The 55,512-nt window shown below is 55.1% G+C and carries 60 protein-coding genes and 4 pseudogenes (1 of these 64 only partly in view); 25 read left to right on the forward strand and 39 right to left on the reverse strand.

Annotated elements, in window-relative coordinates:
- From IM265_RS19290 to IM265_RS19300, 3 genes are all read right to left on the reverse strand, one after another.
- On the reverse strand, positions 1 to 534 hold a 534-nt coding region (locus tag IM265_RS19290; protein ID WP_193056015.1), incomplete at its 3' end, for an HNH endonuclease.
- A 10-nt stretch (positions 535 to 544) separates the two neighbouring features.
- Entirely contained in the window at positions 545 to 2,188 is a 1,644-nt protein-coding gene (locus tag IM265_RS19295) for an AAA family ATPase (protein ID WP_193031532.1), read from the reverse strand.
- Between the two features lie 40 nt (positions 2,189 to 2,228).
- The gene (locus IM265_RS19300) at positions 2,229 to 2,420 is read right to left on the reverse strand and encodes a toxin-antitoxin system HicB family antitoxin (RefSeq protein WP_193031530.1); all 192 of its coding nucleotides are present in this window, start codon (positions 2,418 to 2,420) and stop codon (positions 2,229 to 2,231) included.
- A 136-nt stretch (positions 2,421 to 2,556) separates the two neighbouring features.
- On the opposite strand from IM265_RS19300, the gene IM265_RS19305 reads away from it, so the two are divergent.
- Entirely contained in the window at positions 2,557 to 2,898 is a 342-nt protein-coding gene (locus tag IM265_RS19305; protein ID WP_193031528.1) for a SymE family type I addiction module toxin, read from the forward strand.
- A gap of 58 nt (positions 2,899 to 2,956) precedes the next feature.
- Positions 2,957 to 3,985, forward strand: a complete 1,029-nt coding sequence (locus IM265_RS19310; RefSeq protein WP_193031526.1) for a virulence RhuM family protein — start codon at positions 2,957 to 2,959, stop codon at positions 3,983 to 3,985.
- On the opposite strand, the gene IM265_RS19315 is transcribed toward IM265_RS19310, so the two are convergent.
- The 3 genes and pseudogenes from IM265_RS19315 to IM265_RS19325 all read right to left on the reverse strand — a co-directional run bounded on the left by IM265_RS19315 (position 3,975) and on the right by IM265_RS19325 (position 5,213).
- On the reverse strand, positions 3,975 to 4,430 hold the full coding sequence (locus IM265_RS19315; protein ID WP_063437874.1) for an acetyltransferase: 456 nt from the start codon (positions 4,428 to 4,430) through the stop codon (positions 3,975 to 3,977). The two genes, IM265_RS19310 and IM265_RS19315, sit on opposite strands and share 11 nt — an antisense overlap.
- Before the next feature lie 31 nt (positions 4,431 to 4,461).
- Positions 4,462 to 4,575 (reverse strand): annotated as a pseudogene (locus IM265_RS19320) (class I SAM-dependent methyltransferase); the annotation flags it as partial.
- A gap of 113 nt (positions 4,576 to 4,688) precedes the next feature.
- A complete protein-coding gene (locus IM265_RS19325) occupies positions 4,689 to 5,213 on the reverse strand; it encodes a lipocalin family protein (protein ID WP_047366898.1) in 525 nt (174 codons plus the stop codon).
- 117 nt (positions 5,214 to 5,330) lie between these two features.
- On the opposite strand from IM265_RS19325, the gene IM265_RS19330 reads away from it, so the two are divergent.
- The 3 genes from IM265_RS19330 to IM265_RS19340 all read left to right on the forward strand — a co-directional run bounded on the left by IM265_RS19330 (position 5,331) and on the right by IM265_RS19340 (position 7,628).
- Entirely contained in the window at positions 5,331 to 6,056 is a 726-nt protein-coding gene (locus tag IM265_RS19330; protein ID WP_192971835.1) for a MerR family transcriptional regulator, read from the forward strand.
- Between the two features lie 99 nt (positions 6,057 to 6,155).
- Complete coding sequence (gene uraH / locus IM265_RS19335) at positions 6,156 to 6,566, forward strand: hydroxyisourate hydrolase (protein WP_047366896.1); 411 nt, start codon at positions 6,156 to 6,158, stop codon at positions 6,564 to 6,566.
- A 102-nt stretch (positions 6,567 to 6,668) separates the two neighbouring features.
- A complete protein-coding gene (locus IM265_RS19340) occupies positions 6,669 to 7,628 on the forward strand; it encodes a DUF523 and DUF1722 domain-containing protein (protein WP_193031524.1) in 960 nt (319 codons plus the stop codon).
- Positions 7,629 to 7,769: 141 nt separating this feature from the next.
- Here the strand turns inward: IM265_RS19340 and IM265_RS19345 are convergent, their stop codons facing one another.
- From IM265_RS19345 to IM265_RS19355, 3 genes are read right to left on the reverse strand one after another with little or no spacing between them, the layout of a single operon-like run.
- Positions 7,770 to 8,186: an SRPBCC family protein gene (locus IM265_RS19345; RefSeq protein WP_048960253.1), complete on the reverse strand. Its 417-nt coding sequence runs from the start codon at positions 8,184 to 8,186 to the stop codon at positions 7,770 to 7,772.
- 32 nt (positions 8,187 to 8,218) lie between these two features.
- Positions 8,219 to 9,016: an SDR family NAD(P)-dependent oxidoreductase gene (locus IM265_RS19350; RefSeq protein ID WP_048960252.1), complete on the reverse strand. Its 798-nt coding sequence runs from the start codon at positions 9,014 to 9,016 to the stop codon at positions 8,219 to 8,221.
- Between the two features lie 45 nt (positions 9,017 to 9,061).
- A complete protein-coding gene (locus tag IM265_RS19355; protein WP_063155219.1) occupies positions 9,062 to 10,072 on the reverse strand; it encodes an aldo/keto reductase in 1,011 nt (336 codons plus the stop codon).
- Between the two features lie 130 nt (positions 10,073 to 10,202).
- On the opposite strand from IM265_RS19355, the gene IM265_RS19360 reads away from it, so the two are divergent.
- Together IM265_RS19360 and IM265_RS19365 are read left to right on the forward strand one after the other, a co-directional pair.
- A complete protein-coding gene (locus IM265_RS19360; protein ID WP_044597397.1) occupies positions 10,203 to 11,099 on the forward strand; it encodes a LysR substrate-binding domain-containing protein in 897 nt (298 codons plus the stop codon).
- On the forward strand, positions 11,092 to 12,180 hold the full coding sequence (locus IM265_RS19365) for an AAA family ATPase (RefSeq protein ID WP_028014993.1): 1,089 nt from the start codon (positions 11,092 to 11,094) through the stop codon (positions 12,178 to 12,180). Before IM265_RS19360 ends, IM265_RS19365 begins: the two co-directional genes overlap by 8 nt.
- Before the next feature lie 38 nt (positions 12,181 to 12,218).
- On the opposite strand, the gene IM265_RS19370 is transcribed toward IM265_RS19365, so the two are convergent.
- From IM265_RS19370 to IM265_RS19395, 7 genes and pseudogenes are all read right to left on the reverse strand, one after another.
- A complete protein-coding gene (locus IM265_RS19370) occupies positions 12,219 to 12,674 on the reverse strand; it encodes a hypothetical protein (protein WP_048960249.1) in 456 nt (151 codons plus the stop codon).
- Between the two features lie 4 nt (positions 12,675 to 12,678).
- Positions 12,679 to 13,188, reverse strand: a complete 510-nt coding sequence (locus IM265_RS19375; RefSeq protein WP_370551785.1) for a polymorphic toxin type 25 domain-containing protein — start codon at positions 13,186 to 13,188, stop codon at positions 12,679 to 12,681.
- A gap of 15 nt (positions 13,189 to 13,203) precedes the next feature.
- Positions 13,204 to 13,437 (reverse strand): annotated as a pseudogene (locus IM265_RS22225) (VENN motif pre-toxin domain-containing protein); the annotation flags it as partial.
- A 2-nt stretch (positions 13,438 to 13,439) separates the two neighbouring features.
- Positions 13,440 to 14,138: pseudogene (locus IM265_RS19380) on the reverse strand (GlxA family transcriptional regulator); the annotation flags it as partial.
- A 26-nt stretch (positions 14,139 to 14,164) separates the two neighbouring features.
- The gene (locus IM265_RS19385; protein WP_193031520.1) at positions 14,165 to 14,944 is read right to left on the reverse strand and encodes an MBL fold metallo-hydrolase; all 780 of its coding nucleotides are present in this window, start codon (positions 14,942 to 14,944) and stop codon (positions 14,165 to 14,167) included.
- Between the two features lie 122 nt (positions 14,945 to 15,066).
- Entirely contained in the window at positions 15,067 to 15,867 is an 801-nt protein-coding gene (gene nlpA / locus IM265_RS19390) for a lipoprotein NlpA (protein ID WP_028014989.1), read from the reverse strand.
- A gap of 147 nt (positions 15,868 to 16,014) precedes the next feature.
- Positions 16,015 to 16,434: a GNAT family N-acetyltransferase gene (locus IM265_RS19395; RefSeq protein WP_193031518.1), complete on the reverse strand. Its 420-nt coding sequence runs from the start codon at positions 16,432 to 16,434 to the stop codon at positions 16,015 to 16,017.
- Between the two features lie 186 nt (positions 16,435 to 16,620).
- On the opposite strand from IM265_RS19395, the gene IM265_RS19400 reads away from it, so the two are divergent.
- The 5 genes from IM265_RS19400 to IM265_RS19420 all read left to right on the forward strand — a co-directional run bounded on the left by IM265_RS19400 (position 16,621) and on the right by IM265_RS19420 (position 23,352).
- Positions 16,621 to 17,190 (forward strand): TetR/AcrR family transcriptional regulator, encoded by a 570-nt coding sequence (locus IM265_RS19400; RefSeq protein WP_028014987.1) that lies wholly within the window; start codon positions 16,621 to 16,623, stop codon positions 17,188 to 17,190.
- A 148-nt stretch (positions 17,191 to 17,338) separates the two neighbouring features.
- Entirely contained in the window at positions 17,339 to 18,460 is a 1,122-nt protein-coding gene (locus IM265_RS19405) for an efflux RND transporter periplasmic adaptor subunit (RefSeq protein ID WP_045260816.1), read from the forward strand.
- Entirely contained in the window at positions 18,460 to 21,570 is a 3,111-nt protein-coding gene (locus tag IM265_RS19410; RefSeq protein ID WP_193031516.1) for an efflux RND transporter permease subunit, read from the forward strand. Before IM265_RS19405 ends, IM265_RS19410 begins: the two co-directional genes overlap by 1 nt.
- Positions 21,570 to 22,934, forward strand: a complete 1,365-nt coding sequence (locus IM265_RS19415) for an efflux transporter outer membrane subunit (RefSeq protein ID WP_063155225.1) — start codon at positions 21,570 to 21,572, stop codon at positions 22,932 to 22,934. Before IM265_RS19410 ends, IM265_RS19415 begins: the two co-directional genes overlap by 1 nt.
- 121 nt (positions 22,935 to 23,055) lie before the next feature.
- Positions 23,056 to 23,352, forward strand: coding sequence for a YicS family protein (locus IM265_RS19420; protein WP_028014983.1), 297 nt, complete (start codon positions 23,056 to 23,058; stop codon positions 23,350 to 23,352).
- A 44-nt stretch (positions 23,353 to 23,396) separates the two neighbouring features.
- Here IM265_RS19420 and IM265_RS19425 read toward each other — a convergent pair whose 3' ends face one another.
- Positions 23,397 to 24,347: a LacI family DNA-binding transcriptional regulator gene (locus IM265_RS19425; RefSeq protein WP_193031514.1), complete on the reverse strand. Its 951-nt coding sequence runs from the start codon at positions 24,345 to 24,347 to the stop codon at positions 23,397 to 23,399.
- A gap of 293 nt (positions 24,348 to 24,640) precedes the next feature.
- Between IM265_RS19425 and IM265_RS19430 the strand changes: the two genes are divergently transcribed.
- The 6 genes from IM265_RS19430 to IM265_RS19455 all read left to right on the forward strand — a co-directional run bounded on the left by IM265_RS19430 (position 24,641) and on the right by IM265_RS19455 (position 30,565).
- Positions 24,641 to 24,955 carry a PTS sugar transporter subunit IIB gene (locus IM265_RS19430; protein WP_014830072.1) on the forward strand — a complete coding sequence of 105 codons (315 nt, stop codon included), beginning with the start codon at positions 24,641 to 24,643 and terminating at the stop codon, positions 24,953 to 24,955.
- 11 nt (positions 24,956 to 24,966) lie between these two features.
- Positions 24,967 to 26,292 (forward strand): PTS sugar transporter subunit IIC, encoded by a 1,326-nt coding sequence (locus IM265_RS19435; RefSeq protein WP_028014981.1) that lies wholly within the window; start codon positions 24,967 to 24,969, stop codon positions 26,290 to 26,292.
- A 17-nt stretch (positions 26,293 to 26,309) separates the two neighbouring features.
- Positions 26,310 to 27,686, forward strand: a complete 1,377-nt coding sequence (locus IM265_RS19440) for a glycoside hydrolase family 1 protein (RefSeq protein WP_193031512.1) — start codon at positions 26,310 to 26,312, stop codon at positions 27,684 to 27,686.
- Positions 27,687 to 27,691: 5 nt separating this feature from the next.
- Positions 27,692 to 27,994, forward strand: coding sequence for a PTS lactose/cellobiose transporter subunit IIA (locus IM265_RS19445; protein ID WP_028014979.1), 303 nt, complete (start codon positions 27,692 to 27,694; stop codon positions 27,992 to 27,994).
- 138 nt (positions 27,995 to 28,132) lie between these two features.
- Positions 28,133 to 29,512, forward strand: a complete 1,380-nt coding sequence (locus tag IM265_RS19450) for a carbohydrate porin (protein WP_193031510.1) — start codon at positions 28,133 to 28,135, stop codon at positions 29,510 to 29,512.
- A 147-nt stretch (positions 29,513 to 29,659) separates the two neighbouring features.
- Complete coding sequence (locus tag IM265_RS19455; protein ID WP_193031508.1) at positions 29,660 to 30,565, forward strand: EamA family transporter; 906 nt, start codon at positions 29,660 to 29,662, stop codon at positions 30,563 to 30,565.
- Positions 30,566 to 30,613: 48 nt separating this feature from the next.
- Here IM265_RS19455 and nepI read toward each other — a convergent pair whose 3' ends face one another.
- Positions 30,614 to 31,804 carry a purine ribonucleoside efflux pump NepI gene (gene nepI, locus IM265_RS19460; protein ID WP_063437537.1) on the reverse strand — a complete coding sequence of 397 codons (1,191 nt, stop codon included), beginning with the start codon at positions 31,802 to 31,804 and terminating at the stop codon, positions 30,614 to 30,616.
- Positions 31,805 to 32,011: 207 nt separating this feature from the next.
- On the opposite strand from nepI, the gene IM265_RS19465 reads away from it, so the two are divergent.
- A complete protein-coding gene (locus tag IM265_RS19465; protein ID WP_048959933.1) occupies positions 32,012 to 33,010 on the forward strand; it encodes an aldo/keto reductase in 999 nt (332 codons plus the stop codon).
- Positions 33,011 to 33,072: 62 nt separating this feature from the next.
- Here the strand turns inward: IM265_RS19465 and IM265_RS19470 are convergent, their stop codons facing one another.
- From IM265_RS19470 to IM265_RS19505, 8 genes are read right to left on the reverse strand one after another with little or no spacing between them, the layout of a single operon-like run.
- Positions 33,073 to 34,248 carry an acetyl-CoA C-acetyltransferase gene (locus IM265_RS19470; protein WP_193031506.1) on the reverse strand — a complete coding sequence of 392 codons (1,176 nt, stop codon included), beginning with the start codon at positions 34,246 to 34,248 and terminating at the stop codon, positions 33,073 to 33,075.
- Positions 34,245 to 34,658: a carboxymuconolactone decarboxylase family protein gene (locus IM265_RS19475; RefSeq protein WP_028014973.1), complete on the reverse strand. Its 414-nt coding sequence runs from the start codon at positions 34,656 to 34,658 to the stop codon at positions 34,245 to 34,247. Before IM265_RS19475 ends, IM265_RS19470 begins: the two co-directional genes overlap by 4 nt.
- The gene (locus IM265_RS19480; protein ID WP_193031504.1) at positions 34,645 to 35,865 is read right to left on the reverse strand and encodes an MFS transporter; all 1,221 of its coding nucleotides are present in this window, start codon (positions 35,863 to 35,865) and stop codon (positions 34,645 to 34,647) included. The genes IM265_RS19475 and IM265_RS19480 overlap by 14 nt, the downstream gene beginning before the upstream one ends.
- Before the next feature lie 21 nt (positions 35,866 to 35,886).
- The gene (locus IM265_RS19485) at positions 35,887 to 36,537 is read right to left on the reverse strand and encodes an HAD family phosphatase (protein WP_028014971.1); all 651 of its coding nucleotides are present in this window, start codon (positions 36,535 to 36,537) and stop codon (positions 35,887 to 35,889) included.
- A 3-nt stretch (positions 36,538 to 36,540) separates the two neighbouring features.
- Positions 36,541 to 36,765 (reverse strand): 2-hydroxymuconate tautomerase, encoded by a 225-nt coding sequence (locus IM265_RS19490; protein WP_041911708.1) that lies wholly within the window; start codon positions 36,763 to 36,765, stop codon positions 36,541 to 36,543.
- Between the two features lie 7 nt (positions 36,766 to 36,772).
- Positions 36,773 to 37,606, reverse strand: coding sequence for a hypothetical protein (locus tag IM265_RS19495; RefSeq protein ID WP_193031502.1), 834 nt, complete (start codon positions 37,604 to 37,606; stop codon positions 36,773 to 36,775).
- Entirely contained in the window at positions 37,599 to 38,375 is a 777-nt protein-coding gene (locus tag IM265_RS19500) for an AfsA-related hotdog domain-containing protein (RefSeq protein WP_048959936.1), read from the reverse strand. Before IM265_RS19500 ends, IM265_RS19495 begins: the two co-directional genes overlap by 8 nt.
- A gap of 10 nt (positions 38,376 to 38,385) precedes the next feature.
- Positions 38,386 to 38,997 (reverse strand): hypothetical protein, encoded by a 612-nt coding sequence (locus IM265_RS19505; RefSeq protein ID WP_045260828.1) that lies wholly within the window; start codon positions 38,995 to 38,997, stop codon positions 38,386 to 38,388.
- A 187-nt stretch (positions 38,998 to 39,184) separates the two neighbouring features.
- On the opposite strand from IM265_RS19505, the gene IM265_RS19510 reads away from it, so the two are divergent.
- A complete protein-coding gene (locus IM265_RS19510; protein ID WP_063943310.1) occupies positions 39,185 to 40,105 on the forward strand; it encodes a LysR family transcriptional regulator in 921 nt (306 codons plus the stop codon).
- On the opposite strand, the gene IM265_RS19515 is transcribed toward IM265_RS19510, so the two are convergent.
- The 11 genes and pseudogenes from IM265_RS19515 to IM265_RS19565 form a co-directional block, all read right to left on the reverse strand.
- Positions 40,102 to 40,554, reverse strand: a complete 453-nt coding sequence (locus IM265_RS19515; protein WP_028014965.1) for a DUF1198 domain-containing protein — start codon at positions 40,552 to 40,554, stop codon at positions 40,102 to 40,104. The genes IM265_RS19510 and IM265_RS19515 overlap by 4 nt on opposite strands.
- Positions 40,555 to 40,705: 151 nt before the next feature.
- A complete protein-coding gene (locus IM265_RS19520; RefSeq protein ID WP_047366717.1) occupies positions 40,706 to 41,710 on the reverse strand; it encodes an alpha/beta fold hydrolase in 1,005 nt (334 codons plus the stop codon).
- A gap of 161 nt (positions 41,711 to 41,871) precedes the next feature.
- Positions 41,872 to 43,263, reverse strand: a complete 1,392-nt coding sequence (uhpT, locus tag IM265_RS19525; protein WP_028014963.1) for a hexose-6-phosphate:phosphate antiporter — start codon at positions 43,261 to 43,263, stop codon at positions 41,872 to 41,874.
- Positions 43,264 to 43,395: 132 nt separating this feature from the next.
- Positions 43,396 to 44,706, reverse strand: coding sequence for an MFS transporter (locus IM265_RS19530; RefSeq protein ID WP_136484672.1), 1,311 nt, complete (start codon positions 44,704 to 44,706; stop codon positions 43,396 to 43,398).
- Entirely contained in the window at positions 44,699 to 46,204 is a 1,506-nt protein-coding gene (gene uhpB / locus IM265_RS19535) for a signal transduction histidine-protein kinase/phosphatase UhpB (RefSeq protein ID WP_063437534.1), read from the reverse strand. Before uhpB ends, IM265_RS19530 begins: the two co-directional genes overlap by 8 nt.
- Positions 46,201 to 46,794, reverse strand: coding sequence for a transcriptional regulator UhpA (gene uhpA / locus IM265_RS19540; protein ID WP_022646555.1), 594 nt, complete (start codon positions 46,792 to 46,794; stop codon positions 46,201 to 46,203). The genes uhpB and uhpA overlap by 4 nt, the downstream gene beginning before the upstream one ends.
- Before the next feature lie 82 nt (positions 46,795 to 46,876).
- A complete protein-coding gene (gene ilvN, locus IM265_RS19545; RefSeq protein ID WP_028014960.1) occupies positions 46,877 to 47,164 on the reverse strand; it encodes an acetolactate synthase small subunit in 288 nt (95 codons plus the stop codon).
- Positions 47,165 to 47,167: 3 nt separating this feature from the next.
- Entirely contained in the window at positions 47,168 to 48,856 is a 1,689-nt protein-coding gene (ilvB, locus tag IM265_RS19550) for an acetolactate synthase large subunit (protein WP_193031500.1), read from the reverse strand.
- A gap of 106 nt (positions 48,857 to 48,962) precedes the next feature.
- Positions 48,963 to 49,061, reverse strand: coding sequence for an ilvB operon leader peptide IvbL (ivbL, locus tag IM265_RS19555; RefSeq protein WP_057979964.1), 99 nt, complete (start codon positions 49,059 to 49,061; stop codon positions 48,963 to 48,965).
- A 146-nt stretch (positions 49,062 to 49,207) separates the two neighbouring features.
- Entirely contained in the window at positions 49,208 to 49,627 is a 420-nt protein-coding gene (locus tag IM265_RS19560) for a type II toxin-antitoxin system HigA family antitoxin (protein WP_127334638.1), read from the reverse strand.
- Positions 49,624 to 49,937, reverse strand: a pseudogene (locus IM265_RS19565) (type II toxin-antitoxin system HigB family toxin). Before IM265_RS19565 ends, IM265_RS19560 begins: the two are co-directional and overlap by 4 nt.
- Before the next feature lie 487 nt (positions 49,938 to 50,424).
- Between IM265_RS19565 and tisB the strand changes: the two are divergent.
- The 4 genes from tisB (at position 50,425) to emrD (ending at position 53,281) form a co-directional block, all read left to right on the forward strand.
- The gene (tisB, locus tag IM265_RS19570) at positions 50,425 to 50,514 is read left to right on the forward strand and encodes a type I toxin-antitoxin system toxin TisB (protein ID WP_045260836.1); all 90 of its coding nucleotides are present in this window, start codon (positions 50,425 to 50,427) and stop codon (positions 50,512 to 50,514) included.
- A gap of 64 nt (positions 50,515 to 50,578) precedes the next feature.
- Positions 50,579 to 51,025, forward strand: coding sequence for a GNAT family N-acetyltransferase (locus IM265_RS19575; RefSeq protein ID WP_028014956.1), 447 nt, complete (start codon positions 50,579 to 50,581; stop codon positions 51,023 to 51,025).
- Positions 51,026 to 51,087: 62 nt separating this feature from the next.
- Complete coding sequence (locus tag IM265_RS19580) at positions 51,088 to 51,921, forward strand: EamA family transporter (protein ID WP_028014955.1); 834 nt, start codon at positions 51,088 to 51,090, stop codon at positions 51,919 to 51,921.
- Positions 51,922 to 52,096: 175 nt separating this feature from the next.
- Positions 52,097 to 53,281, forward strand: coding sequence for a multidrug efflux MFS transporter EmrD (gene emrD, locus IM265_RS19585; protein ID WP_193031498.1), 1,185 nt, complete (start codon positions 52,097 to 52,099; stop codon positions 53,279 to 53,281).
- Here emrD and IM265_RS19590 read toward each other — a convergent pair.
- A complete protein-coding gene (locus IM265_RS19590; RefSeq protein WP_193031496.1) occupies positions 53,184 to 54,272 on the reverse strand; it encodes a cellulase family glycosylhydrolase in 1,089 nt (362 codons plus the stop codon). The two genes, emrD and IM265_RS19590, sit on opposite strands and share 98 nt — an antisense overlap.
- Positions 54,273 to 54,356: 84 nt before the next feature.
- Positions 54,357 to 55,283 carry a DNA-binding transcriptional regulator DsdC gene (gene dsdC / locus IM265_RS19595; protein WP_193031494.1) on the reverse strand — a complete coding sequence of 309 codons (927 nt, stop codon included), beginning with the start codon at positions 55,281 to 55,283 and terminating at the stop codon, positions 54,357 to 54,359.
- 204 nt (positions 55,284 to 55,487) lie between these two features.
- Here dsdC and dsdX point away from each other — a divergent pair, with 204 nt between their 5' ends.
- A protein-coding gene (gene dsdX / locus IM265_RS19600) for a D-serine transporter DsdX (protein WP_045260838.1) crosses the window boundary here: on the forward strand, positions 55,488 to 55,512 show its 5' end (the start). It continues 1,313 nt past the right edge of the window; only the first 25 of its 1,338 coding nucleotides appear in the window; it begins with the start codon at positions 55,488 to 55,490; the stop codon falls past the right edge of the window.

Consider the following 55,512-nt stretch of genomic DNA (forward strand, 5'->3'; position numbering starts at 1 on the left):
CCCCTCATCCAGTGAAGAAATTATTTCTATAATAACATTATCAAGAAGTCTTGAATAAAATGGATGGGCAAACATGACTAAATCATTTTCATGGGAAAAATATTTATTACTTTTTATCGGTGCACATGATCGACATTGTGGAACTAAATTATTTGGATATATAGAATATTCAGCAAGCTTATCTTTTGGTATAAAATGGTCTAATGTATCCGGAATAGTTGGATTTCCACAGTATGGGCAAGATGTCAATGCATGCTCACGTCTTTTAGAAATCAAAAGCTCTTTGAGCCTTGAAGTGGGATAGTTGTATAAATCAATAAAATGTTTTTTTAGGTCGCTATTTGCTGCAGATGAAAACATACTTTCGGGTAGATTGTTATCCAATCCATTGACAATATGGACATAATCATTATATTTTTCGCATATTTCTTTTTTTAATGTAGGTAATGAGACATCTCTAGCCTTCTTACAAGCAAGACCTAAATTCAACCATATTTTCTCGTCCTGCGTCAGTAATGCTTTAATAATTTTCATTTGCATCACCTTAATTAGATCTGTTTATCTTAGAAGCTAAGTATACCAACCCTTCGTCACCAATCCTATGCGATAACTTATCCAAATTTTCATTAAGACTTAACTTTCCATCCATAATATCATCAATCTCATGTTGATATGGTTTCTTTATTGAATAATCATCAAAAATCTCTCCAATTATTTCTTCTAAAGATTCTCCATATGTTTCTATAGTAGGAAGATCAATCATCGTACCAAAGGTAGCTTCTTTTAAAACATGAACACAATTTCTCTGAACTTCTCTTGCTATCAATGAAGAATGAGTAGCTATAATTGCATATGACTTTCTATTTTTAAGTATAGTTTTCAACATTTCAATTAACCCGATCTCTAATGCTGGATGTAAATAAAGTTCAGGCTCATCTATTACAATTAATGTTTCATCTTGAATTTCTGACACTATTGATGGAATCATAAAAGAATAAATTTGTTGACCAGAGCTTAGTTTTATTTCTTCCCCATTATTTAGAAAAACAGCTCCTGCTTGATAATTAATTTCCTCATCTTCATTATTAAAATGAATTTTGTCACCGCTCATCGTTACATCTATATTTTTATTTTTTATAGTTTTAAATCTTATGGTGTCAAATTTCATTGATAATGAAAGTGTTGAAAAAATCGTTTTAAGTTTTCCTTGCCCATCTTCCGCCCACCACGCTACATCTCTGTCATATTCAATAGAGTTTAAAATAGATTTGGCTGAAAAAGAAGTCGGCCAGTCTCTGTCAAATTGCCCTTCAACATTCCTAAAGCCTATATAAGTATAGTCATTTATAGATAATGGATTGTCATGGATATTTGTCAGGTTTTGTAAACCATATTTGACAGATAAGAGTTCAGATAACTCTCTATTCGTATTGAAACTCTCAAAAGGAGAATATGAGACTACAATTAATTTATTAAACAATGGCTTAGATCTTGCTGATTTTAGTCCAGTAATGACATCACACACTTCTTTAAGTATGTGTGTTTTTCCTAACCCATTCTTACCTATAATAAGATTAATATCTCTAGGTATGTCATCCAATTTATTAAATGAAAGAGTAAATGGCTCAAAAGAATCGCCTAAATCATTTAATGCAATTTCAATAACCCCATTAATCTCATAACTACCCATGGCAATTTTTGTGCCATTTTTAAGTATAGACTTACTGCTTGAGTTATCCCTATAAAAACGGCTAGTAAATCCATACCAATTTTTATAGAGATTCAAATTATCCTTATAGTAACTAACGTCACACAATCTTTTTAAAATATTTATTGCTTGTTGTTCTTCAAAAAGACTGGCTATAGCCTTGTAATATTCAATATTATTCGGCATTGAAACTATCATTTCGGGTCGAAAAAGTTTTGTTACATCGTAAATTTTATTCCCTTCAATATGGTTACCTTCTTGTTCGAAAAAATCCCTCATATTTCGACTACCTGGAGATAATACCATTACATTTCCAATCTTTTTTGCTAAATTCTTTGATTTAACATAATATAATTGGAAGTTTATAGCCAAACCACCTTCTTTATTTCCTTTTTTTTCAGGATATCCTAAATTATCAGGAAGAAAGTGCAGACCTATATAATATTCAAACCCATACCAATTTGAAAAATAAATTTTCATTCATTATCCTTAACATTTTATAAAAAGCATTAATATCTAATTATAATTTCGGAACAATACCTTTCCTAATCAATTCATTTTTAGCAATAGTTTTTATCCAATTCCCCAAACTCATCCCTTCTGCCTTCGCAGCATCTTCAAACTGCGCCTTCAACTCCGGCGTAATGCGCATCTGAAACGTCGGTGCTTTTCCGGATTTAGATTTGTTAGGGTCACGTTTAGCAGTTGACATGTACGTACCTAAAAGAGCAAGATATGTTCAATGAGGTACGTACCTTAACATACGAAAACCTCAAATTGAAACGCCCTCGCCAGGTACTCGCAATACCAGGCAAGAGCTAACCTCACCAACTATCAAGGAGTTGATTATGGCTGATTCGCATTCTACCCCAGACTCCGACCAATCCGGAACCGAGCGTTCGTTAATTGTGGGATACCGCCCGAATGTTTTCGACAAACCCACGCCGAAAATCATCCTTTCCGGCAAGTGGCTGCGCGCGGCGGGGTTTGATACCGGACAGCAGGTTACGGTAAAGGTCATGAAAGGGTGCATCGTTCTGGTGGCGTATAACGAGCAGGAGCAGCGGTTGCAGGACGATTATAAACGGACGAAGGCAAAGCTGATTGAGATAGAGGACGCGCTTGCGGCGATCCAAACTCAGCATCATGGAAAGCGCCTCGCAAAATCAAATACAAACCACCTGGCTTAGCGGCTGTTTCTGGCATACTACGAGCTTACCGGCATCAACCTTATGACTCGGAGGCAGCATGACATATGAAGAATTAATGAATTCACCAGCCGGTGAGTTCGTCATGTTTGCCAGCAAGGATGGAAAAGTTCGCATTGAATGCCGCTTCGAAAGCGATACGTTGTGGCTCTCACAGGCCACGATCTGTGAGTTATACGGCAAAGCCAAAGCTACGATCAGCGGGCATATCAAGAATATTTTTGATGAGGGTGAGCTGGTCGAAAATTCAGTTGTTCGGTTTTACCGAACAACTGCCAGCGATGGTAAAGTATATAACGTTCAATACTTTAGCCTGCCCGTCATTCTTGCCATCGGCTATCGCGTCCGCTCCGCACGAGGTACACAGTTCCGCCAGTGGGCCACCCAAACGCTGCAGGAATATCTGGTTAAAGGCTTCGTTATGGACGACGAGCGTCTGAAAAACCCGCCTGTGGGTTCATCCGCCGTGCCTGACTATTTCGATGAAATGCTGGAACGCATTCGCGACATACGGGCCAGTGAACGCCGGGTCTATCTTCGCGTGAGGGAGATTTTTGCGCTAGCCGCTGACTATCAGCCATCACTCAAAGAAACCACGCAATTCTTCCAGACAATCCAAAATAAACTGCATTTTGCCTGCACGGGTCTTACCGCTGCTGAGTTGATTCACCAACGTGCGGACGCCACTCAACCGCATATGGGGTTGACCAGCTATAAGGGCGAAGAAGTCCGTAAAAGCGATGTCACCACGGCAAAAAATTATTTGTCTCAGGATGAGGTCAGCGAGCTTAATCGCGTCGTTAATATGTGGCTCGATTTTGCCGAAGATCAGGCCAAACGTCGCAAGCAGGTATTTTTACGAGACTGGCAAACCAAACTCGATCAGTTCCTGAAATTTAATGACCGGGACGTTTTAGAAGAAGCTGGCAAAATCAGTAAGAAAGCAGCTGATGAGAAGGCGTGCTCAGAATACATTGAGTTTGAAAAAAAGCAGCGCCTGCTGAAAGAAGCCGAAGGTGAGAAAGATATCGTCGGCTTATTAAAATGGGATAAACAGGCTAAGCGCTAATCCCGGTATCTCTGCTCAGCTTCATATGCAACAACGGAAACGGATTCCCCTGCCCGTCCAGTTCCGAGCGTCCGACCTGCTCAAACCCCATATGGCGATAAAACGCGACGCCCTGCGGGTTCTGTTCATTCACATCCACCTCGTTCGCACCGAACTCTGCAATAGCGTATTGCAGCAGTAGTTTCCCGACGCCCTTCCCTCGGCTCGCGTCATCCACAAAAAGCATTTCAATGCGGTTTTCATCCACGCCCAAAAAGCCGTGAATAACGCCTGCGTCATCGCGAGCTATCACGACCTTGAGGTTAGGCAGATAGGCGTTGAGCAATAACGGGCGCAGCGCCGCAATATCGCTTTCTTGTAGAAAGTGATGGGTGGCGCGAACGGAAGATTCCCAGATCGCAACCAGACGTTCAAAGTGTATGGGGAGTGCGGTTTCTATTTTCATGGGGGGATCATGATTAGAAAACCGAACTATTTCAATCCACTCTTTGCGATCTGCTCCCCATCACCCCATCCCTCGGTACCACCACGGTGACGTTTTCCATCGGCACGCCTGCCGCAAGGTGAATATCCTGTAGCTGCTGTAACGCTCCCCACCGGGATGGCAGCTCCGCTCGCCCGTTCATGCCGTCTTTCTCCGTTGGGCTTTTAACGGAAGTCTATCCAGACGAGCCAGTAATGCCCCAGGAAGAAAGCACGATTTTTACTGCTTCACCCATACCAGCTGATCAACCCGGAAGCCCAGACTGCGCGCGGTGTTCAGGTAATCCTGCTTCACCGCATCCGGGATGGTCGGCGTGCGTGACAGGATCCACAGATAGTCGCGGTTCGGGCCGCTCACCAGCGCGTACTGGTACTTATCGTCCAGCCTGATCACGTTATACCCGCCGTAGAACGGGCCGAAGAACGATACCTTCAGCGCGGCGGTGGTCGGCTCGCCGGTAAAGTAGGCTTTGCCCTCGCTCTCGTTCCACTTGTTCTTCACCGGATCAAAACCCCGGTTAAGCACGCTGATGCCGCCGTCGCTGCGCTCGCCGTAGGTCGCCGTCACCTGTTCCAGACCACGTTCAAAGCGGTTTTCCAGACGGGCGACTTCGTACCATTTGCCGAGGTAGCGGCTGGCTTCAAAGTTGGTAATAGGCTGCACGCCTTTCGGCGGCGTGGGGGATTTACAGGCGACCAGCGTCAGGGCAATCGCAACACCGGTCACAACAGGCCATAGCTTCATGAGAATTCCTTTCATTTGCACGGTTGGAAGTTAAGTGTAGTGCACCGTTTCGGCGCTTCATCCCGTTCGGGAAAATTCGTAGTATATTGAGAGTATTCCTCCACCCTGGACACGGACATGGCTTACTCCATCGGCGAATTCGCCAGACTCAGCGGCATCACCGCCACCACCCTGCGGGCGTGGCAGCGTCGCTACGGTTTACTCAAGCCACAGCGCACGGAAGGCGGCCACCGCCAGTACAGCGATGAGGACGTCCAGCAGGCGCTCAAAATCCTCGACTGGGTAAAAAAAGGCGTCCCGATCGGCCAGGTCAAACCGCTGCTGGAACGCCCGACGCCGGGGCGGACCAACAACTGGCAAACGCTGCAGCAGAGCATGCTGCAACGCCTGCAGGACGGCAAAGTCGAGTCCCTGCGCCAGATGATTTACGACGCCGGACGCGAGTACCCAAGGCCGGAACTGGTCGCGAACGTACTGCGTCCGCTGCGCAGCCAGGTCTCGGCTAACGTCGCCGCCGCCATGACCCTGCGCGCGATCCTCGACGGCATCATCATCGCCTACACCTCGTTTTGCCTCGAAGGCGATAAAAAAGCGCCGGGCGACAATATTCTGCTCAGCGGCTGGCACCTGAACGACCCATGCGAGATCTGGCTCGAAGCCCTAACGCGCACCGGGCAGGGCCACCGCATCGACATCCTGCCGGCTCCCCCTGACGCGCTGGCACCGGAGATTTTCCCGGAGCGGAAATGGCTGCTGGTCACCAGCGGCAAGCTCACCGCCGGGCGGAAAAAGCAGGTGGAGCAGTGGCAGCAGCAGGTATCGCTTGAAGTAATTATCCTCTGATAATTTTCTCCTGCGGGAATCTTCACGAAAAGTTGAATATTTTCCCGCGCCGCAGATGCTAACGTTTTCCTGTGACGAATAACTCAACAGGAAAACACCATGAAAAAAACTGCCCCTCTGCTGATCCTGGCCTCGATGGCCTTTGCCCCTGCCGCCTTTAGCGCCCCTGCCGGCACGCTAAGCGTCCACATTCTTGACCAGCAAACCGGAATGCCGCCATCAGACGTTACCGTTACGCTGGAGAAGCAGCAGCAGGACAAATGGACTCAGGTTGCCAGCGGCAAAACCGACCACGATGGCCGTATCAAATCGCTCTATCCGCAGGATCAGGACATGCAGCCTGGCGTGTACAAAGTAACCTTTAAAACCGCAGAGTATTTCCACGGCAAAAAGCTGGATACCTTCTTCCCGGAGATCCCGGTGCTGTTTACCGTGACCCGCACCAACGAGAAGCTGCACATCCCACTTCTGCTTAGCCAGTACGGCTACTCGACCTACAAGGGCAGTTAAGACGCATTGATTTTAAAGGATTATAAAAAATAGTTCCGCGAATACTTGGACAAATTAGTCATGTTGTGTAAGTTTTAGTTATATGAACGGGAGGACTACACCATGACAACGAAACCTGTGCTCGGTATTAGCGGATGTTTGACCGGATCCGCCGTTCGCTTTGACGGCGGACATAAGCGCATGGGCTTCATCATGGATGAGCTGGCCCAGTGGGTGAATTTCAGGCCCGTCTGCCCGGAGATGGCCATCGGCCTGCCGACGCCTCGTCCGGCGTTGCGTCTGATCGTCACGACAGAAGGTGAAACGCAGATGCGCTTCAGCCACGCGCCTCACGAAGACGTAACGCAGAAAATGGCTGACTTTGCGGCAGATTATTTGCCGAAAATCGGCGATCTCGCAGGCTTTGTTGTCTGTGCAAAATCCCCAAGCTGCGGCATGGAACGCGTGCGGCTGTACGATGAAAACGGCAACCGGGGCCGCAAGGAGGGGGTCGGGCTGTTCACCGCCGCCCTCCTTGAAACCTTGCCGTGGCTGCCCGTGGAAGAGGACGGACGCCTGCACGACCCGGTGCTGCGGGAAAACTTTGTCGAACGTGTTTTTGCGCTGCACGAACTCAACACGCTACGTAAAAATGGCATGACGCGCCGCGCGCTGCTGGACTTCCACAGCCGCTACAAGCTTCAGCTGCTGGCGCACCATCAGGCGGGTTACCGTGAAATCGGCCCGTTCGTTGCCTCGCTGCACGAGTGGGAAGACCTGGACGCCTTCTTCGTGGCGTACCGGGAAAAGCTGATGACCATCCTGAAAAAACCCGCCTCGCGGAAGAATCACACCAACGTGCTGATGCATATTCAGGGTTATTTTCGTAACCAGCTCAACACCCGCCAGCGCGGCGAGCTGCGCGACGTGATCCTGCATTATCGCAACGGACAGTTGCCTATCCTCGCGCCGATCACGCTGCTGAAGCATTACCTGGCCGAATACCCCGACCGGTATCTGATGACGCAAAACTACTTTGATCCCTATCCTGATGATTTGGGTCTGCGTCTGGCAGTCAAGTGATGAAAAAAATGCGAAGGCCCCATTGACCCATAGAGGCCCAAAGCAGTACCCCGTTTAGACGACATCCTCACTGTCGTCTCTTTTTTGCGCTTAACCCATACGATCGGCAAAAAAAAGCGCCGTAAAACGGCGCTCTGAGGATTATGCGACAAAATTCTTTTTCAACGCTTCCAGCCCATCCTGGTAAATCCCGCTGAACAGGGCCTGGGCCTCTGCGTCAGAAACATTTACCGGCGTGAATTCACCGTACCACTCTACACGTGAGACGTTGCTGTCGGCCGTTTCATGTACCGTAATGGTGGAAAGATAATCCACCACCGGGAAGGGCGCTTTCATAATCGAGTAGCTGTAGCTGCGCTGGCGGTTATCAAACGCTTCCAGACGTTCAATCACGGTGCCACCATCAGCCGTGGTCAGCGAACGTACGCGCCCGCCTTCAGAGGAGACGCTTTCTGGGATGAACGGTAGCCAGTCTGGCAGGGCATCAAAGCCCCCCATCAGTTGCCACACCGTTTCGGCAGATGCCGGAATTTCAATAGATACTGTTGTATTAGCCATGATTATTCTCTCTTAATATCAGTAATGTAGGATTACATTGCGAGGGTGTCGACAACACCGCCATCCACACGCAGGGCAGCACCCGTGGTCGCGGAAGAGAGCGGTGATGCCAGATAAACGGCGAGGTTTGCCACCTCTTCCACATCCGCGGCGCGCTGAATAATCGAGCTGGGGCGCGCGCTGCGGACAAACTCATCGGCCTGTTCACGTGCGTTACGGCCTGATTTTTCGGCAGCCTCGGCCAGCATCGTTTTCAGGCCATCAGTAAATGTCGGACCGGGCAGAATCGCATTCACGGTGACGCCTGTGCCCGCCAGCCGTTTTGCCAGTCCATGCGAAACCGCCAGGTTAGCGGCTTTGGTGACGCCGTAGTTGATCATGTCACCGGGAATGGCCACGCCAGATTCGGACGACACGAAAATAATGCGTCCCCATCCTTGCTCTGCCATGGCTGTCGCATAGTGCCGCGCCAGGCGGACGCCGGACAGCACGTTGACGTTGTAGAAATGCATCCACTCGTCGTCCGGCACGGTGAAGAAGTCTTTGTCGTTAAATATGCCAAGGTTATTCACCAGCACATCGGCGACAGGCACGGCGGCGATCAGTGCGGCAACACCCTGTTCGGTGCTAAGGTCAGCCACCACACCACGCAGCAGCGCGGCTGGATTTTTTGCTTTAATGCTGGCAATCGCTGTGGCCACGCTGGTTTCCTGACGGCCAACCACCACGACGGTGGCTCCCGCTTGTGCCAGCCCGTCGGCAATGCCGAGCCCGATGCCGGACGTAGAGCCGCTCACCACCGCAATTTTGTCGGTAAGATCCAGTTTCATCATATTTCTCATGTAAGTATTGGGGGCCTGACGACCCCGCGGTGATTAACGAACGGGCAGCGGTGCATTCTCAGCAACCAGATCCTGACGGCGCATCTCTTCCCAGAATGCCGCTGGAATGGTGGCTTTTAGCGCAGCCAAATCCTCAGCCATACGGCCAGGGCGGCTGGAGCCAGGGATCACGGCGGCGACGGCCGGATTCGCCAGCGCAAACTGCAGTGCCGCAGCTTTTACATCCACGTTGAACTGCGCGGCAACAGCCTGAATACGTGCCACCTGCTCATGAATAGCCGGAGAGGCTTTTTGATATTCGAAGTGCTCCCCTCCGGCCAGCACGCCTGAGCTGTAGGGACCGCCGATCACGATATCGACGTTGTGCTCCAGCGCCTCTGGCATCAGACGCTGTAAGGCGCGTTTATGGTCGAGCAGAGAGTAACGGCCCGCCAGAAGGAAGGCATCGGGCTTAGGCTCATCCAGCGCCAGCGTCAGCTCGCACGGCTCGACGCGGTTTACGCCCAGACCCCATGCTTTAATGACGCCCTCTTCCCGCAGGCGAGTCAGGGCACGGAACGCACCGGTACGCGCCACATTGAACTGTTCCAGCCAGCTGTCACCGTAGAAATCCTGCGCTGGATCGTGGATCCAGACGATATCCAGACGGTCAGTTTTCAGTCGTTTCAGGCTATCCTCAATAGAGCGCAGCGTGGCATCAGCGGAGTAATCATTGAGAATTTTGTTTTTCAGACCGTGTTCAAACAGACCGCCTTTCTCACCAAAATCACGGGTCGCGGGATCTTCCATCTCGTCGAGCATGATGCGGCCTACTTTGGTGCTCAGCACATACTCGTCGCGAGGATACTGAGACAGCGCTTCACCCATGCGCAGTTCGGAAAGGCCAGAGCCATAAAGCGGTGCGGTGTCGAAGTAACGCACGCCCAGTTTCCAGGCGTCGTGTACGGTGGCCAATGCTTCATCCTCAGGAATGTTGCGGAACATGTTGCCCAGCGGTGCGCCGCCCAGGCCGATGTTTGCAGGTAACAGATTTTTGATACTCATAAGATGTCCTCAGTTTTTGGGTTCAGGTCGGGCGATTTCGCTGTCGCCCTGTGACGCTGATCACAATACCTTGCGAGGTTATGACTTGATAGGACATAATTCGTCTAACTTGAGTCCTTTGAGGTCTGACATGATTGATTTACGACAGCTGAAATATTTCGTGGTGGTGGCAGAAGAGGAGCACGTTGGCCGTGCCGCCGAGCGTTTGCATATCTCTCAGTCTCCGCTGAGCCGCCAGATTGCCCAGCTTGAAGAACGCCTCGGTTTGATGCTTTTTGAACGCAACCAGCAGCGCATACGTTTAACCGCCGACGGGCAAACTTTCCTCGCTGAGACCCGCTCCCTGCTGACCCACGCGAACCGTCTGGAGTCCCTCGGAAAGCGCTTAGGCCGCGGTGAGGATGGGGGGTTGTGTATCGGCTATATTGAAAACGCGATGCACTCCGGTGTGCTCTCTACCGCCTTACGCACACTGCGCCAGTCCCGCCCGGACGTTCATATAGCCCTTTACAGCCAACCACCCGCCACGCAGATCGAAGGGTTGCGTCAGCGCAGCCTCGACTTTTCACTGGTCGACACGCCACCTGCGGAAAGCGAGCAAGACCTGGAATATATTCAGGTGCTGGATGACAAAATGCTGCTGGCATTGCCGCAACATCACCCTCTGGCTCAGGAAGAAGTCCTTTTGCCCGCGCAACTGGCGGATCAGGAGTGGATTGCCGTCATTCACAACGATGATGCTCACTCCCGCGACGAATTTGTTGCCGCCTGCGTGAAGGCTGGATTTAACCCGACCATTCGTCTGGAGGCGGGTGAACCGCTAACGGCACTGGGACTTGTGGCCGCCGGGCTTGGACTGGCGCTCATCCAGCACAGCCTGCGTCATAACGCACCGGAAGGGGTGATACTGCGCGAACTAACGTGGATGCCTTACTCAACTCAACTGTGGGCGGCGTGGCATAAGGCCAACCAGCGTCCACTGGTCACGCATTTCAGGGAAATTTTGCGTGGGAACAAAAATGATTAACACCCTGCACATACAAAACTACCGCTCCATCCGCGAGATGTCGCTGGAGCTGGAGCAGCTAAACATCGTCTTCGGGCCGAACGGCACAGGAAAATCCAATATTTACAAGGCGATACACCTGATGCACAGCGCCGCTCAAGGGCAGTTTTCCCAGGCGCTGGCGAACGAGGGCGGCATTCTGAAGGTGTTCTGGGCAGGCAAAACCCGCAGCGACCAGCTGCGGCGGATGAATCTGGCGGTAGAAACTGAGACCTACGAATACGAGCTGCAGGTCGGGTTTGTGGAGAAGCTGCCGTATCCCTCACAGTTTCAACTCGACCCGGTGATCAAAGAGGAGTCCATCTGGCTGAGCGGCCAGCACCGTCGACCGTCGTCACAGCTGATGAAGCGCAGGAATCAGGCCGTGTTTCTGAACAACGTGCATCACGAGAAGGTGACCCACAGCGGCACGCTGTACGAGAACGAATCGGTATTCGGGCAGCTTGGCGAACCGCACCTTTACCCGGAAGTGTCGCAGATGCGCGAGTCCCTGCGTAACTGGCGCTTTTATCATGAGTTTTCTGTATCAATCGGCTCGGCGATGCGCGCTCCGCAGGTCGGTTTCCGCTCCCCGGTGCTGGCCAGCGACGGTGCCAACCTGGCTGCGGCGTTTCAGACTATCGTGGAGATTGGCGACGAGCTGCTGCTGATGCGCATCCTTGACCAGGCCTTCCCCGGCTGCGTGTTTTACAGCGACAACAGCGGTGGACGTTTTCGCATGATGATGCAGCGCGAGGGGCTGAGCAGGCCGCTGGAACCGGCGGAGTTCTCCGACGGCACCCTGCGCTTTCTGTGCCTGGCGGTGGCGCTGTTAAGCCCGCGCCCGCCAGCATTTATCGCATTGAACGAACCGGAAAACAGCCTGCACCCACAGATGCTGCCCGCCCTGGCGAGCTTAATCGCCGAGGCCAGTCGCTACTCGCAGATCTGGCTCACCAGCCACTCGCCGGAGCTGGCGACGTTGATTGAGAAGCACAGATCGTTTTCGCTGTATCAGCTATCGATGGCGGAGGGGGAGACGAGGGTGGAGAGGCTGGGGTAGTCTCCAGGAGTACGGAGACTGTTTTTCCGCATCTCGCTTCAGCGAATCATGCCAATAAAGAACCCCAGATATCCGGCCCGGCTTAACCATAAAAAAGGGCTGATGAGGCCGGACCGCCGGAGATTAATCAACTCTCTCATGGGAGCCAGGCCATCATTTCTGATAACGACATTTTTTGCACAATAGCGACAATGCATAATCAGAAATAAAATCCCGGCGATCGCAAAACCAAAATAACTTTCGCGACTGCCCCAAAAATGAGTGCTTAATTTTAAATAAGTTAATCCCCAGATACTGACTAGAAAGACGATAAATGAACATGCCGCGATGTTCATGTCTCGCTTACTACCCAGACCAAAAAATAGCGCGTCAAAGAAAAACATCGGGGTAAACGGTGACTGGACGCTTCTTCCTGTCACTTTACTAAAACGAAAAAACACGACCGTTCCAACGAAAAATGCGAACAGCGCAATTCCTAAGAGCAGATAAATCATTTAATTAATCCTTTTTGAAGGGCCAGGATACGAGTTCGGTACTGCCAGCGCCGTCGATCTCCGGCAGGTTGTTATGATTTTCACTTTGTCGGATACTAGCACCAATACCTCCGCCAATTCTGAAAGCACCACCAACGCCATCTTTACCTACAGATCCTTCAATTGAAAAAATACCAGCGGATATGGAACCGGAATAATCATAAGCCGGATTGAAATCCTTAATTGGATAAGGCCCGAAAGTTAATCCAGCCGACGCATCCGCGCGCCAGCCAAACACCTTTGTTATCCCGCCATTAATTGCGAATTTATCTTCTGAAAGGACCCCCTCCAGATAGCCCCCGCCGACATAACCAACAGCCACCTGACCTTTTACATCACCATGGATTTTTGCCGTATCCCCTACTGATGGACCAATATGAGAGTCTTTAATAGCCTTGTTAATTTTGTCGGGAGATACACCTTTACCGCCGAGATCGAAAGCCAGTGAAGCATCCTGTTGCGTTGCTGGAGGCACTAATCCACCCCAGTTTGAGGTAGCATTATTCTCTGCCGCGTTCTTCCCACCTTGCGCTCCAGCAGCTGCCGAAGCCGTACTCCCTCCCGCCAATCCACCCGCCATCCCCGCCGATACTGAAGCCAGCGTAATGACCGTCTGCTTTTGATCTTCGCTCAGTTTCGACAGGTCTTTCACTTCCGGATAGAGCACGCTGGCTATAGCATGTGCAGCCAGCTCCCCTGACGCGGCCCCCGCAGCTCCCGCAGCACCAGCGAGTCCAGACTATGCGGTTCGGTGATGTGCTGCTGCAGGTAGTCGATCAGGCAGTTAATACGTGCGTCACGGGTATCTTTCGGAACCGGCTGGGCGATGAACTGCGCCTGCCCGCCCTCGCGATGGGGCGGTACAATCATCCGACGTGCAATCTGGTTGGCGACGACGCTGCCAAAACGCTGGCGAATGATGTACAGGCAGCAGTCCAGCGCAGCCGCGGTACCGGCAGAGGTGATGATATTGCCGTCATCCACGTAGAGGGCATTGATATCCAGCTGGACGTTCGGAAAGAGCGACTGGAAGTGATGTTCAAACTCCCAGTGGGTGGCGGCCCGTTTACCGTCGAGGATCCCCGCCCAGGCCAGCACAAACGACCCCAGACACAGGCCGACAATTTCCGCGCCGTTGTCTCTCGCCAACACTAGGCTGTCGAGCAGCGCCTGAGGCGGCCGTTCAAGGACGTGCTGCCAGTAGGGAACGACAACAATGTCGGCCTGCCCGATGGCGGTGTAATCCTGCGTGGCGTTGAGGGCAAACCCGTCTTTTGAGGTAAGAAACCCCGGCGTTTCGGCGCAGATCGTCACGTTAAAGCGCTTTTCGCCGGAGACCGAATCACCAAACAGAATGCAGGGAACGGAGTAGTGGAACGGGCTAAACCCGTCTACCGCGACAATCGCGACGTTGATTAGCGACATCTGTCTCTCCTTTCCCGTTAACGCACTCAGAATATAACGGTTTCGCCATCCCGGGGAATGCTCACCACATCGCTCACCTGGTTGGCTTCGACGTACTCACACAGCGCGCTGCGGGTCAACAGGCAATGGTTAATCGCCTCCATGTGGCTCGCGACGATTTTAGCCTGCGGCAGCAGGAAATGGACGTTAAGCACATCTTCCTGTCCCATAATAATGGGCCCAAAGCCGATGACGTGGGCATAACCGGCGTTCAGTACCACCACATCCGGCTGGTGTTTTTGCAGATCGGCTGCCACCTCTTCACGCCAGATGGTATCCCCGGCAAGATAGAGCGTCTTCTCATCAGGATGACGCAGCACCACGCCACAGGCCTCGCCCAGCCGCTCCGCCAGTTCTGGCACGGCGTATGCGCGGTCGGTCCCGTGCTGGCCGCCGTCGGTTTTCGTAATCTGAACATCGCCGAAGAAGGTCGAGTCGGTCATGACCGTCAGGTTGGTAAATCCCTGGCTGCGCAGCAGCGCGGCGTCACGATCGTTTTGCACGTAGATCGGTTTGTCTTTGGCGATCAGCTCTGCCGCGGTGCGATCCCAGTGATCGTCATGGGTATGGGTGACGATCACCGCGTCGGCGTCCAGCAGCGTGTTGACGTCAACGGGGAGCTCGACCATTGGGTTACGGCGTTCGGCATGCGCCGTGCCGGGAAAGCCCGGATAAGCGCCTTTCGGGGCCAGCATCGGGTCGATTAAAAGGCGTTTTCCGGCGTAGGTAATCAGCAGGGTGGCATTGCGAATTTGGGTAATGTTCATGGGCTATCCTCCGGTTGGTGTGATAAGGAGGATAGCCAGCCGTCACAATTGGTGCTGTGGGCTAAAGGGCGATTACCGATGGAATCGGGCCATTTTCATCACCGCGTTTTCTACCGGCACCTTTACCAGCCTGGCACCGCCCCGCCGTTAAAGATCGTCTCTGCCGCTTTCGCCACTTCAGGTGACTGATAGGACTGGATAAACGCCTTCACGTTCTCCGCGTCTTTGTTGTCTTCGCGCGTCACCACGATGTTCACGTACGGCGAGTTTTTATCTTCAATAAAGACGCTGTCATGCACCGGCGATAGCCCGGTTTGCTGAATATAGGTGGTGCTGATGATGGCGACATCCACTTTCGGGTCATCCAGCACGCGCGGCAGCTGTGCCCCTTCCAGTTCCATGATTTTCAGCTGCTTAGGGTTGGCGGTAATATCCAGCGCCGTCGGCAGCAGCCCGGTGTCCGGCTTCAGGGTGATGAGCTTCTCTTTTTGCAGCAGCAGCAACGCGCGGCCAAGGTTGGTCGGATCGTTTGGAATGGCGATAGTCGCCCCGTCCTTCAGATCAGAGACGGATTTGATTTTGCGGGAATAGCCGGCCATCGGGAAAACAAAGGTGTTCGCCACGGCCACCAGCTTGTAGCCATGCGCCTTGTTATCTTCTGCAAGGAACGGGCGATGCTGGAAAACGTTGGCATCCAGCTCTCCCTGGTTAGTGGCATCGTTGGGCAATAGCGAGCCGCTGAAGCCGACCAGCTCCACGTCCAGGCCATATTTTTCTTTTGCCACCTTTTTGGCGACTTCCGCCACGTCCTGTTCAGCGCCGTTGATGACGCCCACTTTTATGTGTTTGGCATCGCTGCCACTTTGATCGCACCCTGCCAGCAGCAGGCCAGCGAGAACCAGAGCACCCAATCGACGTTTCACGAGAAAGTTCCTTTTGCTGAATGTTGTAGTGACTATATCGACAACGAGGCGGTGAAATAAAAAACGAAAAAGAATCAATAAGAAGGATAAGTTATATGCGGGTATGGCCGGGTGACGCTGCGCTTACCCGGCCTACGGATTCAGAGCTTAAAGGGCTTTCGCCAGGTAATGTCGCTGCATGCCCGGGTACGGATAATCCTGCAAAGACATCTGCAGCTGGTACCCCTGTTTTTCATAGAACGGGCGCGCCTGGAAGCTGACGGTATCCACCAGCGCATGCTTGCAGCCTTTGCGTCTGGCTTCCTCTTCCGCCGTTTTGATGAGCTGGCTGCCCACGCCAGATCCGCGCACGGCATCGCTCACCCAGAGAAAGTCGATATTCAGCCAGTCGCCTTTACGCACCCCAATGAGTCCGCCGAGCATGACGCCTTTATCGTCTCGTACATAAACGCCAATGTCGCCGCTAAAGTTTGTCAGATCGATAAACTGTCCGTTATAGGCTCTTAACCCCACAAATAGCTCTTCTTTTTCTGCGGGTGTTACATTATCTGTTATGCTCAGGTGCATATTCCTCTCCTTATTTTCCGCGCAATTTGAATATCTCACAGCTTAACCTTCATAAAAACTCCTAATTTCCTCCTTTTTTTTAATACAGAAACATTCACTCAATAACTAAATAAAAAAAGCCTTTCCAATACGCATCCAAAACGTATACTGAGAACGATCATTCTCACTTTTGCACGGTAGACGACGATGAGCACAAAGCTGGAAGAACGACAAAAACAACGTCAGGACGAAATCATCACCGCCGCGCGTCGCTGCTTTCGCGCCAGCGGATTTCACGCCGCCAGCATGTCGCAAATTGCCAGTGAGGCGAAGCTTAGCGTCGGGCAAATTTACCGTTATTTCAGTAACAAAGATGCGATTATTGAAGAGATGATCCGCCGCATTATCGACTCACGCATCGAAGGGATGCAGGACAAAACGGTGGTGGAAGGGATGCCGCAGGCGCTCGCCTGGCGTCAGACGCTCAACGAAGACGACGATGCGTTGATGCTCGAAATGTCTGCCGAGGCGACCCGTAACCCGCAGGTGGCGGCCATGCTGATCGCAGCCGATGCCCGGATGTTTACCAACGCCTGTGCGCACCTGAAAAAACAATTTCCCCATCTGAGCGATGAACATATTCGCTGCTGCGTGGAAATTACCGCGGTGATGATCGAAGGCACGATTTACCGTCGACTCGCGCCTTTAAAAGTACCGTCAGAACAATTAGAGCCTATCTATCAGAATATTTTAAATATGCTTTTCTCTGCGAAGTAATCGCATGTGAATAATTAGCGGGAATAAGTAATTTCCCAACTTAACATTTCCGGCCATGCCGGAGATGCGGTATCGCTGTGCCTTTAAATAGCCCCCCTCCCTGTTGATCCTTTAACAGGGCAGGCATCGTTCACCCTGGAAAAAGATTATGAAAACCATAACAACCTCCATCGCGGCATTACTCCTCCTGACCGGGTGCGATAATGCGCAAACATCTGCTCCCCAGCATCCTCTTCCGGATGTGGGGATTGTCACCCTCATGAGCCAGCCGGTCTCCGTCGTCAGCGAACTCACGGGCCGCACCACCGCCGCCATGAGCGCCGAAGTGCGCCCGCAGGTGGGCGGCATTATTCAGAAGAGGTTGTTTACCGAAGGCGATACCGTGAAGGCCGGACAGGCGCTGTATCAAATTGACCCTTCCAGCTACCGCGCGGCGTTTGATGAAGCCGCCGCGGCGCTGAAACAGGCCCAGGCGCTGGTGCAGGCCGACTGCCAGAAAGCCCAGCGCTATGCGCAGCTGGTGAAAGACGACGGCGTGTCGCGTCAGGACGCAGAAGACGCGAAGTCCACCTGCGCGCAGGACAAGGCCAGCGTTGAATCAAAGAAGGCCGCGCAGGAGAGCGCGCGCATTAACCTCAACTGGACCACCGTCACCGCGCCGATTGCCGGACGCATCGGCATCTCCTCCGTCACCCCCGGCGCGCTGGTCACCGCCCAGCAGGATACCGCGCTCGCCACCATTCGCGGGCTGGACAGCATGTACGTCGACTTAACCCGTTCCAGCGCCGATCTGCTGCGTTTACGCAAGCAAACCCTTGCCACCAATAGCGATACGCTAAGCGTGTCGTTAATCCTCGAAGACGGCAGCACCTACAGCGAGAAAGGCCGCCTGGCGTTAACCGAAGTGGCGGTGGATGAATCAACCGGCTCGGTCACGCTGCGCGCCGTCTTCCCGAACCCGCAGCATCAGCTCCTGCCGGGCATGTTTGTCCGCGCCAGGGTGGATGAAGGCGTCATGAGCGACGCGATCCTCGCGCCGCAGCAGGGCATCACCCGTGACGCCAAAGGCACCGCTACCGCTCTGGTGGTCAATGCCAGCAACAAGGTCGAGCAGCGTCAGCTGGAAACGGGGGACACCTACGGCGACAAATGGCTGGTGCTGAGCGGGCTGAAGGCGGGCGACAGGCTGATTGTGGAAGGTACTGACAAAGTCACCGCCGGGCAGGAAGTGAAGGCCGAAGAGATGAAAGCCAACGGAGGAAACGCCTGATGTTTTCCCGTTTCTTCGTGCGTCGCCCGGTCTTTGCCTGGGTTATCGCTATTCTTATCATGCTCGCCGGAATGCTGGCCATCCGCACGCTGCCGGTCGCGCAGTACCCGGACGTCGCGCCGCCGTCGATCAAAATCTCCGCCACCTATACCGGTGCCTCCGCGCAGACGCTGGAAAACAGCGTAACGCAGGTGATCGAGCAGCAGCTGACCGGGCTGGATAACCTGCTCTACTTCACCTCCACCAGCAGCTCGGACGGATCGGTGAGCATTACCGTCACCTTCGAGCAGGGCACTGACCCGGACACCGCTCAGGTGCAGGTGCAGAATAAAGTCCAGCAGGCCGAATCACGCCTGCCCACCGAGGTGCAGCAGTCCGGGATCACCGTCGAAAAATCCCAGAGCAACTTCCTGCTGATCATGGGCGTGTACGATAAAACCGACACCGCCAGCAGCTCGGATATTGCCGACTGGCTGGTGAGTAATATGCAGGATCCGCTGGCGCGCGTGGAAGGCGTCGGGAGCCTGCAGGTGTTCGGGGCGGAATACGCGATGCGCATCTGGCTCGACCCGGCGAAGCTGGCGTCCTACTCGCTGATGCCGTCCGACGTGCAGAGCGCGATTGAAGCGCAGAACGTGCAGGTCTCCGCCGGTAAAATCGGCGCGCTGCCCTCGTCGAACGCCCAGCAGCTGACCGCCACCGTCCGCGCCCAGTCGCGCCTGCAGACGGTGGATCAGTTTAAAAACATCATTGTGAAGAGCCAATCCAACGGCGCGGTGGTGCGCATCATCGATGTCGCCCGCGTGGAGATGGGCAGCGAAGATTATACCGCCACCGCGAAGCTCAACGGCCACCCGGCGGCGGGTATGGCAGTCATGCTTTCACCGGGTGCGAACGCGCTCAACACTGCGACGGCGGTGAAAGACAAGATTGCCGAGTTCAAAAAGTCGATGCCGGAAGGCTACGACGTGGCCTACCCGAAGGACAGCACCGAGTTCATCAAGATCTCCGTTGAGGACGTGATTCAGACCCTGTTCGAAGCCATTGTCCTCGTGGTGGTGGTGATGTACCTGTTCCTGCAAAACATCCGCGCGACGCTGATCCCCGCGTTGGCGGTACCTGTCGTTCTGCTGGGTACCTTCGGCGTGCTGGCGCTGTTCGGCTACTCCATCAATACCCTGACGCTGTTTGCGATGGTGCTGGCGATAGGGCTTTTGGTGGATGACGCCATCGTGGTGGTGGAAAACGTCGAGCGTATTATGCGCGACGAGGGGCTGCCCGCCCGGGAAGCCACCGAGAAATCGATGGGCGAAATCTCCGGCGCGCTGGTCGCCATTGCGCTGGTGCTCTCTGCGGTATTCCTGCCGATGGCCTTCTTCGGCGGTTCCACCGGGGTGATTTACCGTCAGTTTTCGGTCACCATTATTTCGGCGATGTTCCTCTCCGTGGTGGTGGCGCTGACCCTGACGCCCGCGCTCTGCGGCTCGATTCTGAGCCACACGACGCCGCACAAAAAGGGCTTCTTCGGCGCGTTTAACCGCTTCTACAGCAGGACCGAGCGCGGTTATCAGAACAAGGTGCTGCGCGCTCTGCGCCGTTCCGGCGGCATGCTGGTCATCTACGCCCTGCTCTGCGGCGCGATGGGCTTCGCCATGCTTAAGCTGCCGGGCAGCTTCCTGCCGACGGAAGACCAGGGCGAAATCATGGTGCAGTACACCCTGCCAGCAGGCGCGACGACGGTACGTACCGCCGAAGTCAGCCGCCAGGTGCGCGAGTGGTTCCTCACCAAAGAGAAAGCCAACACCAACGTGATCTTCACCATTGAAGGCTTCAGCTTCAGCGGCAGCGGCCAGAACGCCGGGATGGCGTTTGTCTCCCTGAAGAACTGGTCAGAGCGTAAAGGCGATGCAAACACGGCTCAGGCCATCGCCCTGCGTGCCACGCAGGAACTGAGCACCATCCGCGATGCGACCATCTTTGCGATGACGCCGCCTGCGGTAGACGGCCTGGGCCAGAGCAACGGCTTTACCTTTGAGCTGATGGCCAGCGGCGGCACCGACCGCGACGCGCTGCTGAAACTGCGTAACCAGCTGATTGGCGAAGCCAACCAGGACAACTCGCTGCACGCCGTGCGCGCCAACGATCTGCCGCAGATGCCGCAGCTTCAGGTGGATATCGACAACAACAAGGCCGTGTCGCTGGGGCTGTCCCTGAGCGACGTCACCAACACCCTCTCCAGCGCCTGGGCCGGGACCTACGTGAACGACTTTATCGATCGCGGCCGCGTGAAAAAGGTCTACATCCAGGGCGACAGCGACTATCGCGCCGTGCCGTCCGATCTCAACAAATGGTATGTGCGCGGCAGCGACAGCACCATGACCCCGTTCTCCGCCTTCGCCACCACGCGCTGGGAGTATGGCCCGGAAAGCCTGGTGCGCTACAACGGCTCGGCGGCGTATGAGATACAGGGCGAAAACGCCAGCGGCGCGAGCTCCGGCACGGCGATGAGCAAAATGGAGCAGCTGGCAAACAGCCTGCCGTCCGGCAGCTCCTGGGCGTGGAGCGGTTTATCGTTGCAGGAAAAACTGGCGAGCGGGCAGGCAATTAGCCTCTATGCCCTTTCCATTCTCGTGGTGTTCCTGTGCCTGGCGGCGCTGTATGAGAGCTGGTCGGTGCCGATTTCGGTCATCCTGGTGATCCCGCTTGGGGTGCTGGGTGCGGCGCTTGCCGCCTCCCTGCGCGGCCTGAGTAATGACGTCTACTTCCAGGTGGCGCTACTCACCACTATCGGCCTGTCGTCGAAGAACGCCATCCTGATTGTCGAGTTTGCCGAAGCCAAAGTCGCAGAAGGTTACTCCCTGACACGCGCCGCCCTGCGTGCCGCCCAGACGCGTCTGCGTCCCATCATCATGACGTCGCTGGCGTTTATCGCAGGGGTGACGCCGCTGGCCGTTGCAACCGGTGCCGGTGCCAACAGCCGCGTGGCAATTGGTACCGGCATTATCGGCGGAACGCTGGCCGCGACGCTGCTGGCGATCTTCTTCGTCCCTTTATTCTTTGTACTGGTGAAACGTCTGTTCTCCGGTAAACACGCGAACCGGAGGTCATAATGTTTCGTGTCACTGTTTTAGCGTTAGCCCTGCTGAGCGCAGGGTGTGTGTCGTTAGACCCTACCTATCAACGCCCGGACGCCCCCGTCCCGGCGACCTTGCCCGGCGCGCACGGCGAAGCCACCGCCGTGGTGAGCCAGTGGCAGCAGGTGATGAACGACGCGAGGCTGAAAAGCGTGGTGACGATGGCGCTGAACAGCAACCGCGACGTGCAAAAAGCGATCGCGGATATCGACGCCGCCCGCGCACAGTACGGTGAAACGCGCTCGTCCCTGTTTCCGACGGTGGACGCCGAGCTGAGCCACACCCGCAGCCGCACGCTGGCAAGCGGTGTTGCGACAAGCGACGAAGCCAACGGCGCGGTCTCTAGCTTTGAGCTGGATCTGTTTGGTCGCAACCAGAGCCTCTCCCGCGCCGCGCGTGAAACCTGGCTTGCCAGCGAGTTCACCGCGCAGAACACGCGCCTGACGATGGTTAGCGAGCTGACCACGGCCTGGGTGACGCTGGCGGCGGATAACAGCAACCTGGCGCTGGCGAAATCCACAATGGAGAGCGCGGCAAACTCGCTGAAGATTGTGAAGCGCCAGCAGGAAGTGGGCGTCGCGGCGGCTACGGACGTTAGTGAAGCGATGGCGGTTTACCAGCAGGCGCGCGCCAGCGTGGCAAGCTACCGGACGCTGGTGATGCAGGATAAAAATGCCCTCAATCTGCTGGCGGGCGATACGGTGCCGGAGAACCTGCTGCCCGGTACGCTGGAGAGCCTGAGCAACAACGCCATCACGCTGATCCCGGCGGGCGTCAGCTCCAGCGCGCTGCTGCGCCGCCCGGACATTCAGGAAGCGGAACATAACCTGCTGAGCGCCAACGCCAATATCGGCGCGGCGCGCGCCAACTTCTTCCCGACCATTTCACTGACCGCCAGCGCGGGCGTCGGCAGCGACTCGCTCTCCTCCCTGTTCAGCCACGGCATGAAGGTCTGGTCATTCGCGCCGTCCATCACCCTGCCGCTGTTCAGCGGTGGCAACAATCTGGCGCAGCTGCGTTATGCAGAAGCCGAGAAAAAAGGGTTAATTGCGACCTATGAAAAAGCCATCCAGAGCGCGTTTAAAGACGTGGCCGACGCGCTGGCGCGCCGTGAAACGCTCAGCGAGCAGCTTGATGCCCAGCGAGAATACGTGGCGGCCGAGCAAAAAACGCTGGATGTGGCAACGCGCAGCTATAAGGCGGGCGCGGGGGATTATCTGACGGTACTGACCGCGCAGCGGTCGCTGTGGTCGGCGCAGGAATCGCTGATTGCGCTGCAGCAAACCGACCTGGAGAACCGCATCACGCTGTGGCAGTCGCTGGGCGGGGGGATCCAGTAACCTTATCGGTGGGCAATTCTCATGCGCAGAAAAGAGAAAATCATACTTTCGACTGGAATCGCTACACTGAATGTAACGATATATTTCATGGGAAGCCTGTGACGTCTAAAGGGGGTTGTTGATGAAAGCTGCGCACCTGGTCTGCCTGCTGGTTTGTCTGCTCTTCGCCGCGTTTGTCCATGCTCAGGAAAAGGACGATCCGGCGAAAGAGGCGCAGATTAAGCAACAAGTCCTGAAAGATATTAAGAAAACCTGTACGCCACAGAAAAAGCAGAGCGATAAGGCCTGGCAGGAGATGATTTTGTCGTCCGAGGCCAATCAGCTGCTGATCAAAAACGCCATCACCGCCGTGAAGCGCGACAACCTGGACGCCTACTGGGCTGCGGTTGGTCAGGTGGATTGTCTGGAAGATTATTGAGTTCTCGCCGGGTGGCGCTGCGCTTACCCGGCATGGAAAATGTTTTAACGCTTCCGCACGTCCGGAATGATGAGATCCCCGCGCAGAACATAGGACCCGAGCATCTGCGTTTTCTCCGTCAGCCAGCTCACAATGCGTGACGCCATGGCATCCATTGAATATTCAATCGCCGGGATCACCGGAATACCCGGCAGGTGCAGCGATCCGGCCAGGCTAAAGACCATAATGTCGTCCGGTACGGATTTATTAAACGCCTGCAGTTGCGGGATCACCCGCTGGGCTTCCTGCTCGTCCGCCACCAGTAACGCGTTGAAGTTCAACGTGGACGCGTTGTTGAGTAATTCCTGAAGCGCAACGGACGAGGAGGTCGCGTCCATAAAGACGAGGTTGCGATTAAAGGGCAGGAAATTTTTCTCCAGCGCGTGCTTATAGCCAAGCAGCACCTGGTCGGCAAACCCGCTGCCGTGCGGGTGGATCAGCGCAATCTGGCGACGCCCCTGGCTGGTCAGATAGTTACAGGCGGTTTCGGCGGCAAAGGCGTGATCGAACTGGATGCTGTTGGAGTTATCAGCCTCCATGCAGTCCACCAGGATGACGTTTTCCATATCCACGTCCAGCGGGAAACGGGCGCCAATCACCAGAATGTCATCACACAGGCCGCAGGAGAGTTCTTCAAGAGCATTCATCACTTCCGCTTTGCTATGGGCGAAGCGCAGCAGCAGGTGTTTTTGATGCTGGCTGAGCTGTTTTTCCAGCGCGTAAAGATAACCGGTGGTCTGGTTAATGTTTTCCTGCGCGCAAATCACCCCAATGCAGCCCGTCGACTGGCTCAGCAGCGACTGGGCAATCACGTTAGGCCGGTAGTTCAGCTCATCCACCGCCTTCAGCACGGCCTGACGGCTGGCTTCCTTAACGCCACGTGACCCACTCAACACTCGCGATACCGTGGCTTTAGACACCCCGGCCAGACGTGATACATCATTGATTGTCGACATCTCTTTCCCCTGGCAGGCTAACCTCGCGCCTGCAAATTCCATAACCGCTACGGCTCACATTATAGCCAGAACGGAGTATATCCGTTTCCGTTTTTCATGGAAACCGATTTTCCGTTTCCACTCAAAATGATGTCAAAACAGCCAAATTATGTGACACACATCCGGTTAATTAGCCTCATAAGCATTGGATCTTGATGGTTATCACAGTTCTGCTTTTTATAAATGGAAACCGGTTTCCGTATCATGTCCAATCATTCTCGCAATAACTATTTACATTTAGAGGATGGTTGTCGATGTTCAAGATTATGCTGTGTTGTTCTGCCGGGATGTCCACCAGCCTGCTGGTTAGCAAAATGGTCGATGTCGCGAAAGAACGTGGTTTGCCGGTGAAGATTGATGCGTACGGTGTTTCCGAATTTGATACGCAGTTTCCGCAATACCAGGTGGTACTTCTCGGACCGCAAGTGAAATACATGTTACAGACACTCTCAGACAAGGCGGCTACGAAAGGCATTCCGGTGCAGCCCATCGACATGATGGACTACGGCATGCAGCGTGGCGATAAAGTACTGGACTATGCTCTGTCGCTCATCGAAGCGGCACACTAAAAGGTGTTCACATGAGTTCGTTATATCAATCCATGGTCGCGGTGATTGAGCAGTCAATTACCCCGCTGGCCGCGAAGCTCGGCCAGCAAAAGTATGTGATTGCCATCCGCGACGGCTTTACCGCCGCGCTACCGTTTATGATCATCGGCTCGTTTATGCTGGTGTTCATTTTCCCGCCGTTCTCGGCGGATACCACCAACAGCTTCGCCCGCGGCTGGCTGGATTTCTCCCAGACCTACCGCGAGCAGCTGATGCTGCCGTTTAACCTCAGCATGGGCGTGATGACCTTCTTCATTTCGGTGGGGATCGGGGCGAGCCTGGGGCGTCAGTTTAACCTCGACCCGGTGATGTCCGGCCTGCTGGCCTTTATGGCCTTCCTGCTGGTCGCCGCGCCGTATGCCGACGGTAAAATCTCGACCCAGTATCTCTCCGGTCAGGGCATCTTTACCGCGCTTATCACCGCGATTTACGCCACCCGCGTCTATGCGTGGCTGAAGCAGAACAACGTGACCATCCGCCTGCCGAAGGAAGTGCCCACCGGCGTGGCGCGTTCGTTTGAGATCCTGATCCCGGTGATGGTGGTGATCGGTACGCTGCACCCGCTGAATCTGTTCATTGAAGCGCAGACCGGAATGATCATCCCGCAGGCGATCATGCACCTGCTGGAGCCGCTGGTATCCGCATCCGACTCCCTGCCCGCGATACTGCTCTCCGTGCTGCTGTGCCAGATCTTCTGGTTTGCCGGTATTCACGGCTCGCTGATTGTCACCGGCATCATGAACCCGTTCTGGATGGCGAACCTCTCCGCAAACCAGGCGGCGCTCGCCGCAGGCGCGGCGCTGCCGCACGTTTACCTGCAGGGCTTCTGGGATCACTACCTGCTGATTGGCGGCGTAGGCTCCACGCTGCCGCTGGCGTTCCTGCTGCTGCGCAGCCGCGCCACGCACCTGCGCACCATCGGCAAAATGGGCATTGTGCCGAGCTTCTTTAACATCAATGAGCCGATTCTGTTCGGCGCGCCGATCATCATGAACCCGATGCTGTTTATCCCGTTCGTGTTTGTTCCGCTGGTCAATGCCTGCCTGGCGTACGGCGCAACGAAGCTCGGCTGGCTGGCTCAGGTGGTGTCATTAACCCCGTGGACCACCCCCGCGCCGATTGGTGCCTCATGGGCGGCAAACTGGGCGCTCAGTCCGGTGATAATGTGCCTGGTTTGTATGGTGATGTCCGCGCTGATGTACCTGCCGTTCCTGCGCGCCTATGAGCGTACGCTGATGAAAAACGAAGAGCAGAAAGCCCAGGCAACCGTCGGTACCGCTGAAGCCGCAAGCAATTAAGTCAAAGAGGAAAGGACATGAAATACGCATTTCCCGATAACTTCTGGTGGGGCAGCGCAAGCTCCGCTCTCCAGACCGAAGGGGCAAGAGAGGGGGAAACCACATGGGATTACTGGTTTACCCGCGAGCCGAACCGTTTTCACAACGGCGTGGGGCCGCAGCAGACCTCCACGTTTTATCAAAACTGGAAAACGGACATTCAGCTGTTAAAGCAGCTGAACCACAACAGCTTTCGTACCTCGATTAGCTGGGCACGCCTGATCCCCGACGGTATCGGTGAAGTGAACCCGGAAGCGGTCGATTTTTACAATCAGGTCATTGATGAGCTGAATGAACAGGGCATCACGCCGTTTATCACCCTGTTCCACTTCGACATGCCGATGGCGATGCAGGAGATCGGCGGCTGGGAAAACCGTGACGTGGTGGACGCTTACGCCCGCTATGCGCAGATCTGCTTCGAGCTGTTCGGCGATCGCGTGCTGCACTGGTTTACCTTCAACGAGCCGATCGTGCCGGTGGAAGGCGGTTATCTGTACGACTTCCACTATCCCAACGTGGTGGATTTCCGCCGGGCCGCCACCGTGGCGTATCACACCGTGCTGGCCCACGCGAAGGCCGTTCAGGCTTACCGCGCCGGACATTACGCGGGTGAGATCGGCATCGTGCTGAACCTGACGCCGTCCTACCCGCGCTCGCAGAACCCGGCAGACGTGAAGGCGGCGCACATCGCGGACCTGATGTTTAACCGCAGCTTCCTTGACCCGGTACTGCGCGGGGAGTATCCGGCCGACCTGGTGGCGTTGCTGAAATCCTACGATCAGTTGCCCGCCTGCAAGCCGGAAGACGGCTTCCTGATTGCGGAAGGGAAAATCGACCTGCTCGGCGTGAACTACTATCAGCCGCGTCGCGTGAAGTGTCGCGACAGCGCGGTGAACCCGCAGGCGCCGTTTATGCCGGAGTGGTTCTTTGATAACTACGAAATGCCGGGCCGCAAGATGAATCCCTACCGCGGCTGGGAAATCTACGAGCCGGGTATTTACGATATTCTGGTTAACCTGCGCGACAATTACGGCAACCCTCGCTGCTTTATTTCTGAAAACGGCATGGGCGTCGAAAATGAACAGCGCTTTATTGAAAATGGCCAGATTAACGATCAATACCGCATCGAGTTTATTTCTGAGCATTTAACGTGGCTGCACAAAGGTATTAGCGAAGGGTGCAATTGTCTTGGCTACCATATGTGGACGTTTATTGATAACTGGTCGTGGTGTAATGCCTATAAAAACCGCTACGGATTTATCCAGCTCGATTTAAAAACGCAGCAGCGCACCATTAAGAAAAGCGGAGAGTGGTTTGCCGCCACCGCCTTAAATAATAGTTTTGAAAAAGAGTAATAATGATGATCGCACTAGAAGAAGCCGTAATGGAAATTATCGTCAACGCCGGACAGTCCCGCAGCCTGTGCTTTGAAGCGCTGCACGCAGCGCGTCAGGGCAACTTTGACGAGGCCAAAAGCCTGCTGCACGAAGCCGACGGCTACGCGCGCCAGGCGCACAAGATGCAGACCAAACTGATCGAGCAGGATGCAGGCGAAGGCCGCCAGCCGATGACGTTAATCATGGTGCACGCGCAGGATCATTTAATGAATTCCTTATTAGCGCGTGAACTGTCTGAAGAAATTATTCATTTATATCAGAGATAGTCTATGGCGAAATAAAGTTAATGTAATACCTCTGTACCCTAAATAGAGATCCACTTGTTCTGATGATAGCGACATACTCTGTCAGATCGGAGCGGGATGGTTATTGTCTGAATAAAATTAAACTATATTGAGATAACCATGAATACGATTAAAAAACTTCCATTAACCATGGCGGTTATCGCCGCGCTTTGCCCAATTTCCGTACTTGCACAAGAATTTACCCAAGAGCAAATCGACGCCATTGTGGCGAAAGCGGTAGATAAAGCTCTGGCCGAGCGTCAGGCCAAAATGGATGCGGCGGTTGCGAAAAAAGCGGACGTGGTGACCGAGCCGCAAAGCGCGGCGCAATCCCCGGATATGGCGATCCCGTTCGGCATTAAATTTACCGGTTACGCCCGCTACGGCGCGCACTTCCAGGCCGCCGATCAGAAATACGTGGCGGTGGACGGCTCCTACAACGGCGCGTCCGCGATTGGTCGTCTGGGTAACGAAGGTAACGGCGGGGAATTCCAGCTCTCCAAGGCCTTCAAAGGGGACAACGGCGCCATCTGGGACATCAACGTGATGATCGACCACTGGGGCGACGAGGTTAACCTGAAAAAAGCCTACGCGGGGGTGACCAACATTATGGCCTCCAACCCAAATGCCTACTTCTGGGCCGGTCGTGACTTCCACCAGCGTCCGCAGCAGGGCATCAACGATTACTTCTGGATGAACCACGACGGCCAGGGCGCAGGCGTGAAGAACTTTGACATCGGCGGCGTGCAGTTTGACGTGGCTGCCGTGGCGGCAGTCGAATCCTGTAGTCCGGAAGTGATGGAAGATGAAGCGAACCCGTCGCGCATCACCTGTACCGGCGGTTCCGGCACGGGCGACAAGGGTAACTACGCCGCGACCTCCAAAATCCACGGCATGAAGCTCGGCCCGATCGACATGGAGCTGTACGCCAACTACGGCTTTGATTCGAAAGCGGTTGAAAGCGACGAACGCCTGAACGCCTGGCAGGGCGGCGTGGTGCTGAGCCACACCAACGAAAGCGGCGTGAACAAGGTGATCGCCCGCTACTCCGATAACGCGGATAACAGCGTGTTCAACAAAACCGAAGATCTGACCACGGTCTACGCCAGCTTCGAAGGGCTGTATAAATTCACCCAGGCCACGCAGGTGGAGTACATCCTCGCCTTCCACGACTACGACAACAGCCGCGATAAGACTGATAACCGCAAGAACTACAACGCCATCGTGCGCCCGATGCACTGGTGGAACGACGTTCACTCCACCTGGCTGGAAGCAGGCTGGCAGCACGTTGACTACGATAACGGCGGCGACAACAAGGGCTGGAAGCTGACCCTGTCGCAGAACATGTCTATCGCCATGGGGCCGGAGTTCCGTCCGATGCTGCGCTTCTACGTCACCGGCGGCAAAGTGGATAATGAACGCACCGCGCGCGTGAACAATACCAAAGACGAGACGCTCGACGACTTCAACGTCGGCGCGATGTGGGAGGCGTGGTTCTAAGGTCAACAACATGCCGGGTGGCGCTACGCTTACCCGGCCTACGGTTTTCCCCCTCTCCCCGTGGGAGAGGGCCGGGGTGAGGGCATCAGGCCGCACACAACCATGCTATGCTGTTGGCCAATTAACGACAACATAGCAGGGGAGAAAATGGGTTCCACACGCAAAGGGATGCTGAACGTCCTGATCGCCGCCGTTTTATGGGGCAGTTCCGGAGTTTGCGCGCAGTACATCATGGAGAAAAGCCACATTTCTTCGCCTTACCTGACCATGGTTCGCCTGCTGTTTACCGGCGTGATCCTGATGACGCTCTCCTTCGTTCACGGCGACAAGATTTTCTCGATCATCAAGCATCGTAAAGACGCCCTCAGTCTGCTGTTTTTCTCGCTGGTCGGCGCGCTCACCGTGCAGCTCACCTTCCTGCTGACGATTGAAAAATCCAACGCCGCTACGGCGACCGTGCTCCAGTTCCTGTCGCCGACCATCATTGTGGCGTGGTTCGCCCTGGCGCGGAAAACGCGTCCCGGCGTGTTTGTCCTGTCAGCGATTTTTACGTCGTTGATCGGCACCTTCCTGCTGGTGACCCACGGCGACCCAACCTCGCTCTCCATCTCCCCTGCCGCGCTGTTCTTCGGCATCGCCTCGGCGTTTGCCGCCGCGTTTTACACCACCTATCCGTCAGCGCTGATTGCCCGCTACGGCACGCTGCCGATTGTCGGCTGGAGCATGTTGATTGCCGGGTTAATGCTGACGCCGTTCTACGCCGGGCGCGGCACCACTTTCGTGATTGACGGCGGCCTGCTGCTGGCATTTTTCTACCTGGTGGTGATCGGCACGGCGCTGACGTTCAGCCTGTACCTGAAGGGCGCGCAGATGATTGGCGGGCCGAAGGCGAGCATTCTGAGCTGCGCCGAGCCGCTGAGCAGCGCGCTGCTGTCGGTGGTGTTGCTTGGCGTGGCGTTTACGCTGCCGGACTGGCTGGGGACGCTGCTGATCGTGTCGTCGGTGGTGCTGATTTCGATGGATTCGCGTAGAAGGGTTAAGGCATCGGCGTAGCCTGATGCCCTCACCCCAACCCTCTCCCACGGGAGAGGGAGAAAAACACTACTTCGCCTTAACCTTTCCCGCCACCAGCAGCGCGGTCAGCAGCATCAGCGTGCCGGAAATCACCAGCGGTGACGTCAGCCCCAGATGGTCGAGCGCCACGCCGCCAATGGCCGCACCGCAGGTGTTCGCCAGTTGGATCACCGCCACCTGAATCGACCCGGCTTTTTCCGCCTGATCGGCAAGCGTTCGGGTGATCCACGTCGACCAGCCCACCGGTACCAGCGCAAAGGCAAAGCCCCAGATAATCGCAATCGCCGAGGCAACCCATTTGTCGCTACCCCACAGAATCAGCACCGTGGCACTCACCGCCAGCAGCAACGGCGCACCCGCCAGCGCCACCTTCAGGGAGCGCTTCAGGAACTGGGACGACAGCGACGTGCCGATAAAGCTGGCGATACCGAAGCTCAGCAGCACCAGCGTCAGGCCGTCCACGTCAAAGCCCGCCATAGTCATAAACACCGGGCGGATGTAGGTGAAAAAGGCAAACTGCCCGGCAAAGGCCATAAAGATGGCGGTCATCCCCGCCAGCACGCCCGGACGCTTGAGCAGCGCGAACATGTTCTGTTTGTGGTGCGCCGCTTCGCCCGGCAGGGACGGCAGCGCCTTCCACACCCAGATAATGCAGAGCACACCCATCACTGCCGCCGCGTTAAAGACGTTACGCCAGCCGATAATCCCACCAAGGAAGCTGCCCAGCGGCGCGGCAATCACCAGCGCAATAGAGACCGCGCCGAAGATAACGGACAGCGCTTTTGGCACGGTGCGCGCGGGCACCAGGCGCATGGTCAGCGAGGCCGACATCGCCCAGAAGCCGCCTAATCCCAGCCCCAAACAGGCGCGACCGAGCAGCAGCAGGGTGAAGCTTTCCGCGAAAGAGACCAGCAGGCAGGAGAGCGTCAGCAGCACGCTGAACAGAATGACCACTTTGCGGCGATCAATCGCGCCAATCACCTGAGTGATAAACAGGCTGGCGAACATCGCCACAAAGGCGGTGACGGTAACGGACTGCCCCGCCACGCCTTCGGAAATGCCCAGATCCTGCGCCATCGGCGTCAGCAGGCTCACCGGCAGAAACTCAACGGTAATCAGGCAGGCGACGCAGAACGCCACGGAGAAAACCGCCGACCAGTTGGGGCGTGAAACCTCGCTGGTCTGCGGTCTGGTCGAGGGCTGGATATGTTCTGTCATGGCGTCACCTGAAGATAAAAACGTGCGGAAAAGTCGCGCAGTTTATCATCAAAAGTGTGACGAATTTAACGTTTAGACAACTTTTGTCGTTTTTAATGATTCGGAAGGCAGAGCGGCGGTGACTGATACCTTTTCAGCATAACGAAAATGAAAATTCAGTAACCACAATTGAGGTGAAACAATCATAGCGTCTGAAAAGGAGAAACTATGAAAACACGTACTTTATCTCAAAATCTTACCGTCAGTGCCGTCGGCTACGGTGCCATGGGTCTGAGTGAATTTTATGGCCAGACTGATGACAAAGGTTCACTGCAGGTATTGCATAACCTCATCGATCTGAACGTGACGTTTATTGATACCGCAAATTTATATGGCCGTGGCCATAATGAAAGGCTAATCGGTCACTTTCTTGCCGGGCTGGATAAAAACACTCGCGACCAGTTCAAAATCGCCACGAAGTGCGGCATCGATCGCTCTCCTGACGAGTCCTACGCCCGCACCATCAACAATACGCCGGACTATATCATCCGCTGCTGTAACGAATCCCTTAAGCGGCTTGGCGTGGAGCGAATCGACCTCTTTTATCTTCACAGAGTGAGCAACGCAACCCCGATCGAAGAGAGTATGGATTGTCTGCGCACCCTTGTTAAAGAGGGCAAGATCAACCACATCGGCCTTTGCGAAGTGTCGGCTTCAACGCTGCAACGGGCTCATGCGGTGCATCCGGTCACCGCATTGCAAACAGAATATTCTCTGTGGACACGAGACATCGAGGAAAACATTTTGCCGGTCGTGAAAGCGCTAGGTATCGGCCTGGTGCCCTACTCACCTCTTGGCAGAGGCTTCCTGACGGGAAAATACCTGAACAACAACGATTTTGCAGAAGGTGATTTCCGCAAGCATAACGAACGATTTGTTCAGTCCAGCCTCGATCATAATCGCCAGTTGCTCGATATCATTACCCCGCTGGCGACAAAATACGGCTGTACCGCAGGTCAGATTGCGCTTGCCTGGCTGTTAGCACAATACGATCGGCTGGTTCCCATTCCGGGTACTAAGCACGTCAGCTATCTGGCCGAGAACGCGCGCGCTGCCGATATTGTGCTTGAGAAGAGCGATATCGAATCGTTGAACAACCTTCATCGCCGGGTAGCGATTAAAGGCGATCGTTATTCTGCCGAGGGTATGAAGGGCGTGAATGCCTGATACACCATCTTGAAAATAAAAAACCGGGTTTCCCCGGTTTTTTTATATCCACAGATACGCCGTTAGCGATAAACGCTCAACGCGACGCCTTCCCCGCCGCCAACGCACAGTGCGGCAACGCCACGCCTGGCATCATTACGGATCAGGGAATGAACCAGCGTCACCAAAATTCGGCAGCCGGATGCACCTATCGCATGCCCAAGCGCGATTGCTCCGCCGTATGGATTGATACGATCCGGGGAAATCCCGGCCTGCTGAATCACGGCCAGCGCCTGGGCGGCAAACGCTTCGTTGGATTCGAGATGATCCACATCCTCAGGCTTCCATCCCGAGCGGGAAAGACAGTCGGCAATGGCCTGAATCGGGGCTGCACCCATTAATGCAGGCTGGATACCGGAATTGGAAAATACGCCCAGCGATGCCAGAACCGGCAAACCACGTGCTTCGGCAGTCTCACGCGTACAAAGCAGGACCGCCGCGGCACCGTCATTCAACGATGAAGCATTTCCCGCCGTCACCGTACCCTCTTTTCGGAAGACAGGCTTTAGTTTCGTCAATTTTTCGATACTGGTTGCACGGGGTCCTTCATCCCTCTCCACGCTGATCGTTTCACCTTTTCGCGTCTGCCACTCAACCGGGACAATTTCACGCTCAAAAATGCCACGCGCCTGCGCTTCAAGCGCATTGTGGTGAGAGACAAGGGCATATTCATCCTGCATTTCGCGGCTGATACTAAACTCCGTCGCAACATTCTCTGCAGTGATACCCATGTGATAATCGTTGAAGGCATCCCAGAGCCCGTCAGAAACCAGGCTATCTTTGAGAGTAATATCACCCAGCCGCGTTCCGCTACGCGACGTCGTGGCGATATGCGGCGCGTTGGACATACTCTCCTGACCACCTGCGATAACAAACTCAGCCTCACCCGTCTGCAGCGCCTGCATGCCAAGATGGACCGCCTTAAGCCCGGACCCGCACACTTTGTTTACCGTCAGACATTGCGTATCTACGGGCAATCCAGCATTCAGTGCCGACTGTCGGGCCGGGTTCTGGCCGCACCCCGCAGTAAGAACCTGTCCCATAATGACCTGAGAGATATCACTGGCTTCTACGCCAGATTCTTTCAGGAGCGCCTGAATGACGCGGCTTCCCAGGTCAGAGGCTGAATGCTCCGCAAGCGCGCCCTGAAATGCGCCCGTCGCCGTGCGGCGGGCTGCAATAATAACAATCTCGCTCATGCGTCACTTCCCTTCAGTCCTGGCAAAGTATGGCCCGTCGCGGCCATTGCCGCGCGGTATGCAGTAAGACCATTCATGCAGGCGGGAACGCCAGCATATACCGCCATCTGTATCACTATTTCAAGCAGCTCTTCCGGCGTCACGCCGGTATTGAGCGCGCCTCGCATATGCAGTTCTAGCTGCGGCATGGCATTACCCAGCGTCACAAGCGAGGCGACGGTCAACATTTCGCGCGTTTTGAGATCCAGTCCCGGACGACCCACCACATCCCCGAACGCATAGTCGGTAATCAGGGCGGGCAGCCCCGGGTCCAGCTCGCTCAGGCGGCGGGTGACTTTATCCGCAAGCCCCGCTTCAAGACGGTCCATAATCTCTCTGCCATAGCGCGTGCGGTCATTAATTTGACTCATAAGATTTCTCCATACGGGATTGTTTTGCGGTCAACGTTGCCGGAATAACCGCGACAAGCAGAACGGACAGACCGATGGCCGTACCGGCGACGATATACAGGAGCGGCATTGAAAATGATGAAACCATCCAGGCACCGACTGACGCACCGATACCAATGGCGGTATTGAAAAATGAAACGTAGATTGCGGAGGCCGGGAAGGCTTTATCCTCTGCCATACGTAAAACCCACGTCTGGAAACCGACAAATATTCCTGATACGGCGACACCCCAGACAACCATACTGGTAAATATCAACGCAGCAGAGAGCGAGGAACCAGACAGGCCCAGGAACAGCAGCACTGCACAGATCAGCAGTACAGACAAAGAGACCGTCAGCTTGAGATACTTATCAATCAACACGCCGGTCAGGAAATTACCTGCCAGACCCGCGATGCCGTAAACAAAAAGCACAGCAGGAATAATGGTGGTGGACAGTAAACTCTGCGTGTGTAGCCAGGGTTCAATGTACGTAAAGGCAGCAAAGTGAGCCGTCACAGCCAGCAAGGTTGCTGAGTAAATTTTCCATAATGTTGACGATTTCAGCACGCCTTTAAGCGCATCCAGCCCGAGCGCGCTTTTGCAGGTAATCCTGGGAACAAGAACGCTAATACCCACAAAGGCAATTACGCTCAGCGCGGCCATCAGCCAAAATGCCTGCCGCCAGCCGAAGTGAATACCAATATAGTTGGATACCGGTACGCCAAAAACGCTTGCTGCGGAAACACCACCAAATACGATTGACGTCGCCGCCCCTATATATCTGGCAGGGACCATAGCCACCGCCGTTGCGCCGATCATCGCCCAGAATGCGCCGTGAGCGAGCGCTCCCAGTACGCGGGCGCTAAGCAGCATGCTATAGACGTTTACCGTCGCAGCCATAACGTTAGAGATCAGAAGTACCACGGTGAGCACAAGTAAAAGCCGCTTCCTGGACACATTCCCTAAAAAGACGGAGGCAAACAGCGCACTCAACGCCCCTACCCAGGCATAAAGCGACACGGTCATGCCCACCGCAGATTCCGAAGACTGTAGCCCCTCTGCGATTGGCGTTAATAATCCGACTGGCGCCAGTTCGGTGGTGACAATAGTAAAGGTTGAAATAGCCAGAATGAATAAAGCTAGCCATGACCTTAACGTCATATTCTGCGGAGTGAGTTCTGAAGTCATACTACTTACCTCAATAAGGATTTAAATAATGTGCCAATTTTTTTCAGTTGCATATCTGGTAAGCGCGGAATGCTCTCCCACACAGACGGGATGGCCAGTGGCTTCCAGCATTGGAATATCCGAAAGATCGTCGCCGTAGGCATAACAATCCACGGGGTTAATCTCTTTATCATCGCAAAAGGCGATAAGCGCGTCTTTTTTACCTGTTCCAATTGTTTGAGGCAGGCCAATTTCACCCGTCAACTCACCTTCGTCATTTATTATCACCGGCGCACAGAGTACTTCCGTTACTCCAAGATATTTTGCAATGGGTGAAAGAATCGGAAGCATAGAGCCCGATATAAATACGGTATACATGTTCTGGTTCTGATGTTTTTTAAGGGCTGAAACAGCACTCTCAATAAAAAAATCGCTTTCCAGCTTACGCCTGAACCACTTCTCACCCATTTCTTCCAGATAACGACAAGACACACCTTTAAACTGACGATAATAATCTCTGTTCAGGGCTTCCCTTGGCACGCCGTTTTTCACGTCGGTGCGAAAACGCGACATATAGCGTTGAAGACGATCGTTTTGATTATTTTCCCTGCACCAGAAATCATAGAAATCAAACATGCTTTTAATATTTATAAGCGTTTCATCAACATCAAAAAAAGCGGCATGTTTACGCAAACTTTATTCCTCGTAGTTTTTTCTTCGACTCTTAACCGGAAAATCTCTATCCGTACCAGACACGCCTGCATCCGCCCAGCGGGAAGGCGCAATTTCAGAAACCACCACGGAAATTTTATCCAGCGGCGCACCCGTGTTTTTGTGAACGGCAAATGTAATATCTTCCTGGAGTCTGATGATTTGATTTTCATCTTTCGCAGGCCAGGTCATAACATGAACAAATGGCATATTTTTCTCACTCTATAGTTGTAAATTCATCGAAGGAACGGCCTTTGAGTTTTAAATGGGCATGGATATCGCCTCCAAGACCATACAAGCCAATTGCACCGCCGTAGCTCTGACGCGAGCTCATATAAAGTACGACTACGTTAATAATTCTGTTTCCTTTCCTCGCCGGAGCCGGGAAAGGATCGGTTAACTCTGCCCAATATTCGGCATTACCTTCGCTATCGGTTATAAATACGTTGGGTATTCCCAGCGGACCTGGCCTGCTCGGATCCTCCGAGGCTAGGTCGTTTTCCCTGAGACTCATCACGGTGTAAACGCTATCCGGAACAAGGCTCCGGAACGAAAACGTAAACCGGGCTCGTTTCTTATCTTCGGACAATGTGACCTCAAAGGTGCCTTCTGCCTCGAGCCAGGCAGCGAGGGTCACTGGCTCGATCTCTCGCTTTCCATCGCTGCTGCGATAATCCGCGATATAGCCTTCATGAAGTGGCAGGCCAGGCCTTATTTCATTATTGGCCTGCGGCCGCTGTTCTGGTGCGAAAACCATCCGATAGTTGTTCATCGGAATGGGTAAAGGAAGAGTATGAAGAATGATGTCCTTCAACGCGTCCTGAGGCATCTTGTCCAGATCGCACAGAATGTTATAGGGTGCGACTTCCCCAAATGCCGGAAGCGGGCTGTCCGGAGAGACAATGACGCTTCGCCACTGCAGTCCGTTATCCCCTGGCACCATGCCCACCACGACAAAATTACCCTTCCCGTCCATGACCTCCGCAGGGGGGTAAAGCGGCCCCTGCGTGGTCGCAGCCAGACGGTATTTCTGGCTACGTAATTCAGGCATGCGTTACCCCCTGAGTCACCCCTTGCTGCTCAATAAGGGTCGCCTGCATGGCAACCTCAGCCAGAGATTTCTCTTTCTCTGTAATCAGGGCGGAAGGATAGACGGTGAACGAGACATCCATTGTCGCGCAAAGCGTTTGGTGCTGAGTGACGCGAACCTGAGCCTTGAAACGTCCCCGGCGGTCGTTAATATCTTTTTCAAGAAATTCAAAGTGGACCAGCGCCGGTAAAGGGAACAGGAAACTGGCGAAATTGATTGCCATGCTATTAATGACGTAATAGCGTCCACTTTCCTGTGGGTAAATAAATTCTTCGGTGACACCGATAAAGGCCTGTCGGCTGGCTTCAACCAGGAGCATTCCCTGAATATGCTGCCCCGTCTGATGATCCGCCATCAATTCGCAACGCTCATCGATTAACAGCGGCATCGCATAAAGATCGTGGTTATGCTCAGCTTGTTCCGCAGGTCCTATAAGTACATTCTGTTCCAGTCTTTTATGGCAATAAGCATTTTTTTTGTCGCTAACCAGTTTTTCCAGAGAGCACATTTTTAACTTATTACCATGAATCGCATTTCTTGCCTGGTTTGAAATTACCTTTCCGGCAAAATCCTTGCGCACGCCCTGCCCAACAATAATTTCATGTTCTTTATCAATGATATTCGCAGGGATTTGAGTCAATAATTCTAGCTGAGATATAGTCAGTACATCTTTACCATTGGCAAATTCATTAAATTTATCGCCAACAACTACCAACTTTTTACAGTTCATTCATTGTCCCTCAACAACAGCAAGCACGATAGATACGTGTATAAAGGCCGTCATTACCGCCAGTAATAAAGTTATCGCCGGCCTGTTGAATGATTTCCTGATAACGCGCATTGGTAAATGCTTCTTTATATGCTGCTTTATCACCGTTGAATGAGGAGATAAACATTACACCCGGAACGCCGCTGATCAGTGAATGAAATGCTTCGAAACTTTCAATCTTATCTTTGTTATCTCTTACAACATTAAAAATGGTTTCATCGCGCCACTGACGGTACTGCTGATAGTTATGCGCAGGCACTTCGACGTGTCGGAGTTGAATATAATTTGATTGTGGCAAGCTATTTTTATTATCAATTGGGGATTCAACAAACTTAAGCAGTTCGCGACGGATATCGGCAGAAAGAACCTCAGAGAAACGATGGAACATGGATTCCATTTCACTTTCAACCCATGCAATTTCTTTAATATCGTTGAATGCGCGTAATTCCAGCAATTCATTAACGCCGTTTTCTTCACAGGTATAGTAGCGAACGTTTTCATTGCTTTTTAAGGAAGTAAATTCTTTTTCAGAAAAAGTGTTTTTTAATGGGAAGCGTGATACCAGTACATATTTAGACGACATAATTACTCCGAGTATTGATTAAGTGAGGATTCGGATAGAAATTTATCAATACAGGAAACTATTGGAATTGTTAAATTTGTAATATATTTTTTGTATTACTGTTAAAACGGGTTTTGCTGCCAGCATTTAGCGTGTAATATCGAAATGGAAAAAAGACGAAATACCTTTTCGCATTTAGGACCCACGTATGGCTACAGCAGAACATTTAATCAGCAATAACCTGCCCAGTATCAAACAATTACAATGCTTTCTCGCTGTTGCACATGAACTGAACTTTCGTAAGGCTGCCGAACGTCTGCGCATGACTCAACCGCCTCTGACGCGTCAGATAAAATGCCTTGAAGCGGTGTTGAAACGTCAGTTGTTCAGTCGCAGTACGCATGACGTTAGCCTCACTGAAGCAGGCCGAGCGCTGGTCGTTCAGGCAGAAAAAATACTCAAAGACATCAGCAGCTTAAAAGAAGATCCTCACTCTTCAGAAACGAATCTGCGCATCGGTCTCACGCGCACGCTTAATTTTGAATATATTGAACCTGTAAATACCCAGCTTCAAAAAATGAACGCCGGAGATGACGTTGAAACGCCCGACCTGACGTCAGCACAGCTGCTGCAAAGCTTGTCTAAAAATATGCTGGATCTGGTGCTGACCGGGGAAAGAGGAACGGGTCATGAAGACATTGTTCAATACCGCTGGGTCTGCCAGGAACCGTTGCTCATCGCAATGCCTTCTTTACATCCTGCCAGTCTGAAAGAGAAAGTCTCGCTGGAAGACATTAGCGATCTTCCACTTTTTTGGTTTTCGAGAAGCGCTAATCCGTCATTCTATGACAAATGCGAAAGCTACTTTGACACGCTGAAAACGCCGCTGAAGCGTATTAAAGAGCCGGATGATTCCCTCGTGATGCTAAGCCGTATCGCAAGAGGGAAAGGGTTTGCGCTGCTGCCTCAGTCAAAATGCACCTTCAATCAGGAGGGGCTATGCTATCGCGAACTAACGGACGATGAGGCAAAGAGATTAAATATTGATATCTATGCCGCAACCCGCCTCAATGAAAACAGAGAGGAGATCCTGAACGCTCAGAATATCTTGTGCGGCAAAAAGGCTTAATGCAGATAAAACACACCTTCTTCCGGCAGAAATAGCTGGTTATAGCGCAGCTGGAAGGCGTTCAGCTCCTGCGGATCGGGCTCCATTTCGCGCATAAAGCCAAGTGCCAGACGAATTTGCGCATCGGTAATGGGTGCGGCAAGGCGGGCTTTACGCAGCATACGGTGCCAGGTATGCAGATTCTCTTCGCTACCGTCGACAATACAGACCTGCCAGATGAGCAGCACCTGCGCGGCGTTTTGCAGATGCGCCTCGTCAGGCCGCTCAAGGTAGCGGATAAATTCATTGCCCGGTGTTTTACCGAACTGGTCAATCATCGACTCGATCGGCATCGGGGTAATCCCCAGCCGTTCGCTTAAACGTTTGATGGCGCGGCGGGAATCTGAGGTCAGGACGCGAAATCCCACCACAAACACCACGGCAAGCGTTGCCAGCATTATCCAGACCATGCGTTCTCCTTAGACTAGCCGCTCATCATAGCGGGAAACGCAGCGTGTCGACAGCGGGTACGGCCAGAATAGTGAACCGAAAAAAGCTGGATAAATGCGATGAAAGCAATCCCGCGCAGGCGTGGCTGCGCGGGCTGTTGCTGGAGACCCGTCAGCGCGCCTGAAGCCCCTTCAACAGCGCCTCGTGAAAGCGTGCGGGATCCTGCATCTGCGGCGCGTGGCCCATGTCGTTAAACTCCACCAGCGTCGCGTGCGGGATGCGCTTCGCCGTCTCTTTGCCCAGCACCGCATAGTTGCCGAGCGTCTTGCGGACCTCCGGCGGGGCGAGGTCTTTCCCGATGGCGGTGTTGTCCTTCGTGCCGATCATCAATAATACCGGCATCTTCAGGTCGCTAAATTCATAGATGACCGGCTGGGTGTAGATCATGTCGTAGAGCAGCGCCGAGTTCCACGCCACGCGCGCTTTGCCCGGCCCGTTGTTCAACCCGGCAAGCATGGTCACCCAGCGCTCGTATTCCGGCTTCCACTCCCCGGCGTAGTAGGTGTTTTTCTCGTACTGACGAATGCCATCGGCGCTGACCTTCAGCTCGCGCTGGTACCACTGGTCAACCGTGATATGCGGCACGCCGCGGGCTTTCCAGTCTTCCAGGCCTATCGGGTTCACCATCACCAGCTGCTCTACCTGCTGCGGCCACATTAGCGCGTAGCGGGTTGCCAGCATGCCGCCGGTCGAGTGGCCGATAACCGTCGCGCGATCGACGCCAAGCGATGTGAGCAGCGCGTGGGTATTGTCCGCCAGCTGCTGGAAGGTGTACTGATAATGCGCCGGCTTGGTGGATTTACAGAAACCGATCTGGTCGGGTGCGATCACGCGATACCCGCTGGCCGACAGCGCGCGGATTGTGCCGTCCCAGGTGCCGGCGCAGAAGTTTTTGCCGTGCATCAGCACCACGGTGCGTCCGTTGGGTTTTTCCGGCTTCACGTCCAGGTAAGCCATATCCAGAGACTGGTTTTGCGAGGTAAAGGTAAAGTGTTTTACCGGCCAGCCGTAGTCGAAACCTTCCAGCTTCTCGCCGTAGGTGGGGGCATCCGCAGCCATTGCGGGGGACGCCAGCGCCATCAGCAGCGCCAGGCAGGACAATCGTCGGGTTAACATGCAAGCTCTCCGTTAGCAAAAGGGGCTAAGGCTGCACGAAAGGCGGCAGCAAAAAACACTGTAGAGCATGGAGAGGAGTGGGTGTGTAAAGCGGGGTAAAGGTAGGACGAGCAAATAAAAAAAGCCCGGCGGTCAGCCGGGCAAAGAAGTTACCTGCACACTCAGGCCGCTTTTAATTTCTGCGCGCGGTTCTCGCGGCGAATTTTACGTTCTTCCAGCACCGCGACCATCGCCATCAGGACGATACAGCCAATCGCTGCCGCATCCAGCGCCGCGAAGGTGCCCGCCCAGCCGGTGAGGCCGAAAATCGGCGTACCGTCGGCGATCATCCCCAGGCCAAGCTTGGCGAAGCTGTCGCCGATCAGGTAGGCGAAGGTGCCTTTAATCCCATCGGCGGCGCCGATCGCTTTTTTCGGCACGAACCCTACGGCCGCCACGCCAATCAGCAACTGAGGGCCAAACACCAGGAAGCCGAGCGCGAACAGGGACGCCAGGTAAACGTACTGGTTGCTGGCGTGCTGGTAGATGCCGAGCGTGGCAATAATCAGCGCCAGCGCGACGCAGGCCACCAGCGCGCGACGGCCGTTGGCGAGATCCGAGAGCCAGCCCCACAGCAGCGTGCCGACCAGCGCGCCCACTTCGAACAGGGTGAAGCCCTGAATCGCCACCTCTTTAGAGAGCTTCAGCTCTTGGAAGGCATACACCGTTGACCACTGGTCGATGCCGATGCGCACCACGTACAGGAAAATGTTCGAGAAGCACAGCAGCCAGATCACTTTGTTTTTCAGCACGTACTCAACAAAGATCTGCCATTTGGACATCTCGTTCTCTTCGGTCTCTTTGTCCTCTTCGCTGATCTCCTCCCCGAACAGCTCTTCGGCTTTGCCGAGGCCGTACGATTCCGGGGAGTCGCTGCCGAAACGCAGGCCGATAAAGCCGACGATCAGGGCGATAATCGACGGGAAGATAAACATGCCGATCACGTGGCCGTCGAACAGATAGTTCGCGCCAAACAGCGCCACGCCTGCCGCACCCGCCCCGCCGAGGTTGTGGGAAATGTTCCACATGCCGAGGTACGAACCCCGCTTGCGGCGCGGCGTCCATTTGGTGATGGTGGAGTAGCTGCACGACCCGCCGGTGCTCTGGAAGAAACCGCTCAGGGCGTAGAAGGCGATCATCAGGAACAGGCTGACGGAGCCCGCGCCCATGCTGGCGCTGAAGCCGAGCATACAGATGGCGGAGAGGATCAGCATAAACGGCAGGAACTGCTTGGTGTTTTTACCGTCCGCGTAGTAGGACACAACCGTTTTCCCCACCCCGTAGGTGATGGAGAAGCCCAGGCCAATCATCCCCAGCTGCGTCATGCTCAGCCCGTAGGTGGAGATCATGTCGTTCTGCGCGATGTTAAAGTTTTTGCGGATCAGGTACATGGTCAGGTAGCCGATGAAGACCACCAGATAAGACTGCATGAACGGTTTGAACCACATCTTGCGCCGCACGTCGAGCGGCAGATCCAGGGTCGGCTTGCGCACCTGGTTTAAGAAGGCCAGCATGGTTGGTTTACTCCTGAGCTGATTTTTGCAGCATTGTAAAAATCAGCCGGGAGAGATGCCTGAGACAGCGTCCAGGTGAAACCGGGAAAATTTCTTAGTTTTGCGCCATTCGGCAACAAAAGGTGAGGCACGTCACGCTTCGCGCGGCGCCTGGGCGTGCAAAAACGGCAGCAGCAGCAGGGCGGAAATCCCCGCCGCGATGGCGATCGCCGCGAAGAACCCGCTCCAGTGCCAGACGTCGATGACCCGTGCCAGCGGCCAGCCGGAGAGCGATGCGCCGAGGTAGGCAAACAGCCCGACAAAGCCCGTTGCCGCGCCTGCCGCCTCCTTGTGCGAGCACTCCGCCGCCGCCATGCCGATCAGCATCTGCGGGCCAAAGACAAAAAAGCCGATGGTGAAGAAGCACGCCGCCTGCATCACGTAGCTGGCGAACGGCATCAGCCACAGCGAGCCGACGGAGAGTAAAATCCCGGCGGCAAAAATCAGATTCATCGGGCCGCGGTTGCCGTTGAACAGCTTGTCCGAGCCCCAGCCCGCCACCAGCGCGCCGATAAACCCGCCCAGCTCGAACATTGTGACCGCCGAATTAGCGGTGACCAGATCCACACCCAGCGTCTCGGACATGTACAGGTTGCCCCAGTCGTTGATCGCCGCGCGCACCACGTAGACCAGCACGTAGCAGAGGGACAGCAGCCAGATGTACGGATTTTTCAGCACGTATTTGGTGAGGATTTCCTGGCGGGACAGCCCGGCGCCCTCCTGCTGCTGGGCAATCTCCATCTCGTCGTGCCGCCAGTCGCCCACCGCAGGCAGGCCGACGGTTTGCGGCCTGTCCCGCAGGCGCCAGCAGAGGAACAGCCCGGCGACAATCGCGAGGGCACCGGCAATCATCATCCCCGTGCGCCAGCCGTAGTGCAGCGCTGCGGCTCCCACCACCATCGGGATCAGCGCACCGCCAACGTTATGCGCGGTGTTCCAGATTGCCCACCATCCGCCGCGCTCGTTGCGCGAGTACCAGGCGGTGAGCAGGCGGGCGCAGACCGGCGCGCCCCAGCCCTGGAAAAAGGCGTTCAGCGCCCACAACAGGGCGAAGGCCCACAGCGAGGTGGAGAAGCCAAACAGGATGTTCACCACGCCGGTGGCGATCAGCCCGACACCCATGAAATAGCGCGCGTTGGAGTGGTCGCTGACGATGCCGGAGAAGAACTTCGACAGCCCGTAGCTGATGTAAAACAGCGTCGCCAGCAGGCCGATATCGGTGCGCGTCATCACGCCGCTGGCGAGGATTTCCGGCGCGGCGGCGTTGAAGCTTTTACGGGTGAAGTAGAACAGCGCGTAGCCGAGCCAGATGGTGATCAGGATATGGCGACGCCAGTAGCGGTAGCGGGCGTCGATTTCCGCCTTGTCGCGCAACGGAGCCGCGCTGGTTGGGGTTTTAAACATGGTACGTCCTTAACGGCAAACTGACGCTGACGCGCGTCCCGTGGGTGCAGGAGAGGGTCAGCGTGCCGCCCAGCGCCTTGACGCGCTCGCGCATGCCCGCCAGGCCAAAGCCCTGCTGGCCGGAGCCCGGCGGCAGGCCGCAGCCGTCGTCTTCAATCACCAGCATCAGGCGCTCGTCCTGCTGCCAGCCCTGGATCGTCACCGCGCTTGCATTGGCATGTTTAACGATATTGTTCAGCCCCTCCTGACAGACGCGGAACAGCGTCACGCGCTGGCCTTCGCTGAGCAATGATTCATCAATGCGCCAGTCGAGATGGCTGACAATGCCGCGGCTTTCCAGCTCCATCTCGCGCATCAGGGAGCGTATCGCCTGCTCCAGCGACAGGTCATCAAGCTGGCGCGGACGCAGCCGTCCCAGCAAGCGGCGAACGGCGTCATAGACACCCAGCGAAAGCTGTTCGATATGCGCCCCGCCCTGCTTCACGCCCGCGTTATCCGCCGCCAGACGCTGGACGATGCCCGCCTGCGTGCGGATGGCGGTTATGGTCTGGCCGATATCATCGTGCAGCTCGCGAGCCACCTCCTGACGCACGCTCTCCTCAGTCTCCAGCAGACGCTCCGCCAGACGACGGTTGCGCGCCAGCTCGGCTTGCAGGGACTGGTTCAGCTCGCGAAGACGCTGAATGCCCGCGCCGAGCAGCAGTCCGGTCAGGCTCTGGGCCAGCAGCGAGAGCAGCAGATCCACCGGATGATCGTGCCAGGTCTGGCTGGCGATCAGCGCGATGGCGTTCATCAGCGTGGCGATCAGCGCCCCCTGCCAGCCGTAGTGCCAGGCCAGAGCGATGATCGGCAGCGCCAGGCAAAACGGCGTGAAGCGCGAAAGCTCGGCGGGCAGACCAAGCTGCAGCCACAGGCTCACCATAAACAGCAGCAAATACCAGATGAGGTGCCGGGCGCGCCAGTTCACCGGTTGGGAGACCAGCGCGGGGCCGAGCGGCTGCCAGACGGTGCTGGTGAGGTAGTGCCAGAAAACCAGACAGGTCGGCGCGAGGGTCAGGCCGCCGGTAAGGGTCAGAAGCAGGGCGTTAAGCATCTCCTTCTCGCCGATCCACGGCAGGGATTGTAACAGCGCGGCGGCAATCAGCGCCGCCCCCTGACGCAGCAGCGTGCGCCAGTCGCGCTGGTGGCGGTAGCGGGAAATCAGGGCAACGGGGAGAAGCGCAAGCAGGCTTCCGGTCATCAATAAGGGAAGATGCGCGAGGGCCACCTCCTGCGCCAGCCAGACCAGCATCAGCCACTCCGCGCCGAGCAAAACGGGCCAGTATCCGCGCGGGCACTGGAGCATTAATCCCAGCCGCAGGCCGAAGGGAAACAGCAGCACCGCCAGCTCAGGACGTTCCACCAGATGCAGACTGATGCTCCACAGGCAAAACCACGCGGCGGAGAAGATAAAAAAGCTGGCGACGACGGCGATCAGCCGCGAAAACACGGGACTCATTGCCAGCTGTCGAACATGCGGCGCGCCAGCTCGACGTCGTTGCTGACGTTGAGTTTTTCCATCAGGTTGGCGCGGTGGACGTGCACGGTTTTCGGCGACAGATCCAGCTCGGCGGCAATCTCTTTCACCGACATGCCCTGGGCAAGCTTCTCCGCCACCTGGCGCTCGCGTCTGGTGAGCGGATCCTGACGTCCGGCCGCCAGCTTGATGGCGATATCCGGCGTCAGGTAGCAGCCGCCGGTGGAGACGGTGCGCACGGCGGCGATCAGCTCGTCCGGGCTACAGCGTTTGGAGAGGAAGCCGCGTGCGCCCGCGTTGAGCGCCTGCTCGACCAGCGCCGGGCTGTCGTGGACCGAGAGCATGATCGTCGCCATCCCTTTCGGCAGCTGGCTCAACAGCTCCAGCCCGGAGAGATCCGGCATCGAGATGTCGCAGATACAGACCTGCACCCCGCGCCCCGGCAGGCCCGCCAGCGCCTCGCGACCGGAGCCAAACTCGGCCACGACCTGAAAATCCGGTTCGAGGTTAAGAAGCTGGGCAAAGCCGGAGCGGACGATGAGGTGGTCGTCGATGAGAGCGATGGTGGTCATGTGTGTTCCTGCGATCTGAAAAAGCCGGATGACGCTGCGCTTATCCGGCCTACAAGAGCGAAAGACGCTTACCTTAAGCGATTTACTCGAAAAACACCGCAATTTTGTTAAACATGGTGGGATCGGACTGGTTGCGCGCCACTTTGGTGACGTCTTCCAGCTTGTCGATCTGCGCTATCATCTGCTCCAGACGCTGATCGTCGTTGACCAGTAGCCAGATGCGGCTGTGCTCGCTGCCCTGAATCGGCAGGCAGAGAATACCTTCCACGTTAAACGCGCGGCGGGCAAACAGCCCACAGACGTGGGTCATAACGCCAGGGTGGTTGCGGACGGTGAGTTCCAGAATGACGTTATCATGTTGTTTCTGCATGGTTTATTCCCCCACCATCTCAGTATTGGCCGCACCCGGCGGCACCATCGGATACACTTTTTGTTCAGGGTCGATACGCACGTGGATCAGCGCCGGGCCAGGACGCGAGATCGCCGCCTGCAGCGCCGCGTGGGCGTCTTCTTCCGCGTTCAGATCGCAGGTGTGCAGGCCAAAGCCGGCGGCAATCTGCATAAAGTTAATCATCCCCGGATAGGTCGCCGCAAACACGCCCTGCTTGTAGAACAGGCTCTGCTGCTGGTGCACCAGACCCAGCGCCTCATTGTTCATCAGGATGATTTTCACGTCTAACTGGTTTTCGGCCGCGGTCGCCATCTCCTGAATGTTCATCATCAGGCTGCCGTCGCCGGAGAAGCAGATAACCTTGCGGTCCGGGTTGGCGAGCGCCGCGCCTACTGCCGCCGGCAGGCCGAAGCCCATGGTGCCGAGGCCGCCGGAGGTCAGCCACTGGCGCGGACGGTTCAGCGGATACGCCTGCGCGGTCCACATCTGGTGCTGGCCCACGTCGGTGGTGATAATCGCGCTGTCGTCCACGCAGGCGGCCACGGCGTTGATCAGCCCGTAGTGGCTCAGCGGGTCGCCCTCAGCTGGGATAGCGCCCGGGAACTCGCGCTGCAGATCGGCCACCAGCTGACGCCAGTCGGCCCGGTCAGTTGCGTCCGTCTGCGGGATCAGCTGCGCCAGCACTTCGGCTACGTCGCCCTGAATCGCCACGTGCGGCTGTTTGATTTTACCCAGCTCGGCGCGGTCGATATCCACGTGAATGATTTTGGCGTTCGGGCAGAACTCCTCGGTTTTGCCAATCGCCCGGTCATCAAAACGCGCCCCCACAACAATCAGTAAATCCGCCTCTTGCAGGATGTAGTTGGTGCTGCGCGCACCGTGCATGCCCAGCATGCCTAATGACAACGGATGCGCTTTAGGCAGCATACCCAGCGCCATCAGGGTCATGGTCGTCGGCAGGTTGGCCTTTTCCGCAAACTGGCGGATTTCATCCGCGGCATTGATCGCCCCGCCGCCCAGATAGAGCACCGGGCGTTTGGCGGCGTTAATCATGACGGCGGCGTCGCGCACGCTTTCAGCGCTGAATTCCGGCGCGGGGGCGCGCTCGCCCGGCTCCGGCAACACGTCGATCTCGATCTCTGCGGTCTGGACATCCTTAGGAATGTCTATCCACACCGGGCCCGGGCGGCCAGACTGCGCAATGCGGAACGCATCGCTGATAACCTGAGGAAGCTCGGCGATGTCGCGAACTAAATAGTTATGTTTGGTGATGGGGATAGAGATGCCGTAGGTGTCCACTTCCTGGAACGCATCGGTGCCGATCATCGAGGACGGTACCTGGCCGGTAATGCAGATCAGCGGAATGGAGTCGAGGCGCGCGTCGGCGATGGCTGTCACCAGGTTGGTTGCGCCGGGGCCGCTGCAGGCCATACATACCGCCGGTTTGCCCTGCGTACGCGCCATGCCCTGAGCGATAAATCCTGCCCCCTGCTCGTGACGCGCCAGCACGTGGCGGATCTGCGTGCTTTGGCTCAACGCATCGTACAGCGGCAGCACGGTTCCACCCGGGATACCCGCAACCGTGGTGATGCCCTGTCGTTCCAGTAAATGAACAATCAGCTGCGCGCCTGTAAAACGCGTCTTTGTGGATGTTGTGCCCGAACTTGCCATGCTCCAGTCCTTTTCTTCTGGGCCGACTTTCCGGGGAGGGTCCTAAACGAAAAACCCCGCCCGGTTTGCGCCGGCGGGGTTTTGGATTCGTGTGTTGATCCAGTCCCTACGGCGCATTGCCGACGACCACCACCACACGCACGACGACCACTGCGGCTGGTTGCGCAGTTTTTAGTAGGGTCGAAGTGAAGATGGATGAAGTCATTGGGGACCTGTGTTTGGAATCATTGATTGAATTTATACAAACACAGGTTTTCGGGCGTGACAATGGAAATATTTTCATCTGCGCAAAAATGCGTCAGGGATCACGTTTCGTTTGTTGAGTGATAAAGGGCTGTCGACCGTTTTATTTCATTCAATAAACAGTGCAGGCGATACCCCAAAGCGCACCGCCAGTTTTTTTATATGGTTTAACGTCAGCTGACGCTGTCCATTCAATACCCTTGAAACCATTGATTTACTGCCAATTTCATCCTGAAAATCTGAAATGGTCAGTTTGTACTGATCCATAAGGGTTCTTAAAACCGCAATTCCCACTGGAACAGATTCCATCTCCTGACGCAAGGCGACAATCTCGGGTCGATTCGCTTCATAACGACTTATTCTTGCACATACGATATCCAGCAAAGGACTACCAGGTTCATTCATGAGCAGATACTCAACCAGCTCAAGCGCATCCTGGTAATCTTTCTCATTCGGATGTTCACCCAGTAAAGGGACAGCCTCGACAAGGGCATGCGTTGCTTTCATTGCATCAGCGACGATCATCATTTCTTCCCCTTAGTGCGATGTTTCTCCGTAAAACGGTCATATTCCTTATGAGTAAAAACATGGCGCACATAGAACTTTTGGCTTTCAAAGAATATGAGAGCCACTACTCTGAGATTGTTATTTGCAATATCAATCACATAATGCTTATCCAGATATTTAAAGTTATCCAGGGTCGGAAAAATTTGTTTCAGCGCAGCAGGTGTCGGGCAATGGCTCTTTTCGATAGTGCGACCTAAAAAAGGAGCTCTTCCTTATGCTGCGGGAACTGTTTTACCGCATCAATAATTGCCTTCATAGAAATTAAATGCATACTGCATGCCTGCTGCGTCCGTTGCCATTATGGCAACAATATCATGCATTGCCAATGTGTCAACACGTATCGTTTTTCTGACTAACATCTGAAAACAAAAAACCCCGCCGGAGCGAGGTTTTTATCAGGGTTTTGCGGTTGGTCGCCGCAGAACACACTGTGTTACGTCAACGCGAAAAGTATACGCGATCGAACTCGAACGCGCAATTCCGGCACGGATTTTGACGTTTTTGAGTATGGATCACCTTCCAAATTTTGTCCAAAAAATACTGTTCATGCATACAGTATTTATCTATACTGAGGGTGTTCGCAGTGAGCGAGGGGGCCGCAGTTTACCGGCGCAACGAAGTCCTGGCTGAAACGGGTGGTGCCGTCAGTGCCTTAACCCCTGAAGTGAGCACACTGTGTTACGTCAATCCAGGTGCTGGCAACAGGCGGCGGAAAGGTACGCCAGCATCGTGCTCCTTTTAACCAAAAGGAGACGCGTATGAGCGTAGTGGATATGGTGATACTTATCCTCAAACTCATTGTTGCAGTACTGCAACTGCTTGATGCTGTCCTGAAATACGTTCGGTAATTCAGGTTCAAGTCGCACCTGAGAGGGGCGGGCAACCGCCCCTCTTTAATAACGAGGGAATGCTATGTCGCGTCTGTTAATTGAGCCTGTCACACCGGATGAGCCGGGGTATATCGCCCTGAAGGCGGAAAGTATCGCGCTGAATTTCAACATGCTGCGCAGGCTGGAAGAGAACTGGCTGCGGGGTGAGAACCGCTTTAACGCGCCGGGTGAAAAGCTGCTGGGTGCGTTTCTTAACGGCAAGCTGGTGGGCGTGTGTGGACTCAACCGCGATCCGTTCAGCCAGCAGCCGCGTGCCGGACGCATTCGCCATCTCTACGTCAGCGAGAAGTGCCGCGGGCTGGGCATTGGAAAACAGCTTTTAACCGTAGTGATGGCGGATGCCAGCATCTGGTTTGATTTTCTGAATACTCACGCGCCGGACAGCGCGTACGGATTTTACAATCGAGCCGGTTTTACGCTGGTCTCAGACGAACCACGGGTGACGCACCGCCTTTTTTGTGCGGTGTAACCGGCTGGCGGCAACAGGATGTGAATGTTACAGTTGAGTGACAATTCATCACCCAATACGCCATGACCATCACCGTTTTCTGCATTTTGCTTTTCGCCGCACTGCTGCATGCCAGCTGGAACGCTATCGTTAAAGCCGGAACGGATAAACTCTACTCTGCGATCGGTGTTAGCGGCTCAGCCGCGATTATTGCCCTGATTTTACTGCCCTTCTCACCACAGCCTTCTGCGGCAAGCTGGCCGTTTTTGATCGTCTCCTGCGCCTTACAGGTGGTCTACACCGTGCTGGTGGCGAAGACCTATCAGGTCTCGGACATGAGCCAGACCTATCCGCTGATGCGCGGCACCGCCCCGCTGCTGGTGGCGCTGATCAGCGTGCTGGCGCTCGGCGATCATCTCTCCTGGCTCGCCTGGTCCGGTATCGGAGTCATTTGCCTGTCGATTCTGGCGATGGCGATGAATGGCCGCATGCAGTCACGCAGGGGGATCTGGCTGGCGCTGCTGAATGCCTGTTTTATCGCCGGGTATACGCTGGTGGACGGCACCGGCGTGCGGCTGTCGGACACCGCGCTGGGCTACACGCTCTGGACCTTCTTTATGAACGGCTTCTGCCTGCTGGGCTGGGCGATGGTGGCGCGTCGGCGCGAGGCGTCCAGCTACCTGCGCCTGCACTGGAAAAAGGGGCTGCTCGGCGGCGTGGGGACCATGGGCTCTTACGGTCTGGCCCTCTGGGCGATGACGCAGGCGCCGCTGGCGGTGGTCGCCGCGCTGCGTGAAACCTCGATTCTTTTCGGGGCGCTGATCGCCTTTGTCCTTTTAAAAGAGAAGGTTGCGGGCCTGCGCATCGCGGCAGCGCTGGGTATTGCTGTCGGCGCAATTCTGCTGCGTCTGGCGTAAATCGCTGGCAACATTAGTTGCCGTTCTTGTTTACAAATCCTGCCTTTCCCGGTTTTTTCATTCACCGCAACAATGCTTAAATTGTCATCTGTCTGTGGTAGATTCCTCGCGCATTTATGGTAATGCGTAGTCACTTATTCTTCATTTCTCTCTTTTGGCAAAAGTATTCAGCGACATGAAAAAGCAAAGGAACGTTAACTTATTGTTGATGCTGGTGTTACTGGTGGCCGTCGGTCAGATGGCGCAAACCATCTACATTCCGGCGATTGCCGACATGGCAAAGGAATTGAACGTCCGCGAGGGCGCGGTACAGAGCGTAATGGCGGCCTACCTGCTGACCTATGGCGTTTCGCAGCTCTTCTACGGCCCGCTCTCCGACCGCGTCGGGCGTCGCCCGGTGATCCTGGTGGGCATGAGTATTTTCATGGTGGCGACGGTGATTGCCATTACTACCCATAGCCTGACCGTACTGATTGCCGCCAGCGCCCTGCAGGGCGTTGGGACCGGCGTTGGCGGGGTGATGGCGCGAACCTTACCGCGCGATATGTATCAGGGTACCCAGCTCCGTCATGCTAACAGTCTGTTAAATATGGGCATTCTGGTCAGTCCGCTGCTGGCCCCGCTGATTGGCGGCCTGCTGGACACGATGTGGTCCTGGCGCGCCTGCTACGCCTTCCTGCTGGTGCTCTGCATCATTGTCACCTTCAGCATGGCGCGCTGGATGCCGGAAACGCGTCCGCAGGACGCGCCGCGCACGAAGCTGATCGCCAGCTATAAAACGCTGTTCGGCAACGGCGCGTTTACCTGCTACCTGCTGATGCTGATCGGCGGCCTGGCGGGTATTGCAGTGTTCGAAGCCTGCTCCGGCGTGCTGCTGGGCGCGGGTCTGGGCCTGAGCAGCATGGTGGTGAGCATTCTGTTTATTCTGCCGATCCCGGCGGCGTTCTTTGGCGCCTGGTTTGCCGGGCGTCAGAACAAGCGCTTTTCAACCCTGATGTGGCAGGCCGTGATCAGCTGCCTGCTGGCGGGTCTGATGATGTGGATCCCGGGGCTGTTTGGCGTGATGACCGTCTGGACGCTGCTGATTCCGGCGGCGCTGTTCTTCTTCGGCGCGGGAATGCTGTTCCCGCTCGCCACCAGCGGCGCGATGGAGCCGTTCCCGTTCCTCGCCGGCACGGCGGGCGCGCTGGTGGGCGGTTTGCAGAACATCGGTTCCGGCGCGCTGGCCTGGCTCTCGGCCATGATGCCGCAGACCGGGCAGGCTAGTTTGGGCCTGCTGATGACGCTAATGGGGCTGCTGATTTTACTGTGCTGGCTGCCGCTGTCGTCGCGCGTTCCGCATCACGAGCAGCCGGTTTAACCGCATGATGGCCCGGCTTCTCGCCGGGCTTTTCACAGACGGGCGCAATCATCGCCTGCAATAACGGCTCCGGCGCAGGCCGCCAGGCCCCCTCTTCCCCGTCGTAAAACTGGAAATCCGCGTTAAGCGCATACGGGATTTTCGCCTTTTGCAGCTCGCAGGCCATAAAGGTGGCGAAGGCCATTTGCGAAGCGGTTGGCGTGAGGTGGTTTGACTCCCCCACGCCCCAGCCCCCAACCCAACTGACGTGCCCGGTTTTTTGCTGCCAGCGCAGCGCGGTACTGATGCGGTTACGGATAGCCGCCTTCTCCGTCGCCGTGCCGGACGTCCACGGGTATTTACCGCTATTTTTCAGCGGCCCCCACGGGAAAATATGCCACTCCGCCAGCAGGTAGTTTTGACTGTGCGCAGGCAGCTTCAGGCCGGATAAATCCTCCGGCGCAGCGCGCAGGCGCGGCGCAATGAAAATCATGCGCTGCGGGTCGATGTCGTGGATCGCTTTAATGGTTTTTTCATACACGCGGTTTAACGACGCGAGGTTGTGGTTAAGCTTGTCGGCTGGCTCATAAATGAGATCAAAACCCAGCAGCGGATAGCTCTGGCCGAAATAGTGCGCCACGGCAATCCACCAGTTGATCGTCTCTTTCTCGTTATCGGCTTTGGGGTCGTTTTTATATTCATCGGCCTGATAAGCGATAATCGGGATCACGCCATACTGCTCGCAGGCTTCCACCAGCTTGCGCAGGTGGATCAGCCGTGCTTCCGTCGGCTCATCGGCCACGCGGATGCGCACGTGGGTAATGCCTTTTGCGCGAAAATCGCGTACCACCAGCGGGTCGAACTCGCGTATGCCGCGCTCGGTGCGCGCCCAGTCCACATCCATCCCGACGCCCAGCTGCTGCGCATAACGGGCAGCCGTCAGCGGCGGCTCGGCGGCAATGGCCCAGCCGGAAGAGATCAGTAACGCGGTAGCAATGAGAGGCTTTAGCACGGTTTACCCTGGATAAATCGAAAGCATTACCTGTATTTAGCACGCTTTTTCACATTTGGTGTAGAGTCAAAGCGTAATAATTCTTCAACCTGCCAGTTCTCTCAGCCAGCCGATAAAGGCGTCTATTTTCGGCCACTGTCGGCCCGAAAGCGTCGAAACATAGTAGTGCTGATGGCATTTCAGGGTCTTGTCACCAAACGGGGCGATCAGTTCGCCCCGTTCAAGCCGTTTTTGCACCAGCCGCTTTCTCCCCATCGCGACGCCGACGTGGTTGATGGCCGCAATAATCGCTAAGTCGGAACGATCGAAACCAATACCCGACGATGGCGGCATATTCACCGCAAAGTGCTGCGCCCAGCTCAGCCACTCATCCGTACCGGAATCATTGCTCCAGGCCTGACGGTCGTGCAGCAGCGTGCAGTGGCTAAGGTTATCGGGGTTTTTCAACAGCTCATGCTCGCGGGCATACTGCGGCGAGCAGACGGGTAAAATCTCTTCGTCCATCAGGAAGTGATGAGACAGATGGTTTGGCGGCGTATCGTCGAAATAGAGCGCCAGATCGACCCCCGTTCGCTGCATATTGATGTAATCATTGCCGGTCAGGACGGTGAGCGAAATCGACGGATAGCGGCGGGTAAAGTCGCCCAGCATGGGTACCAGCCAGCACTGAGCGATCGACGGCCGGGAGTAGACCGTCAGCGTGCCGGACAGCGCCTGGTTTTTGATGTCCAGGATCTCCTGATTCAGGGTGTCGAGGGAAGATTTTAGCGTCCAGTAAACGCGCTTTCCCTCCTGCGTCAGCTCGACTTTACGGTGCGAACGGATAAACAGCTGAATACCGAGCTCTTCTTCGAGCAGGTTGATGCGGTGGCTCACCGCGCTGGGGCTGAGCGACAGCTCCTCCGCCGCCAGCGCGAAGGATTCATGTCGAGCCGCCACTTCAAAGGTGTACATTTTCGACAGCTGCCAGCCGTTGAGCAGCCGGTTTCTGGCTTCATTTGCATCGGTCATCACAATTCTCACGCGTGGTTTCTGCGCTCAGCATACTGTTTAAGGGTGAATATATGTGAACCTAATGCGGTTTAAGTGCGTTTTTTAGAGCGCAGTCACTCAGTTGATTCAATCTGGCTCACCTGAACGCCAATTTATATCGTTTGTCAGCCCACGCCGCTTTTTCGTCCAATACCCCCAGATGACATAAGGGTGAGGTGAGATATGGGATCTCAGGTCTGGGTTGTGG

The organism is Enterobacter cloacae complex sp. P17RS (assembly GCF_014895885.1).
GTDB lineage: Bacteria > Pseudomonadota > Gammaproteobacteria > Enterobacterales > Enterobacteriaceae > Enterobacter > Enterobacter bugandensis.

Bases quoted from the DNA above. Each gene is read 5' to 3' on its own strand.
- IM265_RS19310 (WP_193031526.1), top strand. From the start codon at position 2,957: ATGACATATGAAGAATTAATGAATTCACCAGCCGGTGAGTTCGTCATG.
- IM265_RS19410 (WP_193031516.1), top strand. From the start codon at position 18,460: ATGTTTTCCCGTTTCTTCGTGCGTCGCCCGGTCTTTGCCTGGGTTATC.
- IM265_RS19395 (WP_193031518.1), bottom strand. From the start codon at position 16,434: ATGCACCTGAGCATAACAGATAATGTAACACCCGCAGAAAAAGAAGAG.
- IM265_RS19330 (WP_192971835.1), top strand. From the start codon at position 5,331: ATGGCTTACTCCATCGGCGAATTCGCCAGACTCAGCGGCATCACCGCC.
- IM265_RS19465 (WP_048959933.1), top strand. From the start codon at position 32,012: ATGAAAACACGTACTTTATCTCAAAATCTTACCGTCAGTGCCGTCGGC.
- uraH (WP_047366896.1), top strand. From the start codon at position 6,156: ATGAAAAAAACTGCCCCTCTGCTGATCCTGGCCTCGATGGCCTTTGCC.
- IM265_RS19360 (WP_044597397.1), top strand. From the start codon at position 10,203: ATGATTGATTTACGACAGCTGAAATATTTCGTGGTGGTGGCAGAAGAG.
- IM265_RS19345 (WP_048960253.1), bottom strand. From the start codon at position 8,186: ATGGCTAATACAACAGTATCTATTGAAATTCCGGCATCTGCCGAAACG.
- IM265_RS19430 (WP_014830072.1), top strand. From the start codon at position 24,641: ATGTTCAAGATTATGCTGTGTTGTTCTGCCGGGATGTCCACCAGCCTG.
- emrD (WP_193031498.1), top strand. From the start codon at position 52,097: ATGAAAAAGCAAAGGAACGTTAACTTATTGTTGATGCTGGTGTTACTG.
- IM265_RS19505 (WP_045260828.1), bottom strand. From the start codon at position 38,997: ATGTCGTCTAAATATGTACTGGTATCACGCTTCCCATTAAAAAACACT.
- IM265_RS19455 (WP_193031508.1), top strand. From the start codon at position 29,660: ATGGGTTCCACACGCAAAGGGATGCTGAACGTCCTGATCGCCGCCGTT.
- IM265_RS19415 (WP_063155225.1), top strand. From the start codon at position 21,570: ATGTTTCGTGTCACTGTTTTAGCGTTAGCCCTGCTGAGCGCAGGGTGT.
- IM265_RS19300 (WP_193031530.1), bottom strand. From the start codon at position 2,420: ATGTCAACTGCTAAACGTGACCCTAACAAATCTAAATCCGGAAAAGCA.
- IM265_RS19425 (WP_193031514.1), bottom strand. From the start codon at position 24,347: ATGTCGACAATCAATGATGTATCACGTCTGGCCGGGGTGTCTAAAGCC.
- IM265_RS19510 (WP_063943310.1), top strand. From the start codon at position 39,185: ATGGCTACAGCAGAACATTTAATCAGCAATAACCTGCCCAGTATCAAA.
- ilvB (WP_193031500.1), bottom strand. From the start codon at position 48,856: ATGGCAAGTTCGGGCACAACATCCACAAAGACGCGTTTTACAGGCGCG.
- IM265_RS19520 (WP_047366717.1), bottom strand. From the start codon at position 41,710: ATGTTAACCCGACGATTGTCCTGCCTGGCGCTGCTGATGGCGCTGGCG.
- IM265_RS19500 (WP_048959936.1), bottom strand. From the start codon at position 38,375: ATGAACTGTAAAAAGTTGGTAGTTGTTGGCGATAAATTTAATGAATTT.
- IM265_RS19365 (WP_028014993.1), top strand. From the start codon at position 11,092: ATGATTAACACCCTGCACATACAAAACTACCGCTCCATCCGCGAGATG.
- IM265_RS19315 (WP_063437874.1), bottom strand. From the start codon at position 4,430: ATGAAAATAGAAACCGCACTCCCCATACACTTTGAACGTCTGGTTGCG.
- IM265_RS19445 (WP_028014979.1), top strand. From the start codon at position 27,692: ATGATCGCACTAGAAGAAGCCGTAATGGAAATTATCGTCAACGCCGGA.
- ivbL (WP_057979964.1), bottom strand. From the start codon at position 49,061: ATGACTTCATCCATCTTCACTTCGACCCTACTAAAAACTGCGCAACCA.
- IM265_RS19450 (WP_193031510.1), top strand. From the start codon at position 28,133: ATGAATACGATTAAAAAACTTCCATTAACCATGGCGGTTATCGCCGCG.
- IM265_RS19295 (WP_193031532.1), bottom strand. From the start codon at position 2,188: ATGAAAATTTATTTTTCAAATTGGTATGGGTTTGAATATTATATAGGT.
- IM265_RS19370 (WP_048960249.1), bottom strand. From the start codon at position 12,674: ATGATTTATCTGCTCTTAGGAATTGCGCTGTTCGCATTTTTCGTTGGA.
- IM265_RS19490 (WP_041911708.1), bottom strand. From the start codon at position 36,765: ATGCCATTTGTTCATGTTATGACCTGGCCTGCGAAAGATGAAAATCAA.
- nepI (WP_063437537.1), bottom strand. From the start codon at position 31,804: ATGACAGAACATATCCAGCCCTCGACCAGACCGCAGACCAGCGAGGTT.
- IM265_RS19435 (WP_028014981.1), top strand. From the start codon at position 24,967: ATGAGTTCGTTATATCAATCCATGGTCGCGGTGATTGAGCAGTCAATT.
- IM265_RS19325 (WP_047366898.1), bottom strand. From the start codon at position 5,213: ATGAAGCTATGGCCTGTTGTGACCGGTGTTGCGATTGCCCTGACGCTG.
- dsdC (WP_193031494.1), bottom strand. From the start codon at position 55,283: ATGACCGATGCAAATGAAGCCAGAAACCGGCTGCTCAACGGCTGGCAG.
- IM265_RS19355 (WP_063155219.1), bottom strand. From the start codon at position 10,072: ATGAGTATCAAAAATCTGTTACCTGCAAACATCGGCCTGGGCGGCGCA.
- IM265_RS19340 (WP_193031524.1), top strand. From the start codon at position 6,669: ATGACAACGAAACCTGTGCTCGGTATTAGCGGATGTTTGACCGGATCC.
- uhpT (WP_028014963.1), bottom strand. From the start codon at position 43,263: ATGCTGGCCTTCTTAAACCAGGTGCGCAAGCCGACCCTGGATCTGCCG.
- IM265_RS19530 (WP_136484672.1), bottom strand. From the start codon at position 44,706: ATGTTTAAAACCCCAACCAGCGCGGCTCCGTTGCGCGACAAGGCGGAA.
- ilvN (WP_028014960.1), bottom strand. From the start codon at position 47,164: ATGCAGAAACAACATGATAACGTCATTCTGGAACTCACCGTCCGCAAC.
- IM265_RS19575 (WP_028014956.1), top strand. From the start codon at position 50,579: ATGTCGCGTCTGTTAATTGAGCCTGTCACACCGGATGAGCCGGGGTAT.
- tisB (WP_045260836.1), top strand. From the start codon at position 50,425: ATGAGCGTAGTGGATATGGTGATACTTATCCTCAAACTCATTGTTGCA.
- IM265_RS19470 (WP_193031506.1), bottom strand. From the start codon at position 34,248: ATGAGCGAGATTGTTATTATTGCAGCCCGCCGCACGGCGACGGGCGCA.
- IM265_RS19385 (WP_193031520.1), bottom strand. From the start codon at position 14,944: ATGAACATTACCCAAATTCGCAATGCCACCCTGCTGATTACCTACGCC.
- IM265_RS19480 (WP_193031504.1), bottom strand. From the start codon at position 35,865: ATGACTTCAGAACTCACTCCGCAGAATATGACGTTAAGGTCATGGCTA.
- IM265_RS19350 (WP_048960252.1), bottom strand. From the start codon at position 9,016: ATGAAACTGGATCTTACCGACAAAATTGCGGTGGTGAGCGGCTCTACG.
- uhpA (WP_022646555.1), bottom strand. From the start codon at position 46,794: ATGACCACCATCGCTCTCATCGACGACCACCTCATCGTCCGCTCCGGC.
- IM265_RS19475 (WP_028014973.1), bottom strand. From the start codon at position 34,658: ATGAGTCAAATTAATGACCGCACGCGCTATGGCAGAGAGATTATGGAC.
- IM265_RS19400 (WP_028014987.1), top strand. From the start codon at position 16,621: ATGAGCACAAAGCTGGAAGAACGACAAAAACAACGTCAGGACGAAATC.
- IM265_RS19305 (WP_193031528.1), top strand. From the start codon at position 2,557: ATGGCTGATTCGCATTCTACCCCAGACTCCGACCAATCCGGAACCGAG.
- uhpB (WP_063437534.1), bottom strand. From the start codon at position 46,204: ATGAGTCCCGTGTTTTCGCGGCTGATCGCCGTCGTCGCCAGCTTTTTT.
- IM265_RS19495 (WP_193031502.1), bottom strand. From the start codon at position 37,606: ATGCCTGAATTACGTAGCCAGAAATACCGTCTGGCTGCGACCACGCAG.
- IM265_RS19515 (WP_028014965.1), bottom strand. From the start codon at position 40,554: ATGGTCTGGATAATGCTGGCAACGCTTGCCGTGGTGTTTGTGGTGGGA.
- IM265_RS19560 (WP_127334638.1), bottom strand. From the start codon at position 49,627: ATGATGATCGTCGCTGATGCAATGAAAGCAACGCATGCCCTTGTCGAG.
- IM265_RS19580 (WP_028014955.1), top strand. From the start codon at position 51,088: ATGACCATCACCGTTTTCTGCATTTTGCTTTTCGCCGCACTGCTGCAT.
- IM265_RS19440 (WP_193031512.1), top strand. From the start codon at position 26,310: ATGAAATACGCATTTCCCGATAACTTCTGGTGGGGCAGCGCAAGCTCC.
- IM265_RS19405 (WP_045260816.1), top strand. From the start codon at position 17,339: ATGAAAACCATAACAACCTCCATCGCGGCATTACTCCTCCTGACCGGG.
- IM265_RS19420 (WP_028014983.1), top strand. From the start codon at position 23,056: ATGAAAGCTGCGCACCTGGTCTGCCTGCTGGTTTGTCTGCTCTTCGCC.